Annotated in this window: 45 protein-coding genes, 1 pseudogene and 2 riboswitches (2 of these 48 cut by a window edge); of the genes and pseudogenes, 36 read left to right on the top strand and 10 right to left on the bottom strand. The window is 48.0% G+C overall.

The annotated features are described in order from the left end of the window. From DFP97_RS11480 to DFP97_RS11510, 7 genes and pseudogenes are all read left to right on the top strand, one after another. A protein-coding gene (locus DFP97_RS11480; protein WP_181873474.1) for an ABC transporter substrate-binding protein crosses the window boundary here: on the top strand, positions 1 to 1187 show its 3' portion. The gene continues 388 nt to the left of window position 1, outside the view; only the last 1187 of its 1575 coding nucleotides appear in the window; the start codon falls outside the window, past its left edge; its stop codon occupies positions 1185 to 1187. Positions 1188 to 1521: 334 nt separating this feature from the next. Next, complete coding sequence (locus DFP97_RS31900; protein ID WP_281270961.1) at positions 1522 to 1644, top strand: hypothetical protein; 123 nt, start codon at positions 1522 to 1524, stop codon at positions 1642 to 1644. Positions 1645 to 1748: 104 nt separating this feature from the next. Next, positions 1749 to 2222, top strand: coding sequence for a peptidylprolyl isomerase (locus DFP97_RS11485; RefSeq protein ID WP_147275048.1), 474 nt, complete (start codon positions 1749 to 1751; stop codon positions 2220 to 2222). A gap of 110 nt (positions 2223 to 2332) precedes the next feature. Beyond that, positions 2333 to 2983: an SGNH/GDSL hydrolase family protein gene (locus DFP97_RS11490; protein WP_114380117.1), complete on the top strand. Its 651-nt coding sequence runs from the start codon at positions 2333 to 2335 to the stop codon at positions 2981 to 2983. Positions 2984 to 3285: 302 nt separating this feature from the next. Beyond that, positions 3286 to 3636, top strand: a pseudogene (locus DFP97_RS11500) (sigma-70 family RNA polymerase sigma factor); the annotation flags it as partial. A gap of 599 nt (positions 3637 to 4235) precedes the next feature. Continuing rightward, entirely contained in the window at positions 4236 to 4775 is a 540-nt protein-coding gene (locus tag DFP97_RS11505) for a DinB family protein (RefSeq protein WP_114380118.1), read from the top strand. Between the two features lie 217 nt (positions 4776 to 4992). Next, positions 4993 to 5496, top strand: coding sequence for a DinB family protein (locus DFP97_RS11510; RefSeq protein WP_114380119.1), 504 nt, complete (start codon positions 4993 to 4995; stop codon positions 5494 to 5496). 146 nt (positions 5497 to 5642) lie between these two features. On the opposite strand, the gene DFP97_RS11515 is transcribed toward DFP97_RS11510, so the two are convergent. After that, positions 5643 to 6638, bottom strand: coding sequence for a DUF5667 domain-containing protein (locus DFP97_RS11515; RefSeq protein WP_114380120.1), 996 nt, complete (start codon positions 6636 to 6638; stop codon positions 5643 to 5645). A 135-nt stretch (positions 6639 to 6773) separates the two neighbouring features. Beyond that, positions 6774 to 8390 (bottom strand): GMC oxidoreductase, encoded by a 1617-nt coding sequence (locus DFP97_RS11520; protein ID WP_245976122.1) that lies wholly within the window; start codon positions 8388 to 8390, stop codon positions 6774 to 6776. Positions 8391 to 8598: 208 nt separating this feature from the next. Here DFP97_RS11520 and DFP97_RS11525 point away from each other — a divergent pair, with 208 nt between their 5' ends. Both DFP97_RS11525 and DFP97_RS11530 read left to right on the top strand, forming a co-directional pair. Beyond that, positions 8599 to 8778 (top strand): DUF3934 domain-containing protein, encoded by a 180-nt coding sequence (locus tag DFP97_RS11525; protein WP_114380121.1) that lies wholly within the window; start codon positions 8599 to 8601, stop codon positions 8776 to 8778. 213 nt (positions 8779 to 8991) lie between these two features. Then, positions 8992 to 9951, top strand: a complete 960-nt coding sequence (locus DFP97_RS11530) for an acetylxylan esterase (protein WP_114380122.1) — start codon at positions 8992 to 8994, stop codon at positions 9949 to 9951. A gap of 228 nt (positions 9952 to 10179) precedes the next feature. Here DFP97_RS11530 and DFP97_RS11535 read toward each other — a convergent pair whose 3' ends face one another. Further along, positions 10180 to 11193 carry a zinc-dependent alcohol dehydrogenase family protein gene (locus DFP97_RS11535; protein WP_114380123.1) on the bottom strand — a complete coding sequence of 338 codons (1014 nt, stop codon included), beginning with the start codon at positions 11191 to 11193 and terminating at the stop codon, positions 10180 to 10182. A 114-nt stretch (positions 11194 to 11307) separates the two neighbouring features. Between DFP97_RS11535 and DFP97_RS11540 the strand changes: the two genes are divergently transcribed. The 11 genes from DFP97_RS11540 to atzF all read left to right on the top strand — a co-directional run bounded on the left by DFP97_RS11540 (position 11308) and on the right by atzF (position 27406). Next, positions 11308 to 11691: a winged helix-turn-helix transcriptional regulator gene (locus tag DFP97_RS11540; protein ID WP_114380124.1), complete on the top strand. Its 384-nt coding sequence runs from the start codon at positions 11308 to 11310 to the stop codon at positions 11689 to 11691. A gap of 145 nt (positions 11692 to 11836) precedes the next feature. Further along, a complete protein-coding gene (locus tag DFP97_RS11545; protein WP_114380125.1) occupies positions 11837 to 12847 on the top strand; it encodes a LacI family DNA-binding transcriptional regulator in 1011 nt (336 codons plus the stop codon). A gap of 251 nt (positions 12848 to 13098) precedes the next feature. Further along, entirely contained in the window at positions 13099 to 14460 is a 1362-nt protein-coding gene (locus tag DFP97_RS11550) for an ABC transporter substrate-binding protein (RefSeq protein ID WP_114380126.1), read from the top strand. Between the two features lie 116 nt (positions 14461 to 14576). After that, entirely contained in the window at positions 14577 to 15455 is an 879-nt protein-coding gene (locus tag DFP97_RS11555; protein WP_114380127.1) for a carbohydrate ABC transporter permease, read from the top strand. A gap of 39 nt (positions 15456 to 15494) precedes the next feature. Further along, complete coding sequence (locus tag DFP97_RS11560) at positions 15495 to 16334, top strand: carbohydrate ABC transporter permease (RefSeq protein ID WP_114380128.1); 840 nt, start codon at positions 15495 to 15497, stop codon at positions 16332 to 16334. 23 nt (positions 16335 to 16357) lie between these two features. After that, positions 16358 to 18502: an amylo-alpha-1,6-glucosidase gene (locus DFP97_RS11565; RefSeq protein ID WP_114380129.1), complete on the top strand. Its 2145-nt coding sequence runs from the start codon at positions 16358 to 16360 to the stop codon at positions 18500 to 18502. 212 nt (positions 18503 to 18714) lie between these two features. Next, a riboswitch (guanidine-I (ykkC/yxkD leader) is annotated at positions 18715 to 18819 on the top strand. Between the two features lie 76 nt (positions 18820 to 18895). Continuing rightward, the gene (locus tag DFP97_RS11570) at positions 18896 to 20239 is read left to right on the top strand and encodes an APC family permease (RefSeq protein WP_114380219.1); all 1344 of its coding nucleotides are present in this window, start codon (positions 18896 to 18898) and stop codon (positions 20237 to 20239) included. 113 nt (positions 20240 to 20352) lie between these two features. Next, positions 20353 to 20491: riboswitch (guanidine-I (ykkC/yxkD leader) on the top strand. A gap of 54 nt (positions 20492 to 20545) precedes the next feature. Continuing rightward, entirely contained in the window at positions 20546 to 21259 is a 714-nt protein-coding gene (locus DFP97_RS11575; protein WP_114380130.1) for an urea amidolyase associated protein UAAP1, read from the top strand. 57 nt (positions 21260 to 21316) lie between these two features. Next, positions 21317 to 21967: an urea amidolyase associated protein UAAP2 gene (locus DFP97_RS11580; RefSeq protein ID WP_114380131.1), complete on the top strand. Its 651-nt coding sequence runs from the start codon at positions 21317 to 21319 to the stop codon at positions 21965 to 21967. Positions 21968 to 22004: 37 nt separating this feature from the next. Continuing rightward, positions 22005 to 25646 (top strand): urea carboxylase, encoded by a 3642-nt coding sequence (uca, locus tag DFP97_RS11585; RefSeq protein ID WP_114380132.1) that lies wholly within the window; start codon positions 22005 to 22007, stop codon positions 25644 to 25646. Further along, entirely contained in the window at positions 25643 to 27406 is a 1764-nt protein-coding gene (gene atzF / locus DFP97_RS11590; RefSeq protein ID WP_114380133.1) for an allophanate hydrolase, read from the top strand. The genes uca and atzF overlap by 4 nt, the downstream gene beginning before the upstream one ends. 103 nt (positions 27407 to 27509) lie before the next feature. On the opposite strand, the gene DFP97_RS11595 is transcribed toward atzF, so the two are convergent. Beyond that, the gene (locus tag DFP97_RS11595; RefSeq protein WP_114380134.1) at positions 27510 to 28589 is read right to left on the bottom strand and encodes a GIY-YIG nuclease family protein; all 1080 of its coding nucleotides are present in this window, start codon (positions 28587 to 28589) and stop codon (positions 27510 to 27512) included. 261 nt (positions 28590 to 28850) lie between these two features. Between DFP97_RS11595 and DFP97_RS11600 the strand changes: the two genes are divergently transcribed. Beyond that, entirely contained in the window at positions 28851 to 29408 is a 558-nt protein-coding gene (locus DFP97_RS11600) for an NUDIX hydrolase (RefSeq protein ID WP_114380135.1), read from the top strand. A 90-nt stretch (positions 29409 to 29498) separates the two neighbouring features. Here DFP97_RS11600 and DFP97_RS11605 read toward each other — a convergent pair whose 3' ends face one another. Both DFP97_RS11605 and DFP97_RS11610 read right to left on the bottom strand, forming a co-directional pair. Further along, a complete protein-coding gene (locus DFP97_RS11605; protein WP_114380136.1) occupies positions 29499 to 30830 on the bottom strand; it encodes an ArsB/NhaD family transporter in 1332 nt (443 codons plus the stop codon). A gap of 316 nt (positions 30831 to 31146) precedes the next feature. Next, entirely contained in the window at positions 31147 to 32061 is a 915-nt protein-coding gene (locus DFP97_RS11610; protein WP_114380137.1) for an AraC family transcriptional regulator, read from the bottom strand. Positions 32062 to 32193: 132 nt separating this feature from the next. Between DFP97_RS11610 and DFP97_RS11615 the strand changes: the two genes are divergently transcribed. The 9 genes from DFP97_RS11615 to DFP97_RS11655 all read left to right on the top strand — a co-directional run bounded on the left by DFP97_RS11615 (position 32194) and on the right by DFP97_RS11655 (position 44012). Beyond that, complete coding sequence (locus DFP97_RS11615; protein ID WP_114380138.1) at positions 32194 to 33255, top strand: Gfo/Idh/MocA family protein; 1062 nt, start codon at positions 32194 to 32196, stop codon at positions 33253 to 33255. Beyond that, positions 33248 to 33979: a ThuA domain-containing protein gene (locus DFP97_RS11620; RefSeq protein ID WP_114380139.1), complete on the top strand. Its 732-nt coding sequence runs from the start codon at positions 33248 to 33250 to the stop codon at positions 33977 to 33979. The genes DFP97_RS11615 and DFP97_RS11620 overlap by 8 nt, the downstream gene beginning before the upstream one ends. A 191-nt stretch (positions 33980 to 34170) precedes the next feature. Further along, positions 34171 to 35493: an extracellular solute-binding protein gene (locus tag DFP97_RS11625; RefSeq protein ID WP_114380140.1), complete on the top strand. Its 1323-nt coding sequence runs from the start codon at positions 34171 to 34173 to the stop codon at positions 35491 to 35493. Positions 35494 to 35572: 79 nt separating this feature from the next. Beyond that, on the top strand, positions 35573 to 36532 hold the full coding sequence (locus DFP97_RS11630; RefSeq protein ID WP_114380141.1) for a carbohydrate ABC transporter permease: 960 nt from the start codon (positions 35573 to 35575) through the stop codon (positions 36530 to 36532). Positions 36533 to 36544: 12 nt separating this feature from the next. Continuing rightward, positions 36545 to 37378: a carbohydrate ABC transporter permease gene (locus DFP97_RS11635; RefSeq protein WP_114380142.1), complete on the top strand. Its 834-nt coding sequence runs from the start codon at positions 36545 to 36547 to the stop codon at positions 37376 to 37378. Between the two features lie 22 nt (positions 37379 to 37400). Continuing rightward, a complete protein-coding gene (locus DFP97_RS11640; RefSeq protein ID WP_114380143.1) occupies positions 37401 to 39188 on the top strand; it encodes a glycoside hydrolase family 66 protein in 1788 nt (595 codons plus the stop codon). A gap of 125 nt (positions 39189 to 39313) precedes the next feature. After that, positions 39314 to 41077, top strand: a complete 1764-nt coding sequence (locus DFP97_RS11645; RefSeq protein ID WP_114380144.1) for a cache domain-containing sensor histidine kinase — start codon at positions 39314 to 39316, stop codon at positions 41075 to 41077. Between the two features lie 92 nt (positions 41078 to 41169). Continuing rightward, the gene (locus tag DFP97_RS11650; RefSeq protein ID WP_114380145.1) at positions 41170 to 42732 is read left to right on the top strand and encodes a response regulator; all 1563 of its coding nucleotides are present in this window, start codon (positions 41170 to 41172) and stop codon (positions 42730 to 42732) included. A 17-nt stretch (positions 42733 to 42749) separates the two neighbouring features. Further along, the gene (locus DFP97_RS11655; protein WP_114380146.1) at positions 42750 to 44012 is read left to right on the top strand and encodes an extracellular solute-binding protein; all 1263 of its coding nucleotides are present in this window, start codon (positions 42750 to 42752) and stop codon (positions 44010 to 44012) included. A gap of 624 nt (positions 44013 to 44636) precedes the next feature. Here the strand turns inward: DFP97_RS11655 and DFP97_RS11665 are convergent. Then, positions 44637 to 45440, bottom strand: a complete 804-nt coding sequence (locus DFP97_RS11665) for a helix-turn-helix transcriptional regulator (RefSeq protein WP_114380148.1) — start codon at positions 45438 to 45440, stop codon at positions 44637 to 44639. Between the two features lie 135 nt (positions 45441 to 45575). Here DFP97_RS11665 and DFP97_RS11670 point away from each other — a divergent pair, with 135 nt between their 5' ends. From DFP97_RS11670 to DFP97_RS11680, 3 genes are read left to right on the top strand one after another with little or no spacing between them, the layout of a single operon-like run. Then, positions 45576 to 46409 carry a sugar phosphate isomerase/epimerase family protein gene (locus DFP97_RS11670; protein ID WP_114380149.1) on the top strand — a complete coding sequence of 278 codons (834 nt, stop codon included), beginning with the start codon at positions 45576 to 45578 and terminating at the stop codon, positions 46407 to 46409. Between the two features lie 32 nt (positions 46410 to 46441). Beyond that, complete coding sequence (locus DFP97_RS11675) at positions 46442 to 47542, top strand: Gfo/Idh/MocA family protein (protein ID WP_114380150.1); 1101 nt, start codon at positions 46442 to 46444, stop codon at positions 47540 to 47542. Further along, positions 47542 to 49014, top strand: a complete 1473-nt coding sequence (locus tag DFP97_RS11680) for a DHA2 family efflux MFS transporter permease subunit (protein ID WP_114380151.1) — start codon at positions 47542 to 47544, stop codon at positions 49012 to 49014. The genes DFP97_RS11675 and DFP97_RS11680 overlap by 1 nt, the downstream gene beginning before the upstream one ends. A 45-nt stretch (positions 49015 to 49059) precedes the next feature. Here the strand turns inward: DFP97_RS11680 and DFP97_RS11685 are convergent, their stop codons facing one another. Further along, a complete protein-coding gene (locus DFP97_RS11685) occupies positions 49060 to 52404 on the bottom strand; it encodes a DEAD/DEAH box helicase (protein ID WP_114380152.1) in 3345 nt (1114 codons plus the stop codon). A 337-nt stretch (positions 52405 to 52741) separates the two neighbouring features. Here DFP97_RS11685 and DFP97_RS11690 point away from each other — a divergent pair, with 337 nt between their 5' ends. After that, a complete protein-coding gene (locus DFP97_RS11690; RefSeq protein ID WP_114380153.1) occupies positions 52742 to 53734 on the top strand; it encodes an aldo/keto reductase in 993 nt (330 codons plus the stop codon). A gap of 47 nt (positions 53735 to 53781) precedes the next feature. Here the strand turns inward: DFP97_RS11690 and DFP97_RS11695 are convergent, their stop codons facing one another. Both DFP97_RS11695 and DFP97_RS11700 read right to left on the bottom strand, forming a co-directional pair. Further along, complete coding sequence (locus DFP97_RS11695) at positions 53782 to 55164, bottom strand: YheC/YheD family endospore coat-associated protein (RefSeq protein ID WP_114380154.1); 1383 nt, start codon at positions 55162 to 55164, stop codon at positions 53782 to 53784. Between the two features lie 91 nt (positions 55165 to 55255). Further along, positions 55256 to 56011, bottom strand: a complete 756-nt coding sequence (locus DFP97_RS11700) for a YheC/YheD family protein (protein WP_114380155.1) — start codon at positions 56009 to 56011, stop codon at positions 55256 to 55258. A 230-nt stretch (positions 56012 to 56241) separates the two neighbouring features. Here DFP97_RS11700 and DFP97_RS11705 point away from each other — a divergent pair, with 230 nt between their 5' ends. Next, positions 56242 to 57285 (top strand): YheC/YheD family endospore coat-associated protein, encoded by a 1044-nt coding sequence (locus DFP97_RS11705; RefSeq protein ID WP_114380156.1) that lies wholly within the window; start codon positions 56242 to 56244, stop codon positions 57283 to 57285. Between the two features lie 179 nt (positions 57286 to 57464). Beyond that, positions 57465 to 57671, top strand: the beginning of a protein-coding gene (locus DFP97_RS11710) for a C40 family peptidase (protein WP_245976124.1). It continues 816 nt past the right edge of the window; the window shows 207 of its 1023 coding nt (coding positions 1-207); the start codon lies at positions 57465 to 57467; its stop codon lies beyond the right edge, outside the window.

The raw sequence follows: 57671 nt of genomic DNA on the forward strand, positions 1-57671 counted from the left end.
ATTGGATCAACAACTATTCGCAAAATGTAGGGAAAGGTGCTTTCTTGCCGCTTGATGACCTGCTTGCAAAGTACGCTCCGCAATCGTTTGCCAATGTTCCCAAAAGTTTTTGGGACGCGACGAAAGTAAAAGGGAAAATCTACGGTTTCGTTAATCAGCAAATTTCCGCAAGAACGCCGTCCATCGGTATTCCAAAAGATTTGGCCGATCAATATAACTTTGATATCAATACCCTTGCCGGAAAAATCAACGGATTTACTTTTGGTAACCTTGTTGAACCGATCGTTAAAAAAGTCATTAAAGACTATCCGCAGAAATATATTGGCATGTCTATGGACCAAATTGCGGATGCTTTCAATTTTGAACCGATTGTCGGATTCCACACTCCAGGCGTTGTAGCTTATTCAGATGACAGCCTGAAGGTAGTGAATCAGTTTGAAACAGATGAAGTGAAGGCATTTGTCGCGACATTGAGAGACTGGAATGCAAAAGGCTATATGAACTCCAAAGAGCGTATTTCCTCAAAAACTGATGATCCTGGAGCCTGCAAAGCCGGTAAATGTATGATTGGCATGGGTGGAACTTATAAACCGGGCAATGAACAGATTGGTCTTGCGCAAAATGGATATCTAAGTGTGGATGCTCCAGCTAACATTGCGCATTTGACGACAAGCGGCATCACTGCAACGATGATGGCGATCAACCGGAACTCGAAAAACCCGGAAAGAGCTATGATGCTGCTTGAGCTTATGAACACGGATAAAGATCTATATAATTTGTTGAACTTCGGTATCAAAGATAAACACTATAAAATCGATGCCGATGGATTTATGGTTCCCGGCGATGACCAAAAAGAATATAATCCATACGTGCCATGGATGTTTGCTTCCAATTATCTGGCGAACGTAGAGAAAGGCATGCCAAAAACCATTTGGGAAGATACGAAGAAAATTAACGAAAGTGCGATTCCATCCAAATTGCTAGGTTTCACATTTGATGCTGAGCCGGTTAAAGCTGAAATCGGTAAAACCAACGCAGTTTACGATGAGTACCACAGAGCAATTGATTTAGGAGTAGCCTCGGAAGCCAAATACAACGAATTCGTGGCAAAACTTAAAGCTGCGGGCTCCGATAAAATTATTGCCGAAATGCAAAAACAAATCGATGCCTGGAAAATCACCAAATAATCTTTAAACAAGTTGCTTCCCAAAAAGCTTTCCAGTCTGTTTATACAGATTGAAAAGCTTTTTTATTAGCTTACGTTCCTTACATTATAAGAAATATATGGTTTACTTTCGATAAGCTCCATGCGTCATACCTTTATAATGACGGAAAGCGGGGAAACATCGTTTTGGTCGAACCATATCCAACCTCGCATGTACAGAAGCGCTGCCCCCGCTGCACCTGCGCATTTGCGACATATTTGTGTTCTATTATGTCGCTCTGAACGATTCATGAACTTTCTCCTGCCCGTTATAATTAAAACCATAACGAGCAGATCAGGAGAGAAATAAGCAAGCCATGGATCAACTTGTCAAAGCGAAGGTTCAGCAAATCGAAGCAAAGAAGTATGGTATTCTCGATGATACTTCTTACGATGCGTTTCTATCCAAGCTAAAACAGGAAAATGACCAACGGCGATAGAACTGAAAAAAGCTTTGGCTGAAAAGAGTTGGCAGATTACAGATAGCGACTTGCAAAACTATTACGATCAAATCAAGAATACCGTTTTCAGGAGTCCGGCGCCGGTGCGGCTTCAAAAGCTGGGATTATTTTTCTCAGACGGCAAAGGAAATATCGATGAAGGAAAAAAGACAGCCGCATTGTCAAGGCTGGAACAAGTCGTGCGTGAATTGAAAAGCGGCAAAACCTTAAACGAAGAGATCGCGCTATTGAAAAATGAAGCGTCCTTCCGTATCGATGCCGATGAGCAAACATTTGAAGGGACATTTAAACGAGCGGATTACCAAGTTTACGGAACAATTAGACAGACAGCCGATAAGCTTGACAGCGGACAGACGAGCGATATTTTCGAATTTGGCGGCTATATAATCAAGCTCTTGGAGAGAGAAGATCGTGGATTCAAGGATTTCGAATCCGTCAAGAATGATGTGAGGGAGCAGTATCTGGACAGCAAGTACGAGGATACGGTAAGCGAGTGGGCACGACAAGCCGAGGTAACGATTAATCATAACGTGTATGACCGATTGAAAGTGCGTTAAGCATTAAACAATCACTTGCCCATGCAGATCAAAATAAGGGTCGATTCCATAATAAAGTTATCCACATTCCGATTTCATGACGAATAGTCCAAGTTAATGGAGGTTACAAGATGAAGTTCAGAAGAATATTGTTTCAAGGTGATTCGATAACGGATGGAGCCAGAGGACGCAATGATGATCTTAATCATATATTGGGGCATGGTTACGCTTATATCATTGCAGGCAAGCTCGGTTATGAACTGGCAGAAAACCGGCTGCTGTTTCTCAATCGGGGGATCAGCGGGAACCGGGTATCGGATTTGTATGCACGATGGAATGAGGATACATTCAGTCTAAAGCCCGATTTGATCAGTATTTTGATCGGAGTCAATGATGCTTGGCGGATCGTAAACGGCGAGCCCGGAGGTGCGACCGATCGATTCGAGCGTGCTTACCGTCTTCTGTTGGAGGAAACGAGAGAAGTTCTCCCGGCTGTGGGCTTGGTCTTATGCGAGCCGTTCATTCTCCAGGTCGCCCCCATTGCGACAAAATGGGAAGCTTGGCAGGAACGAATGCCTCGGTACCAGGAAGCCGTCCGAAAGCTCGCTGACGAATTTGGCGCGGTCTTCGTACCGCTACAAGCTGTGTTTGACGATGCCTGCAAGAGAGCCGATGCGTCATACTGGATCTGGGATGGGGTGCACCCGACGGCGGCAGGCCACGAACTGATCGCACGGCAGTGGTTAGCCGTCGTACAGGAGAGTCATTTGGCCATCCTTTGACGTTTATGATCCTGTCAACGCCATTGCCCTAGGAGCCATCGCTACTGATTTCAGCGATGGAGCACTTCGCGATAATCCTGAGATAAACAAGCACGTCGCAGGAATCGCTCTTGGTCGCGTCGGTCAACTCGACGACGTCGAAGAGGTGATTACTTCGCTGCTTTGTTTTTTGGATTATTTATCCTGGGTCGCTTATTTAGGGGAGATGCTACTCATATGTAGCCCGGAATGACATTGAACTTTTACATCGGTTCTTGTTCACAATGTCAAAAAATTCGACAATACAGGAGAAGATCTCGAGGATGCACTTAAGGTCGTTGAAAAAAACGAGGAAAGATGTGTCCTTGCATGATCCCATCGGTACAGACAAAGAGGGGAATGAAATTACATTGATCGACATCCTCGGGACGGAAGCGGACGATGTCGTGGATAAGGTACAGCTCAAGATAGAGAAGCGCAAAATCTATCGTAATTTGGAAATACTGGGTGAGCGGGAGAAGGAAGTTGTTGTTGGGCGGTTTGGGCTAGAACTTGGCGGGGAAGAGCGGACGCAGCGGGAGATTGCGAAGGAGCTGGGGATTTCGCGATCGTATGTGTCGCGGATTGAGAAAAGGGCGCTCATGAAGCTGTATCATTATTTGAGGAACAAGTGAGAAAGAAGCAGCATAAGAAGATCAAGTACATCCTTTGATCTAATATCATTCTTAGTATAAGTTTTATAGTTTGGAAATGAATGATGGTGCAACAAAATCGGTTCTTTACAGTTGTTACAGCTCTGCGTGCTCAAGGGACTCTTGTAAAAAGATCAAGTGTTTGAATACGAAGATGAGACCATGAATGGCGAAAAAGTATATGAATCCGTTAACTATCGAGAATGTGGAAAGAGATTTTTGTTGTTAACCGTTTAGTTGAAAATAAATATCCATCCGATATTAGACTAATCATTACATTTGATAATTAAATGTATTGTTCAACTAACGGATACGATAGCAATAAAACAGCGGCAGTCTAGGACTTCTTTTCACGTCCCTGGCAGCCGCTGTTTCTATTACTGGGGTCTAGTCTAATACTTTATTTTCCTTGAACATCGGAACACTATAGTGATACAAGAATCAGAAAGCCGAAAAACGTGATAATTACAAAGCAGCTTCTGTGTAGAAGCTGCTCATAATATAACCCTGACATACAGTTGTCAGGGTTGCCATTGTATGATGAATACATAAGTAAACTACAAAAACCGGAGGTAATTGAAATGACAAATCATAGTTTGAGATTTTACGACTATCATGTATGGGCAAATAAAATAATCTTTAATCGATTAAAGGAGCTACCGCATCACCTATACAAACAAGAAATTCAAAGCGTGTTTTCTTCGGTGTCGAAGGTCATGGCACATATATACAAGGTTGATTGCGGTTGGCTGGACATCCTGATGGGTAAAAGTATGAATGAAGCCATGGAAGCTTCTTTTCAAATCGAGGCGGATGCAGAAGCTAGAAGCCTTGAGGAACTGGAGGCTATGTATCACGATTTGTCCGTGAGATTCAAAGCATGTCTTAACGGGCATGCGGATCTTGAGAAAGGGGTTGTTTTGGATAATCCTTACGCTGGGATTTTGAACACCAGATATTCAGAATTTATTATACAAGTTGTGAATCATGGTACGTACCACCGAGGTAATTTGTCTGCTATGCTTCGTCAACTGGGCCACTCCTCTGTTATGACAGAATATGGACTTTTTATGTACCAGGATGAATCAAACACTAGTATGTCAACAGTTCCTGCCAATTAGGCTAAACACCGTCTTCCGCGGCTACTTATGCAAGAACGGTTACGTTTTTACGCCAAAAGGAGTCTGTACCTTAAAGTGATAGCACAAGTTACAAGCACCAGAGTTTCATTTACATTTGCATAACTCTGAAGAGTAACTAACGGAACACACACTTACAAATATTGAAATCAAACAATGATATATGATGTTATTCCATTACAAAAGGGAGATGTTGGATATGTATAAACACATCGAGGATTTTGCCGCAACTTGGCGGTATGAAACGGCAGCAACGATGCGGACGCTGGAGATGCTCACCGACGAGTCTCTTGGCCAACAGGTAACAAGTGACCATAGAACGCTTGGACGTCTTGCATGGCACCTTGTACAGACGTTGCACGAAATGCCATCGCGGACTGGATTATCTTTCGAAGGACCGGGCGAAGATGTGTCGGTGCCAGCTTCGGCAGCGGAAATTGCGGCGGTCTATAAGCGGACCTCGCAAGCGCTGCTTGATGCTGTACAGTCCAGTTGGAAGGATGAGAATCTGCTCATCATGAGCGACATGTACGGCGATCAATGGCCCAACGGCTTGACGCTGGATATCCTCGTAAAGCATGAGATTCATCATCGCGGTCAAATGACGGTTCTGATGCGTCAGGCCGGCCTTCGTGTGCCGGATCTTTACGGTCCGACGAAAGAGCAGTGGGCCGAGTATGGCGCACCGGCTCCGGTAATATAGAGTAAGACTATATCCCGCTTTGGCCGTTTGGCTGAAGTGGGATTTTTAACGAAGGGGGTACAAGTGAGGGAATTAGGCGGCTTTGGAGCGATAGACGTTAAGAGGCCCACAGACTAACTTGTCTGCAGGCCTCTAAACGTTCTGTTTTACTTGCTGTTTTGGTTTTTTTCATTATTGTTATTATGCTTATTCTTATTATCATTCATTTGTTTGATGAGAGTTGCATCATTATCAATCTTTACTTCTTTTTCAATCTTTATTTCTTTTTCAATCTTTATTTCTTTATCAATCTTTACTTTCTTATTCTTTTCTTCCTTTTCAATCTTTGCTTCCTTCACCGGCTTCGTTTTCTTGTCTACAACCGTTTCTTGTTCTGTCTCGGTTTCGATTGAAGTCGTTGCATCGGTGCCACTGGAAACGACTATATCCGTATCCGTATCCGCACCGGCAGGAGCCACCGCAGGTGCTGCCACCTGATCAGTCGAAGTCTCGGAAGCTTGTTCCACTTGAGTCTTGCTTTCGAGCTTGGCAAGCTTTTTCTCCAAGTGGCCGAAAGACTTTATAATATTTTTCAAGAGCGATTGCTGGGCTTGCGGGTTTTTCACCTTTTCGAGCGCGGCGGTAAGAGCGATAATGTTATGCTGCAGGTCGGATTTAACCTCTACCGCCTGTTCCAGATCCTTCTCCACATTCTCTTCATCCGCCTCAGCCTCTACTAATTCAATTGCAAGCTGCTGGTTTTCAAAAGACTTCTTAAGCACTTCTTCCGACTTTTCCGTGTCCCCCTGAGCATGTAAGGCAGCTGCTTCGGAAAGACGCTCTTGAGCGAATTCAGCGAGTAATTTGGCTTCCTTCACATCATCAGTTGTAATCGATAACTTGATCTTTTCATAGACGACTTTAATAAAATAGAAGAAATCTCCAGGCAAAAGGTTTGGCGTTTTCTCTGTACTTTTCGAAATGGCCACCTCTGTCGATACCTCAGCCGATACCTCCGTTGTCGCCGTAGGAGAAGGTACCGGAGCTGCTTCCTCGGAAGCAAACGCACTGCCTGTCCCAACGCCGAATACAAGCATGCTAATTAAAGCTCCCTTGGCTAAGAAAGTATATCTTTTTGATTCCGTTATTTGTTTTTGATTCATCCCGACTACCACCTTCGTATCATTGTTTTAGCTGCAGCTGCACTCAAACAATACGGGATGGGGATACGTTTTTTGGGGGTAGACGGTAATTCCTTTTTCTGTAAGGGCCCGAATTTGCGATGTATTTAGCCGATATTAATTCAACTTCTTGATAATATAATCCGCTGTACGCATCGACAAAGCAACGGTGGTCAGCGTGGGATTGGCCGTTCCGCTGCTGGGAATGACGCTGTTATCCGCTACATAGAGTCCCGATACGCCATGAACTTCGCCATATGGATCCGTTACCGAGGTATCAGGGTCAATCCCCATCCTGCAGGTCCCTGCATCATGGATGGCCTCTAATAAAGGTCCTATTTCCTCTTCTACTGTTGTGGCTTGCATGGCTGCAAATAGCTGTCTGACGCCTTGCTCCATTTGACGAATGACCGTATGATCTTTTTCGCTATAAGAAAAATGGACCCGGATAACCGGTACCCCGTATTCATCCCGCTCAAACGGATCTAATTCGACCCGGTTTTCAAACCGGGATTCGACCATGCCAAAGGCACCGGCTACCACTCTCAATTTTTCCTGAAGAGGTTTAATGAGATATTGCTGGTATGCATTATATTCCTCCGGAGGGCCGCCGATCATGACTTGGTAGGGACGATTTTCCGTACCCGGGACCAGAATGCCGAGTGCTCCCAAAACCTCCGGAAATTGTTGGCGGTCAAAATATCCCGTTAACCCCCTAAGCGAATGGGTGGTGAGATAATGGCCGATTGCCCGTCCCGGAATCCCGGATGCCAGCAGCAGACGAGGGTTCTCAAACGTGCTTGTCGACAGCACGACGGTTTTAGCCTTAATCTCATACGATTTCTTGTCTGTCGATATCACCCTAACGCCTGATACTTTTTCTTGCCCGGTAAGAATCTGGACGGCGCGGGAATTGACAGCCAGATCGTATGGACGAAGGTTCAAGGCTTCGGCAAACCATGCGATAGAGCTGAAAGCAGGGCTTGAATGAAGCTGTCCGAATACGGTCGGTTCCCGGTCGACCGCTATCGGCATAGGGATTGCCTCAGGAAAAGCATGATCGTGAAGCCGGTTCAGCAAAAGGGTTGTATAATAAGAACCTTCTTGATAGAAGGGAGTTACTTTCATAGCCCTTTCCGCAAGCGAAAAATAAAATTCCAATTCGTTTGCAGGGACTGGCCAGTCTACGGTCTCCGAAAGGGGCATACGGGGTGCAACCAGCTGCCAGGCCAATGTTCTGCCGCCAAACGCGATAAGCTCTCTGAAATAGGTTTGCTGAACCGGTCTGGATACTTTATCGAAGTAAACTCTAAAACGAGGGAGAGTGTAGGTTGGAATGTTATAAAAATGCGTCGGGAGCAGAAGATCTCCCGCTTCCACGATACCGATCTTTTTATCGTTTGCACCCCATTGCTGGCATAATCTCGAGAGAACAGCGCCGCCGCCCGCTCCCGATCCGACAATGAGCACATCGTACTCCGTTTGCTCCATTTTTTCCAGCGGAGTGAGCGGAATCCATTCATTTCGGTAGTCCGTTTGGCGCGGGGAGGATGTCAAAGGTTCCTGGTATCCCGCGGTTACCGGTAATGGAGGCAGCATGACCGGCCATCTGGAAATGATTGCGTCAGGATCCGCTGCATGCGGGTTGAGGGGAATGAGTTCATCCAGCTTGACATTCTGCATGCGAACGATGCTTCTTAAGGTCTCACCGTTATTGCCGATATAGAACCTCATGAACCTCTTCCTTTCTTTGCCCGGCCCAAGTGACCGGTCATTATCGCACGCCGCAACCATAAGATTTATATGAGAAAAACCTGCGTTTATTACCTCCTGAGATACATTAGGCTCAAGAAGAATTGTTCATGGAATTAATGGTATAATGATATGTAATGCAAACAAAGAACAAGAGCATAAATAGAGGTTACAATAGTGGAGTGATCATATGAGCAAGGCTAAAGGCGGGACCGGAAGAGGAACAGACAAGAAGGGCTGGAACCGATGGCAGGCAAGCGCAAAAGCGAAATCGGCCAAAAGGGTTTTCAGCAAAAATAAAGGAGCGGACAGCGCAAAAGGCAATAGCGGCAATATTAACGCGGCTAAAGGCGGAAATCCGGAGAAGTAATTAAAAAGAACAATAGGAATGAATCGACATGATTGACCGCAGCTTCGCAGGAATGTGAGGCTTGCGGTCTTTTATTGTTGGATGATAAACCGGCCTCTGAAGATTTCGACCTCTGAATATTTGGCTATTCCAATCCGCAACCATTTTTTTTAGAATAAGGAGGACTCTTTCAAATGACTTGTACATCATTCTAATTATTAGGAGGTAATATTAATGCCATTAGTAGATATGCCCTTGGAGCATTTGAAGAAGTATGAGGGTGTCAGTCCCCGTCCGGCCGATTTTGACGCGTATTGGGATAGGGCGCTTACAGAGTTGAGAGCTGTTGATCCGCAAATAGAGCTCGTTCCCAGCTCCTTTCAAGTACCGTATGCGGAGTGCTATGATTTGTATTTTACGGGAGTACGAGGCGCACGCATTCATGCGAAATACATAAAACCGAAGAATGTACCGGAGCCGCATCCGGCGGTACTGCAATTCCATGGTTATACCGGACATTCGGGCAATTGGCAGGACAAGCTGGGTTATGCCGCACTCGGATATTCGTTCTTCTCGCTAGACTGCCGCGGACAGGGAGGACTCTCGGAAGATACGGGAGGCGTCAAAGGAAATACGCACCATGGACATATCATTCGGGGGCTAAGTGACCAACCGGACCAGCTGTTGTTTCGTCATATCTTTCTGGACACCGCTCAGCTCGCGGGAATCGCGATGCAAATGCCGGAGGTCGATCCGGACCGGGTCATGGCCATGGGAGGGTCGCAGGGCGGAGCTTTGACAATCGCATGCGCGGCGCTTGAGCCGAGGATCAAGAAGCTGGCTCCCGTTTTTCCTTTTCTGAGCGACTATAAACGGGTGTGGCAAATGGATTTGGCCAAAGATGCTTACGCTGAGCTGCGTACTTACTTCCGTCACTTTGATCCGCAGCACAAGCGGGAAGAGGAGATTTTTACGAAGCTCGGATATATTGATATTCAGTTTCTGGCCGCGCGTATTCGGGGAGAGGTTCTCTTTGGAACAGGATTAATGGATACGATCTGCCCGCCCTCAACGCAGTTCGCTGTATATAATAAAATTACGTCACCGAAGCGTATGGAAATCTATCCGGACTATGGGCATGAGGATCTGCCGTCTTTCGCCGATATGACCATGCAGTTTTTCTTGGAGAAGTAGACGTTCTTTAAGCCGAGCGAGTAACAGGAATCACTCCTGTTTCTCGCTCAGTTTATTAAATCTAGAGCAGGAACCATCATTCATAACCAAATAACTACATAAATATAGAGTACGACGCTCTCTCCATACGCACGGCTGGTTATATCACGAAGTTATTCAGGGGTTATCCCTCAAGGTTATAACCTTGAGGGATAACCCCTGTTATTTATAACTAAATTTATAACGAAATTAGAATCTAATGCAAATCTTGCCGAAATGAGTGCCTTTAGCCAAGTAATGAAGCGCATCGACTGCTTGTTCGAACGGGAAAACGCGGTCAATGGCCGGGCGCAGCGTGTTCTGCCCGATCGCCCGGTTCATCGCCTCGAACATGTCACGGCTGCCGACATTGATCGCTTGCAGCCGTGCCTTCTTCAGGATAGCGGGGACGATGTTGAAGCCTTCCACGCTGGCTCCCGATAAAATGCCGACAATGCTGATTTGCCCGCCCACTCTTAGAGCCGTGAGTGACCGGTTAAGCGTAGCCGCACCGCCAAGATCGACGATAAGATCGGCCCCGCGGCCGTCTGTATGTTCAAGAACGGCCTTATCCCAATCGGGATTGCTACTGTAATTGACGCCAAAATCTGCGCCGAGCGACTTTGCTCTCTCCAGCTTCTCGTTACTGCTCGATGTAACGATGACGTTTGCGCCATGAAGCTTGGCGAATTGGAGTGCGAACAGGGAGACGCCGCCGGTACCTTGCACGACAACCGTGTCGCCGGCTTTGACCCTGCCCTCCTCGACGATGGCATGCCACGCCGTTACACCCGCGCAAGGGAGTGCGGCTGCTTCTTCATCAGTCAGATGCTCAGGTATCCTAACCAAACCTTCCTCGCGTATGACTGCATATTCTGCGAGGAGCCCGTCTAAAGGGTTTCCAAGCGTGCTAACCCAACCCTCCTGCGTCGGTTCGCCGGAAATCCAGCTTTGTGTGAAAATTGCGCTAACGCGGTCCCCGATCTTAAACCTGGATGCTTGCTCACCCAAAGCAACAACTTCTCCGACGCCGTCGGATACCGGGATGAGAGGCAGCTTCAGATTCGGGTTATAGAACCCCTCGATAACACCTAAATCTCGGTAGTTAAGGGAAACCGCCCGCATTTTGATGAGCACGTCTTTAGGCCCAGGAACAGGAACCGGACGTTCGGAAGCGATGACATGATCAAGCCCAAACCCGCCTTGAATTTCATATGTTTTCAATGAACATCTCTCCTTCTAAAGGTTGTAGACATACAATAATACATGAACTAAAATTAAGTAAGTAGGCACTTTGTCGTTCGTTGGGAACCTCAAGGTGCGTGAGGAGGGGTACGTATGACAAATCTAATCGGGTTCAAACAACCCGACATTTCGATATCAGCATGCAGTTATCGCAGGGTGCTCGAGATTATTTCGAATAAGTGGACGGCACTAGTTATTTACGCTTTGGATGAAGGAAGCTTGCGTTATGGAGAAGTGAGAAGGCGAATCGAGGGCATATCGCAAAAGATGCTGACCCAAACGCTGCGGCAGCTGGAGCGGGATGGATTAATCAGACGCGATATTACGCCGTCCGTACCCCCAATGGTCGAATATTCATTGACCCCGCTAGGCGAATCGTTGAGCCAATTGATGAGGCCGCTGAAGCAGTGGACGAACGAAAATTATCCGCTTGTCGAGAAGGCGAGAGAAGAATACGACCAGAGGGAGGAGGAGTGACGTGAAAACTTGATTCATTTTTATCTCAGAAGAAGATGAAGTATACTTATATGAATGCGAAATAAAGTACTTGCAACCGTTTACAACACTCGTTATAATCAAACTACAAAAACGTTTTGGAAAGTAGGGATTTCCAGTCGTCACCATAAAAGAACTTGCTAAAGCAGCTGGAGTATCCATCACCACCGTATCCCGGGCTTTAAACGGCTACTCCGATGTCAATGAGAAGACTAGAAAGCGAATTAAGAAACTTGCGGAAGAATTATCCTATCGACCCAATGCTCAGGCCCAAAGCCTTGTTCTGAAAAAAACGAAAACAATAGGCGTCATCATGTCCGATCTAAAGAGAACAAACGTCAAGGACGCTTTTGCTTTTGAGGTACTTTGCGGCATTAACGACCGAGCGGGCGAACTAAACTACGATATCATTTTATTCAGCACTAACCCGAACAAACAGATGAAGAAAACGTACACCGATCTGTGCCGTGAGCGTAATGTCGACGGGGCAATTCTGCAAGGACTACGCCTAAATGATCCTTATCTAAAAGAAGTGGTCTCGCAATCGCTTTTTCCATGTGTGATGATCGATATACCGTTTTCTGGAGAAAGAGTCGGTCATGTCACGACCGATAATTTAAGCGGAGCAAGAGATGCCGTTCGCCATTTGGAAGGGCTTGGACACCGGCGGATCGCCATGATAAACGGGTATGGGGAAGCAGCCGTAAGTCACGAACGCTTATCCGGTTACAGGCTTGCGCTGCAGGAAGCTGGAATCGCTTATGATCCCGCACTGGTCTATGACGGGCGTTTTTCGGAAGAAGGCGGAAATGAAGCGGCCGGACGCATCTTGACCGAGCATCCAGACGTAACGGCTGTGTTTTGTGCTAGCGATATTATGGCATTAGGAGCCATGCAGTCGCTTAATCTTTTGGGTAAAAAAATACCGGATGATATTTCCGTCGTCGGGTTTGACGACATCTCACTCGCATCCTATTGCTCGCCTAATCTTACAACCGTTAGACAGGATAAGTATGGAATGGGATATCAGGCCGCTCAGATGTTAATCGATATGCTGGAAGGCAGACAGGTACACCACAAAATTATGCTTACCAATGAACTGATTATTCGTGAAAGCACAGCTAGAAACCGCTTTTAGCCGTGCAAGGTCTACAATTTCCCCAAAACGTTTTGGGGAATTTCGAATAATACTTACCAATGAACTAAATCCTAAAGCAAACTAGAACCCCCTTTAGCCGTGAAAAGATATTTTTTTTGCAATTTTTCCAAAACGTTTTGGAGATAATTCGAAGACTTTATAAACTTTGGTTCTTTAACTAATTAACTTCGATTTAAAGCGTTCCTCATTGGAAACTTTAAATATAATCAATCAAAGAAGGGGAGAAAAGCATGAAAAAAGGTAGTAAAGCCTTGTTTTTGCTGTGTCTTTCAATATTACTAACCATCACGGCCTGCAGCGGACAAAACGGAAACTCCACAGTTGACAATACGTCGAATGGCACGGAGGACGCCGCATCTCCGAAAAAAGAAGTGGTTCTTAATATCCCTCATTACAAGAGCGGCCAGAACGTGGGTGCAAAATTTTTTCTGCCTCAAGTTGAACGTTTCAACAACAAGTATGCCGGTCAATATAAAATCGTCATTGAAGAAATTCCACAGGATGATTATGCGGCAAAAATTAAACTGCTTGCGCAGCAAAACGAGCTTCCTGCTTTAATCGAAGGCGGAGACAAGGATTTCCTTCGCGATGTAATCGTAAAGGGAGAAAAGTTCTATGATCTGAAACAGTGGATTGATTCGAAGCCTGAGATGAAGAAGCTAATGGTTGAGGAATCCCTCGTTTATAACACGACGCAAAGCGGTAAAATCGTCTCTCTGCCGATCATCTCTTTCAGCCCGATTGGCCTGTACTACAACAAGGAAATGTTTGAGAAAGCTGGTATTACGAAGCCGATCTCGCAAATGAACTTCGCTGAGTTTGATGAGGCTCTTGAGTCCTTGAAGAAAGCGGGATTCACACCGCTATCCCTGATGTCCGGCGAAAACGCATGGACATCGATGCTTTTGGCATCTTCCTTCCTTGCCAACGAGCCTGGTGGTGCCGAGCTTCTAAAGAGCACGGAATTCTCTTATGATTACACGGATCCAATGTGGATCAACACATTTGCTGAAATAAAAAAATGGTTCGAGAAATATACAACCGACAATGCCATCGGCGCAGGCTATGCTGACGCGGCGAACAACTTCTTAAATGAAAGAACAGCTATCATCGCGAACGGACCTTGGATGGTGCCTGATTTCAGTGATACAACCAAAGCTGCTGAAGGACTGGACAAAAAAGTCGGAGCGTCGATCTATCCTGGCGGTGTGGCGCTTGCAACGGTTAACGAATATACTTGGTGGATTCCGAAGGGACTAAAGGAAGAAGAAACGCAAGCAGCTCTGGCCTTTCTAGAATTCATGAGCATGCCTGAAGAGAAGGAAGCGGAAATGGTGTTGTTAGGTGGAACGTCCCCTAAACTGGAAACCTCCGCAGAATTTGACTCCAAGCTAGATCCGATTCTGCTTGAACTGAACAACACGATTAAGAGCGACCTGAAGCAAACCGTACAATCCCTTGGCATCATCTGGCCGGAACAAATCGCAGGTACGGAATTCGGCAAGTTCCTGCCTCTGCTGGCTAAAGGTACCTTAACGCCTGAACAATTTGCGGAAGAAATGACAAAAAAAGCCCAACAGTTCAAAAAATAAAAGCAACGGTTCTCCCGCCATACGGCGGGAGATCCCAATTTGGTCCATTAAGGACTCCCCAAAGGGCATATGCATTTTGGGGAACTTTTTTTGCAGAAAGGAGCTGAAGAAAGGAAATGAACAAGAAATGGAGCACTAAGTTATGGATTGCCATTTTTTTGGCACCGACCATATTGATGTTTCTTATGTTTAATTTGACACCGATAGTCACCGTTTTTGTTACAGGCTTTACGGAATGGAACGGTTTCAGTTCTCCAAAGTTTAACGGGCTTGATAACTACATCAACCTCGTCTCATATGATGATACGTTTCTAATCTCGCTGCGAAACCTCTTTTTATGGTCTGCTATTGCTGCGACATTGCATGTAGGCTTCGGGGTGCTCGTAGCTTTCATTTTGTATAAAAGGCCCTTCGGATGGCGGGTGGTACGGGGTACATTCATGATTCCCAATGTTATCTCTGTTGCTGCTTGGGCTATCATCTATAAATTTATATTCAATGATGACATCGGAGTCATTAACAATTTCATGCGTGATATCGGCTTCTCCGACTTCCATGTGAAATGGTTTTATGAGTCGCCGGCTGCTTTTATTGCGATTACATTGACCTGGTTGTTCTATGCTGTCATCGTCACACTTATTGTTCTTAATGAATTAATGGCGATTCCCAAGGAAGTTCATGAAGCTGCACTTCTGGACGGCGCAAATGGATGGCAGGTTACCCGTTATATCAATTTACCACTTGTAAAAGGCGCAATCGGAACGGGTGTTATTCTGTCCATCACTGCGCGCATTGCCATGTTCGAAGAAGTAGCGCTTACCTCCCGAGGGGGCCCGGGCAACGATACGTATAATATCCCGTTGATGTTGTACAACGGCATCGTGAATTCCGAGTACGGGTATGCCAACTCAGCAGCAACCGTTATGATCATTATTGGCGTGCTGGTCATGATCGTCGTGAGCAGACTTTTCAAGATGAACGAAAAGATTTATTAAGAAAGAAAACATTGCCTTAAAGTGGGAGGTGTCAACCCGATGAAAAACAGTGTAATGCCGCAAATCCTAGGAAAGTTGTTTATCTATATCGTGATGATCTTTACGATAGCCGTATCGACGTTCCCGATTTTATGGATCATGATGTCGTCATTTAAGACGAACAAGGAGATTTTGGGCAATCCTTTCTCTCTGCCGCAGACGATTAGTTTACAGCCGTATATCGATGTTTTTCAGAACTATAATTTTCTGATCTATTTCAAGAACTCAATCTGGATCGCCGGATTGGCCACCTTGGTCGGGCTGTTCATTTACAGCCTTGCAGGCTATATTTTTGGCAAATTTGATTTTCGGGGCAAAAACTTTATTTACGCCCTGTGCACGATAACATTGCTCGTTCCTGGTCATGCGAAAGCACAACCTATTTTCTCGATTATTATGAAGCTTGGCCTTTACGACACGAAAACGGGGCTTATTCTCGTTTATTCCTCTTTTGGTTTGGCATTAGCACTGTTCATTTTGCGGGCGACCTTTATGACCATTCCGAAGGATCTTGATGAAGCTGCTTTGATCGACGGCGCGAGCTTCTGGCGGACTTTCTGGAATATCAACCTGCCTCTAGCCAAATCCGGAATCGCAACAGCGGGGATTTTGATGTTCCTGGGCAGCTGGAATGAGTACTTTTACGCGCTGATCTTGACCACCAGTTCTATGAACCGGACACTGCCGGTTGCTTTGCAATTTTTTGACGAAGCGTTCTCCTATAATTACACGAACATGTTCGCGGCGATTACGATGGTCGTGCTGCCTGGTATTATTATTTATCTGATCGTTCAAGAACAAGTGCAAGCGAGTGTGGCATCAACCGGGGTTAAGGGATAATCATTTAAGGAGCTAATATGTATATGGATTACAGAGTTATTAAAGAGAACGATTTATTCTTGCTGACGGATTTATCAGGAAACATATCGGAGAACAACTGCGGACACGGCCTTTATACGAAGGATACGCGTTTTTTGAGTCGTCTTGCTTTGAAAATTAACGGGGCGGATCCGAATCTTCTGGAATCGGAAGCCGATCAGAATTACATCTCGGAGATCGTTCTAACAAATACCGCAACCCAGGTTGACGGGAAAGTGTGTCTGTGGCCGGAGGCTTTAGAAATTGTTCGTACACGTTTTATCTATAAGGATGTCATGTACGAGACGGTGAAAATGACTAATTTCAATCCACATAAGGACAAGTTCGAGCTGTCCATCCTGTTTGACGCGGATTTTCAGGATATGTTTATCGTTCGCGGGTTTCAGAATGGAAAAGTGGGCAAGAAATCAGGAGTCAAGCAATATGACACGGGTTTCGAGATTGGATACGACGGTGAAGACGGTGTCGCTCGGAAATTGCTCGTAGAGTGGGACGAAAAGCCGGCTAGAGTGGAAATAACGGAAAACGGCGTTGAGGTGACTTTCAATGTCACGTTGGAAGCCCGTGATAAAAAGTCGGTTGCGTTCTATGTGATGCCGATTATCGGCAATTGTGTGCCGGTACGTTACCCGCTTGAATCTGCGGTTGAATCACTGCGCGCTTCCTATACGGATTGGGAGAAAGGATCGACCAAGGTGGAAAGTGATCTGCCGATGTTCAACAACTTGTATGACCGCGGGCTACAGGATATTCGTGTTTTGTTGACCGATCTCGGCTACGGCCGTTTTCCGGTAGCTGGACTGCCGTGGTACGCGGTGCCATTCGGGCGTGACAGTATAATCGCTGCGTTGCAGTTGATGTCCATCCATCCTGAAATCGCGAAGGGCACTATACTTACGATGGCTCATTTCCAAGGTGAGAAGGTGGATCCATGGCGCGATGAGCAACCGGGTAAAATCATGCATGAACTGCGGAGCGGGGAACTAGCGGGTACAGGAAATATTCCGTTTACGCCTTATTACGGAACGATCGATGCGACACCATTATTCCTGGTTTTGATCGGTGAATATGTGAAATGGACGGATGACTCCGCTTTGCTGAAGCAGATGATTCCGCACATCAAACGCGCGCTGGAGTGGATCGATGTTTATGGCGACCGCGACGGCAGCGGTTTCGTTTCGTACTTCCAGGAGTCAGAGAAGGGAATTGCTAACCAAGGCTGGAAGGATTCCGGAAACTCTATTGTTCATCGTAGTGGTGAATATGCGAAGGCACCGATCGCCTTAGTGGAAGTCCAAGGTTATGTGTATCAGGCGAAGTCGACTCTTTCTCAGCTGTTTGGCACGTTGAAGTTGAAACCTGAAACCACGGATTGGAGCGGTTGGTCCAATGCGCTAAAGGAGGAAGCGGAAGCGCTTCGTATTCGTTTTGAAGAAAAGTATTGGGTGGAGAGTGATCAGTATTACGCGCTAGCACTTGATGAGGAACAGAAACCAGTTGAAACCGTGACCTCCAATACTGGTCATGTGCTGATGTCTGGAATGATTCGCGGTGAGCGCGCAGCTGCGATTGCGCGAAAATTGGTGGATAAGGAGTTGTTCAGCGGTTACGGGATTCGTACGATGGCTGATGGCGAGATCGCATACAATCCGATGAGCTACCACAACGGCAGCATCTGGCCTCATGACAACTCTGTCTGTCTGATGGGTTTGAATGCGCAGGGGTTCCATAAGGAAGCGGTGATTGTAATGGAAGGCTTGCTCAAAGCCGGTGAGCACTTCGAGAACAACCGTCTGCCGGAGCTCTTTTGCGGTCATTCCTCTGAGCGGGGTAAACCGGTCCGTTATCCGGTCGCTTGCTCTCCGCAAGCATGGGCGGCTGCGACACCACTGATGTTTGTCCAAGTGATGCTCGGCATGCGCCTAGACTATACGGGACGCCAGATTATACTGGAGCCTGCTCTGCCAACCGGCATGAACAAACTGTCGGTCAGCCGCATGCGTCTCGGCGATGGTTTCATGAATGTGGAGGTACAACGCAGGAACGGCGTGTTCACGTACCAAGTTTTGGCGAACACGACTGGGTGGACGATCGGCGGTTCCGCTAGCTTCACTATGGAGATCCGATAGCCCTTTATTGAACTTGAAATTCGAGCGACAGCCAAGCGGAGAACCGCTTGGCTGTCGCTCTTTTGTTGTTCAATGTCAGCTATTCGGACATTATTTTTCTTGGGATTGCAAAAAGTTCTTGAAATTCATAATAAATATGTTATATTAACTAACATAAAAGTTGAACCGGTTCATCTGCTTGCAAGCAGCTTTTGATACAACCTAACTGAATAACCATTGTTTTCTAGGGTTCCGCGACAAATTGTGTGTCGGACAGGTCCGAGAGAAGACGCACAGCTTCGCCGCTGTGTCCACGGAGGGATAAAAGCCCGGGAGGATATGTTACATATCATCCCATGGGCTTTTTTCTTTTTGTATAAGCTTGTTAGATGAGGTCGGAGGGAGAGTATGGGGATGAAACAAGAGGTTACACTTCGCCAATCGCTCACACTTGTTCAGGTGGTTGCGTTAGGTTTAGCTTGGATGACACCAATGATTTACTTCTCAGTTTTTGGGATTGCGTACGATGCATCTAAGGGTATGATCACAGAAGCTTACTCACTTTCGGTAATCGCAATATTTTTTACAGCTTACAGCTACAGTATTATGGCGAAGATCTTCCCAGGTTCCGGTTCATCGTATACGTATGTCAAGCAATCGATGCATCCCATCCCTGGGTTCACCGTTGGCTGGGCGATTCTGCTTGATTATCTTTTCTCGCCGATCATCGCATGTCTGACCTTCGGCATCTACCTGAATGCGCAATTCCCGGCTGTTCCCGCCTATGTCTGGATAGTGCTGCTGAATATCGTCCTTGCAATTGTGAATATAGCCGGGATTAAATTCTCAGCCAGTCTAAGCAAAATATTCGTTTTGTTCCAAATTGTATTTATCGCAATATTCTGCATCTATCTGATCAGAGGGTTTAACGGGTTTGAAGAGGTCGTGCAGCCATTCAGCAATCTGGATGTCGGCTTACCTACAATCCTGGCAGGGGCATCGATTATCTGCTTTTCCTTCCTGGGCTTCGATACGGTATCCACGTTGGCCGAGGAGACGATTAATGCGAAGAAAACAATACCCCGCGCCATCATGCTAATCATTCTAATTGCAAGCATTCTATACGTGGTCACTTCGTATCTGATCCAGATGAGCTATCCTGCCATGTCATTCGCGAATCTCGATTCTGCCGGGTTTGAGCTGATGAAGATGGCTGGCGGCGCTACATTGGGCGCCATCTTTACGACTGTCTTGATCTTCGCCATCTTCACCCAAGGGTTAACCTCCGTAACCAGTGTTTCCCGGCTGCTCTACGTACTTGGCCGTGATTCCATTTTGCCGAAGAAGTTCTTTGGGGCGATCCATCCGAAATATCGTACGCCGGCTAACAATATAGTACTTGTGAGCATCATTTCGCTGCTGTCGCTTACCATCAGTCTCGATATGGCGGTCAAGTTCGTTAGCTTCGGTGCGTTGACTTCATTTGCATTCGTGAATGTGTCGGTTATTGCGGAATGCTATATCAAGCGGAAAATGCGCTCATGGAATCAAACGATTCAATATTTAATCTTCCCGTTGGCGGGCGCCACTTTCATCATCTGGCTCATTACCTTGATGGATACCAATGCATTGATGCTTGGCAGCATTTGGTTGGCTGCGGGTCTAGGTTATTACCTCTATCGCACGAAAGTGTCAAGTGCCTTTCGTACGAGAGGGAGCCTGTTAGAAGGAACTTCGGCAGCTATGGAGCATGAGTAAAAGCTTAGTTGTGAAGTATGTTGACATCGATGGTGATTCAACATATACTGATTGCATGTTAGCTAAGATGACAACTGAATCAAGGTTCCTGCTCTTATTAAATTGTCAGGAACGACAAAGCTGTCTAGGGTTCCGTTGGTCGATTAGTTGACTGAGTCTGGTCCAAGAGACGGCGTATGGTAGGAAGCTGTTGCCGCTGAGCATACTCGCTTCACGAGCCATATGACACGGAAGGATAAAAGCCTGGGAGATTACTCTCCCAGGCTTTTTTTATTTACTCGTACATCATTTCAAGAAAGTCGAGGGATGAAGATGATATGGAGTATAGTCATGGAACCAGGGGGAAAATGGTCAGGCCGGATTAGTCGTGGCAAGCTGCTTCGTTTTACCGCAATTGATGCAGGGGCGAATGTATCCCTTCTGCTCTATCATGCACACGATTTGACCGAACGATATAACATGCCGGACACACTGAAAGCGCAGTATACCTCACATCTATCAACAGGCAACACGTTGATGAGCGACAATGGGCGCGTCATGGCGAGCATTGTTTCAGATGATCTGGGCTGGCATGACACGATCAGCAGTTACACCTCTCGCGCAATGACGAATGCGAAATACGGAAGTACGAATTATCAGGAATTGCGCAATGATTGGCACCGCAGCGGACAGGAGAACTTCGCGGTTGAATTGATCCGTAATGGTCTTGGTGTGAGGGATCTGATGCCGAACGTCAATTTATTTTCCAAGGTGATCTGCGATGAGAATGGCTCCATGCACCATGTAGCCGAACATTGTTACGCTGGTGCCTCGGTCACGCTTCGTACCGAGATGGATGTCTTGCTTGTGTTATCGAATACGCCCAATCCGCTGGATGCCCGATCCGCTTATCCGTCTGTGCCGGTGAAGATGGAGGTTCTGCAAGCAGAGCCTGTCGATGACCAGGATGTATGCGTCAACCATCGTTCGGAGAATCGCCGTGCTTTCGAGAATACGTGGAGCTTTTACGGACTGATTTAACCCAGTGCGAGCTCGTTGATTAGTGAAGTAACCATGATCGTTCAGGAGGGATTTGGAATGAGTGCTTTTATACGTGTTGAGAGTGATCGCAAGCCAGAGAATGCGGTCTATGATAAGGTCATCTTGGCCGGGGATGGCTGGATGCATGATCTTGAGCCCGGTCAAGTGCTGCGTATTGTGGATTTGGAAGGCAATCAAGCGGCTGATACCTTGTTCTATGACGCGGATCATCCGGAGGACCATTACTCCGCTACGGCAACAATTGTACGTCAAGGTAATATTTATTTGACAACAGGTTCCATACTACTGGCGGAATCCGGTAAGGAACTCTTAAGGATCGTTGCCGATACTTGTGGGAGGCACGATACGTTAGGCGGCTCATGCTCCGCTCAGAGCAACACCGTTCGATATGCGCATGAGAAGCTGCACATGCATAATTGCCGGGATACATTCATGCTGCAATTAGCGAGCCGAGGCGGCAATTACAATAAACGAGATTTGGCGCCGAACATTAATTTCTTTATGAATGTACCCGTTACGCCTGAGGGAGGACTGAGGTTCGACGATGGGGTCTCATCGCCCGGCGCTTACGTAGAGCTGCTAGCATATGGTCGAACGACCGTGCTAATCAGCAATTGCCCTCAGCTTAACAATCCATGCAATGCTTATAATCCAACGCCGATTCAAGTCTTGATCTGGGATCGCTAACATCATATGCCTATTGGGGAAGAAGGAGAGGAATGCTATGTTTACCAAAGTACTGATCGCTAACCGGGGGGCTATTGCGGTCCGAATCGAACGAACGCTCCGCAGACTGGGAATCGCTTCGGTTGCGGTATATACCACAGCAGATCAAGACAGTCTTCATGTGGATCTGGCAGATGAAGCGGTTCTCATCGGGGACGGTCCAGCCAAAGAAAGCTATCTGAACGCGGAGCTAATTCTTCGCATCGCCCAAGAACGCGGTGTGCAGGCCATTCATCCGGGATATGGCTTCTTGAGCGAGAACGCGGATTTTGCCCGGGCTTGTCAGGAAAGCGGCATTGCATTCATCGGACCTCTTCCCGAGCAGATGGAAGCATTCGGGCTGAAGCATTCGGCTAGAGAGCTAGCATTGAGAGCGCAAGTGCCGCTTCTGCCAGGAACGTCCCTCATAACAGAGTTATCTGAAGCGTTAATCCATGCAGAGGAAATCGGCTATCCCGTTATACTCAAGAGCACGGCAGGCGGCGGAGGCATCGGTATGCGCGTCTGTTCAGATGAAGCAGCGCTGCGAACGGCTTTCGACAGTGTGCGTCATTTGGCGGAAACGAATTTCAAGAACGGCGGTTTGTTTCTAGAAAAATATATTGCAAAAGCTCGTCATGTTGAGGTGCAAATATTCGGCAACCGTTACGGAGAAGTGATTGCGCTTGGTGAACGGGACTGCTCGGTACAGCGACGTAACCAGAAGGTCGTGGAAGAAAGTCCTGCACCGAATTTTCCGGCTGATGTCCGGGAGAATATGCTGGCAAGCGCGAAGCGGCTGGCTGCTGAAGCAGGTTATCGTAGTGCTGGAACGGTTGAGTTTCTCTATGATCCGGACAGCTGTAACTTCTACTTTCTGGAGGTCAATACTCGCCTTCAGGTCGAGCATGGTGTAACGGAAGAAGTACTCGGGATCGATCTGGTGGAATGGATGATCCGCGAGGCGGCTGATGAGCTTCGCGACCTGCATACCCTTGTGGCTCAGCCATCTGGGCACAGTATTCAAGCGCGAGTCTACGCGGAGGATTGCCTGGCGCAATTCCGTCCAAGCGCAGGGCAGCTAGACCGTATGAAACTATCTGATAACTCGAGAAATGAGACGTGGGTACGGGACGGACTTACCGTGACTACGTTGTATGATCCGATGCTGGCCAAAGTTATCGTTCACGGTACGGATCGCCAAGATGCGATAGAGAAATTGAAGAAGGCGCTTGATGAGACCCGCTTCTATGGCATAACGACCAATCTACAGTATGTGCAAGCAATGCTCGATGAATCTGCTTTTCAGAATGGGGATGTTTTCACCCAATTGCTGAATGATTTTGCACCTGCTGAATCCGCTTTGGAAGTACTGGACAGCGGAATTCAGAGCACGGTTCAAGATTGGCCGGGTCGAGTCGGCTATTGGGATGTTGGAGTTCCGCCTTGCGGCCCGATGGACCCGCTTGCCTTCCGTACCGGCAACAAACTGCTCGGTAATCCGGACGACGCCAGCGGCCTGGAGCTGACACTTCGCGGCGGGACATACAAGTTCCGTGACAGCATGTGGTTCTGCATAACAGGTGCGAACATGGATCCGGTTCTGGATGATCAACCCATACCAATGTATAAGCCGGTGCTTGCCGAACGCGGACAGGTCCTTCGCTTCGGAGAAGCGAAGGAAGGACTTCGAACGTATTTGCTCATTGCAGGTGGATTGGATATGCCGCTTATACTCGGAAGTGCATCGACCTTTACACTTGGAGGCTTTGGCGGTCATGGCGGACGTGCGCTCCGGGCAGGCGATGTACTCGGCGTCCATAAGAGGGCAAGCCATGCGTTCATGACCGGACTTGCTGAGTCATATCGTCCAACATTTAAGAAGGAATGGACTATTGGCGTGATACCAGGTCCACATTGTACGGGAGAATTTCTGAAGCCCGAATATCTGGAGCAGCTTGCCGCGACAAGCTTTGAGGTACACTTCAATAGCTCACGAACCGGTGTGCGTTTAATGGGACCGGCGCCACTATGGGCGCGCGAAGACGGAGGAGAAGCCGGCCTTCATCCATCGAATATTCACGACAATGCCTATGCCGTTGGAACGCTTGATCTGACAGGTGATATGCCAATATTGTTAGGCCCTGACGGACCGAGTCTCGGCGGATTTGTATGTCCTGTGACGACAGCATCGGCTGAATTCTGGAAGATCGGGCAGCTGCATGCCGGCGATTCCGTAAGATTCAAGCTAATAACGCTCGAGCAAGCCGAAGAGATGCGGCGCGTACAGGAGGAATACCTGGAAGCGATCGGGCAAGGCGGGATTGAATTGCCCACTGCTTCGATTGTGTCATTAGAAGAGAATGTGCCGATGACACCTGATTATCCGGTCCTGCACAGCGACTCTGCAAACCGGAACTTCCCAATCACGATTCGCTGCAGTGGCGACGAGAATTTGCTTGTCGAATATGGTTCACTTGAACTGGATCTTCTGCTTCGCTTTCAGGTTCATGCTCTTATCGAAGCGTTAGGTGACAGCAAGGTGGTTCCGGTTCTTGATCTTACGCCGGGCGTCCGTTCAGTTCAAGTTCATATTGATCCGAAATTCATCACGGTCAAGCAAGCGGCGAAGCTGCTTCTTGAGCTGGATGCAACTCTTCCCCCGCTGGAGTCCATACGTGTCCCGTCGCGAATTGTTCGTCTGCCCCTATCCTGGGATGATCCTGCGACACAGCTTGCAATTGATCGCTATCAGCAGAATGTCCGACCGGATGCGCCTTGGTGCCCGAGCAATCTGGAATTTATTCGCCGCGTCAACGGACTTGAGAGCATCGATGAGGTTCAGCGGATCGTCTTCGAAGCCAGCTATCTGGTGCTGGGACTGGGGGATGTATACTTGGGTGCACCGCTGGCTACGCCGATCGATCCGCGTCACCGTCTTGTGACGACAAAGTATAATCCTGCACGTACATGGACGCCGGAGAATGCAGTTGGTATTGGCGGGGCTTATATGTGCGTATATGGCATGGAAGGTCCGGGCGGTTACCAATTCGTCGGCCGAACCATCCAGATGTGGAATAAATTGCGTTCCACGGAAAGCTTCGCAGCCGGCAAACCATGGCTGCTCCGATTCTTCGACCAGATCCAGTTCTATCCCGTCAGCGCAGAAGAGCTCCTCGTACTGCGCGAGGATTTCCTGCGTGGACGGTTCGAGGCGGATATTACGGAGACAAGTTTCGATCTTGGTGAGTATCTGAAATTTCTCGATTCGATCGAAGACAGCACGGCGGAATTCCGCAACCAACAGCAGCACGCTTTTCGCGAGGAACGGGATAGCTGGAAGGCGCTGGGCTTGGCGGAATACGTATCGGAACAAGAGCAAGGGAAAACGGGAAGCGATGAAGAACTCTCTTCAGAGATCGAGGCCATCCGCTGCTCAATGCCAGGAAGTATGTGGAAAGTACTCGTGTCACCGGGAGATCGTATTCAGAAGGGGGACACCGTTGTCATCGTGGAGTCGATGAAAATGGAGTTCTCTCAGCAGTCCCCTTTCGATGGGTTCGTTCATTCTGTGCATGTAAAGCCTGGCGACTCGGTTCATGCCGGACAGCTTATTGTAGGGATTGCACAAATGGAAGAAAAGGAGCTGACAGCCGTATGAGTACACGAGACTTCCCTGCGTTGCTGACGTTAGACTGGTTGAAGATTAGCTATGCGGAACAGACTTTGACGCCGTATGAAGTGATCCTGGAAGTTATTCGACGTGCCGAGACTGATTCTGAAATGAATATATGGATCTCCCCGCCTAAACTGGAGCAGATTATTCCGTTCCTGAAGCGGCTAGAGACTCTAGACTCGGCCCATGCGCCTCTATGGGGAATTCCTTTTGCCGTAAAGGATAATATCGATGTGGCTAATATGCCGACAACAGCGGGATGCCCGGACTTTACTTATAGGCCTTCCGAGCACGCGACGGTCATTGAGCGACTCGTTGAGGCAGGTGCAATCCCAGTCGGCAAGACGAATCTCGATCAATTCGCTACGGGTCTGGTCGGAACCCGAAGCCCATACGGCGAAACGCACAATGCCCTGCGGCCTGAACTCATAAGCGGAGGCTCCAGCTCGGGATCTGCGGTCGCGGTTGCAAGAGGGCATGTTGTCTTCGGACTGGGAACCGATACTGCGGGATCAGGAAGGGTGCCGGCAGCGTTGAATCAGCTCGTCGGCTTCAAGCCAAGTCTAGGTTCATGGTCAGTGAAAGGCGTTGTGCCCGCATGTGAAAGTCTCGATTGTGTCACAGTCTTCACCCACAACCTGGAAGATGCGCAAGCCGTGGACCAAGTTGTCCAAGGCATTGACACAGACGATCCATGGTCGAAGGAGATCCCGTATTTAAAGGAACCTAAGCTGCCAACGAAGCTTTATATGCCGATAGAGCCGTTGGACTTCTATGGTCCATTTGCCGAGAGTTATCGCCAGGCGTGGGAGAAGACGCAAGAAAGATTGGGGAATCTGGGGCTTCCTGTGGAGTATATCGATACAGCGTTATTCGCTGAAGCTGCAGCCTTATTATATGAGGGCCCGTGGGTAGCGGAACGCTGGGCGGCATTGGGTGATTTCATTGACGCCCATCCGGGAAGTACGTTCGGAGTAACCGAACAAATTCTTCGTACCGGTTCAAATTCCTCCCATTCGGCGGTAGCGATGTTCAAGGCTATGCATCAGTTGCAACGCTATAAGCTTCGGGCGCAGCAATTGCTGCAAGGCGGCGTTCTCGTAATGCCTACGGCGGGAGGGACTTGGACGCGCGAGCAAGTACGCATGGATCCGGTCTCGACGAATCGGGCCATGGGCCTCTATACGAATCATTGCAACTTATTGGATCTCTGTGCCATCGCTTTGCCGGCAGGGGAGGCTGAGGTTAAATTGCCTTTCGGCATTACGCTGTTCGCATCTTCTGGAGAGGAAATCTCGCTCTTTAATCTTGCGACCAGATACGAACAAGCGGAATCACAGCCTGTGACACCGGTTGCCGTATGCGGATTGCATATGCGCGGTTTCCCTTTGGAGGCCCAGATGAAGGCGCATGGGGCGCGCTTCATCCGCGAGGATCAAACGGCTGCTAAGTATAAGCTGCTGAAGCTGCAGACGCAGCCGGCCAAACCAGGACTTATCAAGTGCGAGAGCGGCGGGGCGTCCATTCATCTTGAAGTCTGGGAGATGCCGCTTGCTGCTTTCGGTGCGTTCGCGGCCAGCATTCCCGCACCGCTAGGAATCGGCAAAGTAGAATTGCAGAACGGGACTGAAGTACCGGGATTTATATGTGAAGGTTATGCTGCGGATGGAGCGGAGAATATCACTCATTATGGCGGGTGGCGAGCCATGTCGTTGACTGCAAAGCCTGTGGACACATCTATTTAGACCTTATTTTAAAAATATGAAACCTCTTCTGTCGTTGGCCTCGGATCCATGATCCATGTACCATGCGCTGAAGAGGTTCTTTTGCGTTCATCGGAGTAGTCAATCATCTATGCAGCCGGTTTATCCGATATTCATAGTTGTTTTTGCACAACTGCAGCAAATCGTATTTTAGCCCCCGTTTGGGCTCTGTTATTTTGAGAAGCTTTTTCCCTCCGCGTTTTAAGGAAGCACGAACTCTCTTCAGGTCGGCGACTGTGTTCACGATTAACTCGTCCGGCCTCTCCTCGGCATAACGTTTGACCAGAAACCGGTCACATGCCACCTCGCCGTACGCTTGTTCAAGCTCCTGCATTTGAAAGTTGCTCAGCATCCCTTCTTGAACCTTAGCGATCAGCACATAGGTTTCCCCGAAATAAAGCACGTCCTGGTCAATAACAGCCTCCCTATCTACAATCTGCTTGTCAGACGCTTGCTCCAGGTTACGAATGCTTAGCAGCATTTGCTGCGCTTTTTCAAACTCCAACCGGGAAGCATAAGCCTCCATTTGCCCATACAAGGTTTCAATCAGTCCTTGTCCTCGATTAGAGAGAAGCTCTGCTGCTTGACGGGCTTTTTCCAGGTAGTCAGGCTCCGATATTTTACCCTCGCATACGCCGCTGCATTTACCGATATGATACAGCAAACACACCTGCTTTGGCATCGTTTTACAAGTACGCAGACCGTAATGCTCCGTAACGAATTCCAGGAGAGCGTCTCGAAAGCCAGCACTTTTAAAAGGGCCCAAACGCTGTACGTTCTCAGGTATGGCTTCATTTTGTTTACGTCTGCGATTCCGGTAATATACGTCCAATCGGGGGAAACGTTCAGAGGTAAGCTGCAGATAAGCGTAGCCGCTGTTATCTCTCTTTAATGCTCTATTGTAAGGCGGTTTATGAATTTTAATTAAGTTATTCTCCAGGAGAAGACTTTCAGCTTCGTTATTTACTAATACCACCTCAATTGATGCGATTTCACCGACGAGCTGGCTAATTTTTCTGCGGGAATGCTGCTGCGTAAAATAGGAACGCAGCCGGCTCCGTAAGTTTTTGGATTTACCGACATAGAGGATGTAGCCGTCTGCGTTTTTCATAAGATAGCAGCCGGGGCATGTTGGGTAATCGCCGGCGTTGAAGGTGAACGGCATGAAAAGTCATCCTCCTACTGCTTAAAATCTACCTCGCAATCATTATTCGACGTAGAAATTGCTGATACCTTGTTTTAGTTGCTGGGAAAAATTGTTCAGAGTAAGTGGGCTACATTCGTAAAAGAATGGCTGCCCCAAAAGTAGGTTTAGCTACTTTTGGGGCAGCCTCGTTTATTGTTGATAAACAACCTTTCAGCTATGCAGCGGCATAAATAGCCAGTATAATCTGATAAGGTATAGCTTAAAACAGAGGTGACACACGTGGAAGTGAAATTTTGTATGTTATGCGGTCATGAGATGGAAACACGCGACGTTGACGGTACTTGGAGAAGAGCATGCACGGCATGCAGCTTCGTCCATTGGGGCAATTATAGCATTGGTGTCGGAGCGCTTGTCGTCAAGGATGATAAAATGTTGCTTGTTCGCAGGGCGCAGGACCCCGGCAAAGGCAATTGGACGAATCCCGGCGGTTATATCGAACAGCTGGAGCCGATTCATGAAACGATACAAAGAGAAGTAAAGGAAGAGAGCGGAATCGAAGCTGTCGTCAAGAGCGTCGTGGCGCTGCGCGACCAGCCGAGAAGCATCCATAACGTCTACATCGCGTTTGAAATGGAATACGTCGGCGGAGAACCGGCACCGGATCATGTAGAGGTGGATGCGGCTGGATTCTTTAGTTTGCAGGAGATGGAGACGATGAACGTTGCCGGTTTTACACGTTGGCTCGTAGACGTTGCGTTTCACCGCCGTTCGCAAGGATTGACGATTGATGATGCGCCTGTCGTTCCGCTGAACGGATACGGCTTATTCCGGGTGTAAATACCCGTACTTTTCTACTTCATCTCACATAAAATACAATGTGCATGCTTCTTTTCAAGGACCTTCTTATGGGAGGTCTTTTTTTATATCTTAAAATAACCATGAGACCCAGTAGGACAGAACGACTAGTGTGAAAATGACGGTCACCGGTATAACGAGGTAAGTAACCTTCAAATACTCGCCCCAGCTTATTTTGACTCCGCCCTTTCTAACGATGTGCATCCACATTAACGTAGCTAGAGTGCCGATCGGCAATAGAAGCGAGCCCATATCGCTGCCGATTACGCTGGCCAGATAAGCAATTTTTAACGTCAAGGGATCGAGTCCCATATTCATTAAGGTAATGGTTCCAACCATTAGAGCAGGGTGATTGTTGAATATATTGGATAAGACACTTAACAAGGCACCCATCAGAACACTCGCGTTAAGCAAGCTTCCCGAGACAATTGGCTGCAGGAGCTGAATGAGCCAATCCGTTAACCCGATATTATTCAAGCCATAGATGATCACATACATACTGAAGGCGAAAAGGAGGATATACCATGGCGTTTTCTTCAACATGTCGGCAGGAGAGATTTTCAGATACATCCAGCGCCATGCCAGCAATGAGATGGATCCAATGACAGCCATTAAGGAAACCGGGAAATGAATGTAGGAGGCTGCAAATAAACTGAGACGTACGGCAAATACGAATAGGAGTATATTCCGCATGAACTTGTTGCGGTTTTCTCGCGGAATGGAGTCTTGCAAGGGATGGCTTCCCGGCATAAGATTCCACCTCGCTACCGGCGGCAGCTTTTTGGGAAGAGTGCGGTAGAAAATAGCGAATAGAAGAATTGAAAGCAAGACAAGCCCGAGTGTTGCGGGAACGAACATCATGGCCGTGTGCATATAGAGATCCATATGAACGATTTTTAACGCGATTAAGTTAACGATATTGCTTACGCCAATCGGGGCACTGGATGCTGTTGCAATTAATGCGCCAGATAAGAGATAAGGTATTTTTTGATGATTTTTGAGTCCCATATTTTTAAGTAAAAGCAAGAGAATGGGAGTCGTAATTAATATACTGCCGTCATTGTTTACGAACAGAGTCATGAGAAAGCAAAAAAGATTCGTTAACCAAAAAAGGCGGATGCCCGATCCTTTTGCTTTTTTCGTAAGAAGCTCGGCCGCCCAATAAAAAAATCCAAAGCTTTCTAATACGATAGCCATAACAATGGTCGCTATAATAGTGACTGCGGCTCCGCCTATCGTTTCCGTTATTTGGCCTAAGTCTGTGAGAGAAACGCTGCCGCTAAGAAGAACAAAGAATGCACCGACAGTGGCAGGTATAGCTTCGTTTACTTGCGGTCGCCAAAATATAAATCCGATCGTGAGCAGAAACGAGCAAATCGTAAGAATGACCGTTAAATCGTGCATGTATTAACCTCTTTTCAAGGATGGAAGTTATTTCTCTCTTGGTTGCAACTCTCCTTTACTAAAACTATTAAGCTATTAAGCTATTAATCTAGTAAACAAAGCTTTACATAGTCGATTCCTCCTTATCTATTAGTTGTGGTGGTAGTTTTATACTGTATGTATACGTACATGACACTTCATTCGTACTGGTCAATATCCCTATCTCTATTAAAATCTGCTAGTGTCAATTGATGATGTTTATCTCGTAATGATAGATACCGAGAATGGATAAATGACCATAGAAAACCCCCAAGCGGTATTCGCTCGGGGGCTTCAGCTAATCAGACTCACGTATAAGTTTAAAATATTGTGTAGGCGACATGCCGACGTATTTTTTGAACACTTTGCTGAAATGGAAGGGATCGTTTAATCCGGTTAAATAGCCGATCTCACCGACGCTGAGAGGGGTCGTCTCAATTAATTCCTTCGCTTGATTGATGCGTACCGTGTTGATGTAGCGGCTGATCGATTGGCCCGTTGCTTTTTTGAAGGCGCGGTTTAAGTAGTCGTAGTTGCTTTCGAATGCGAGCTCGATGTCGCTGCCAGTTATTTTGTTTTGGTAGTTTTGATGAATATAATCGAGCAGAGCATTCACCTTCACGATCGACTTTGAACGGAAGCGGTCGTTTCGCTGCAGCTCGTCGATGAAGTTTTCACGCGAGAGCTCAATGAGAAGCTGCGTAAATCTTAATGCGGTTAAGCTTCGATTGTAATGCCTGCGTTTATAAAGCTGCAGCATTTCATTCATAGCATGCAAGGCTTGGTTAAACCTTGTTTTATCGGAAATCGTATGGTATTTGGGAAAATAGCAGCCGTATGGATGGATATCCGCCATTGGCGGCTTATGCTGAGTGAACGGAGATTGATCATGACTGGCGATAAAATAGTCGGCAAGCGCGATCATATCTTCGATTTGCAACGATTTGATATCCGGGTGCTCGAAGTGAATGTAGTAGTAATCGCAAACATGCTTTTCGGTGCCTTCATGGTCCATATTAGGCTCGAGGATCAACATATCGCCTTTCCGAAGGACATAATGCTTGTCTTCCTCTTTGAGATGAAGCTCGCCGCTTCGAATGAAATAGAGAACGTACTCATTAATATTGCGCTTAAAATGAAGCCACGGGCTTTTGTAGGCGATAAACCCCATAATTTTTATTCGAGGAACCATTTCCACGTTGATTGCGAGCAAGGTTAGTCTCCCCCTCATCATTCAGAAAGTCGCTTTTGTACAAAAAGAGTCTCGATCTGACATTCCCGTTCATTCTAACACAAACTATACTTGGGTTGTATTTGAATCGACTTAAAAGATGGGATGATGCAGATGAAGAAGCTGAAAATCGGAGTTATCGGACTTGGCGGCATCGCGAATTTTCATATTGAAGGAATATTGGCAAGCGGGGACGCTGAGGTATGGTCGATTTGCGATTGCAATGAGGAAGCGCTTTTGGCCAAAGGGGAGGAGCTGAACGTGCCGCCGCAGCGGCGATATGTGAATCATTTAGACATGTTAAAGGATGTTGAGCTGGATGCCGTGACGATCGGCACGCCGAACAGCAATCATTTTAGGATAGCTTATGATGCGATCAAGCACCGCAAGCCGTTTGCGCTCGAGAAGCCGATTGCGCTGGATGCGAAGGAAGCGGCTATTCTTCGGCAGGCGCTGGCAGATCGGCCATTGCCTCATATGGTGTGCTTCAGCTACCGGTATAAGCCGGCGGTTCGCTATGCCAAGCAGCTGATCGGGCAAGGCGTCTTAGGCAAAATCAATCATGTATACAGCCAGTATTTGCAAAGCTGGGGGATCAGGGAGGATATCCCGCTTGTATGGCGATTCCGCAAGGATCTGTCCGGGTCGGGCGCGCTCGGTGATTTGGGCTCGCATATTTTAGATCTTACACGTGTCTTGGTTGGAGAAACCGTACGCGTTTTGGCCGATGCGGGTACGATTGTGAAGGAGCGTGAGCTCTTAAGCGGTGAAGGAAAAGGCGAGGTGGATGTGGATGACTTTTGCCATGTGCTTGCAAGATTCGCTGATGGCGCTTCCTCGTCGATGAGCATTTCGCGTTTCGCTTATGGGCGCGGCAATTATCAGCAGATCGAGATTTATGGTACAGATGGTGCGCTTGTCTATAACCTTGAGGAAGAGGATACGATCCACGTTAAGCTGGTTGGAGATCAGCAATTTCGCAAGGTCGACATTCCGGCTTCGTTTACCGCGAATCAGATGCAGTCGTTCTTCGATTTGCTCCGCGGCAAGGGGGACGGCTTCGATGCGACCATTGAGGACGGCTACATCAATCAAGTGACACTCGATTCCATTGTGCAATCTTTTACGGAAGAACGTTGGATCGCAATTAAAGAGGAGGCAATTGTTAATGGTTAACATTAAGATAACGGTTTGGAATGAATACCGCCATGAGAAGCAAAATGAGCTTGTCGCAAGTATTTATCCCGAAGGTATCCATAACGCAATAGGCGGATATTTAAAGACGGTGGACGGCTTCGAAGTGAAAACGGCTGTCCTTGATGAACCAGAGCATGGTCTGAGCGATGAAGTGCTGAACAACACGGATGTACTTATCTGGTGGGGACATCTCGCCCATGCAGAGGTGCGGGACGATATCGTTGAGAAGGTACGGGCCCGGGTGATGAATGGCATGGGATTGATCGTGCTGCATTCCGGACACGGCTCGAAAATATTCGAGCGCTTGCTCGGAACGAAGACAGGCGATCTCAAATGGCGCGACGACGGCGAGAAGGAGAGAATTTGGGTCATCGAGCATGGACATCCGATTGCTGACGGCCTGAATGATTACATCGAAATCCCGAAGGAAGAGATGTACGGAGAGCGCTTCGATATTCCGGCCCCGGATGAGCTTGTGTTCATCTCGTGGTTTGAAGGCGGGGAAGTATTCCGAAGCGGCTGCTGCTACCGGAGAGGGAAAGGCAAGCTGTTCTATTTCCGGCCGGGGCACGAGACGTTCCCGATTTATCATCACCCGGATGTATTGAAAGTAATCGCAAACGGCGTACGGTGGGCTGCTCCTGTGCAGGGTGCGGCAATATCATTAGGTCGGGTTGCACCGCTTGAGAAAATAGGGAAATAACTGAGATGAAGATAAGGTGTTTTATTTTTCTGCCAAAACAGAAAAATAAAACACCTTTTTGGTTTCCTCCGAATTTTTTACAATTCGAACGAAGTAATATGTGACACCATTAGCGTAATGAAAACGGTTTCTTGAGAAGTCTGTTCTTAGCATAATGAAGGAGCAGCACAAATTAAAGGAGGGTCAAATATATGAAATGGTACAAAACAATTTTTTACGGGGTTCTGGCGGCAGTGATGGCGATCACCATTACGGCATGCAGCGGCGGCAATAACACACCTGCAAATTACGGAGGCAGCGCACCGGGAAATGAAAGCGGTAACACCCCGGCTAAGGGCGGCGAGAAAGTAACTATCGAGTACTGGCATACCTATAGCGACCAGGAAGAGAAGGTGCTCACGGAAGAAATTAAGCCGCTGTTCGAGAAAGAAAATCCCGGCATTGAGCTGAAGCTTACAAGAATGCCGTACGAAGGCTTGAAAGAGCAGGTTATCGCAGGCGTAGCGGGCGATGCGGCACCGGATCTTATGCGGATGGATATTATCTGGGTTCCTGAATTTGCAAAAATGGGAGCGCTTCAAGACATCAGCAAGATGGAAGGATTCGATGAGTTAAAACCAAACCTGTTCGAAGCGCCAATGGAAACGAACGCTTATAACGGCGGATATTATGGCGTACCGGTTAATACCAATACGAAAATCGCGATCTACAATAAAGCGGTCATGGACGAAATCGGCGTGACGGAAGCTCCAAAGACAATGGATGAATTCGTAGCGGCAGCGAAGCTTGCGGTTGCAAAAGGCAAGCCGGGCGCAATCGGCATTGGCGGCGCGAGTGTATGGGCAGCATCACCATACTTCTGGAGCCTTGGCGGTTCGCTGACGAATGAGGATTATACAAAGGTTGAAGGCTACTTGAACAGCCCTGAGAGCGTTAAAGCTCTTGAAACCATCGTTCAGTGGAATAAGGAAGGACTCGTAACGCCTACGATTCTTGGCGGCGAGCCAGGCGCTTGGGACGGTATGAAAAACAATGACTACATGATGATTGATGACGGCCCTTGGTTCTACAGCATTCTCATGAACGAGGCGGAATCTACCTTCAAACCGCTTGAGCAAACGATCCGCGGCTTGATGCCTGAAGGCGCAGGCGGCAGCCGTTCCGTTGTAGGGGGCGAGGATCTCGTTATCTTTACCAACTCGAAGCACCCGCAAGAGGCTTGGACATTCGCGAAGTGGATGCTTGGAGAAGAGCCGCAAAAGATCATGAGCAAGCTTGGACTTATCCCTACGAACAAAACTGCAGCAAACGATCCGGCATTCCTTGAGCAGCCATTCGTTACCGAGTACGTCAAGCAGCTTGAAACGGCAATGCCGCGTACTCCGATTCCGCAATACGGCGAAATGGAAACGATCGTTAACCTTGCCTTTGAGAAGGCGATTCGCGGCGAGCTTGAGCCGAAAGCGGCACTGGACGAAGCAGCCAAAAATATTCAAGCTATCTTAACGAAGTAATCGTCATGATGAGGCCTTCTTCTCCCCTATGCGGCCCGAAGAAGGCCTCCCAATTGAAAGATAGGGAAGGAGCATCAACATGTCTATTCAAGTGACGTTGCAACCGGAACCCGGGCAGAAATCCCGGGCAGGCTTAAAGTTAAAAAAAGGCATGCAGCAATGGATGAAGGTTATGCCTTATATTTTTCTCGGTGTTGTGGGTACGGCTGTATTCGTCATCTATCCGATGATCAGAAACATCATCATAAGCTTTCAAGAGTACAGCATTATGCCTAATGCGGAAAACCCTTTTGTAGGCTTCGCAAACTACGTCACGGCGTTTACCGATCCGAACAACAAAGTGCTGATGGCGATCCGAAATACGTTTTTGAACGTCGCGGTAACCGTGCCAATCAACTGGTTCCTGGCTATCGTGTTTGCCGTGTTAATCAATCTTCACTTCGTGAAGCATAAGATGGTCTTCCGTACGGTTTATTACTTGCCCATCATCACCTCATGGATCGTCGTAGCGTTCCTGTTCCGCTTCTTGTTCGCAGGCGGGGAATACGGCTTAATCAACTTTATCTTCTATAAGCAGCTTGGCATCTTTAATGAACCGGTTAATTTTTTATCTAATTATTGGTCGGCTATGATCGTCATTTGGTTGTTCCATATTTGGAAAACGGTTGGTTGGGGCGTAGTCATCTATTTGGCGGCGCTGCAGGGTATTTCGAGAGAGTATTATGAAGCGGCGCAAATCGATGGCGCGAACGGAACAAAGCAGTTTTGGAGCATTACGGTTCCGATGCTCGGGCCTGTAACAGCATTTGTACTTATTAACCTGGTGAACGGCGCATTTAACTTTTTCCCGCAGGTTTATTTTATTACAAAGGGCGGTCCGATGGACCAAACGCAAACGCTGCCGAGCCTTATGTACTTGCAAGCGTTTAAGAACTTTAACTTTGGTTATGCATCCGCGGTAGCCGTCATGATGGGGATCGCCGTGTTCTTGCTCACGTATTCCCAGATGAAAAAATTCGGCAATCAGCGGTTTTTGTAGGAGGGGGAAGCAATGAAAACTAAATGGCACATTCAGCTCCTGGTGTATACCCTTATCGTGCTTGGAGCATTGGCATTTCTATTCCCCTTCGTATATATGATCATGACAAGCTTTATTAAGGGGGCTTATTCGTTACCGCGGCCGAGGGAAGTATTCTCTGTCATTCCAAACCTATACAATTACCAGCTCGTGTGGAGCAAAAATAACTTTGCGAGATATTTCTTGAACAGCTCGCTCGTTACGCTGGTTTCCATGGCGGGAAGCTTGTTCCTGGGTTGCTTAACCGCCTACGGGTTTGCAAGGTTTAAATTTCCGGGTAAAGAATTTCTGTTCCGGACCTTCCTGCTTACGATGATGATCCCCGGCGTTATTAACATAATCCCACAGTTTCTGATTATTAAATCATTCGGATTGGTTAACACGTACTGGGGTCTATGGCTGATTTACATCGGTGGCGGCGTTGTCGGCAGCACCTTCTTCTTGAGAGGCTTCTTCGAGAGCATTCCGAAGGAATACGAGGAATCCGTGTTGATTGACGGCGGCGGCAGCTGGAGGATTTTCTGGAATATTTATCTTCCGCAATCGATGCCGGCGATCGCGACGCTTGCCGTTCTTTCCTTCCAAGGCACGTGGGAAGAGTATTTCACTGCGCTTGTTATTATTAAAGACGAAGCGATGCGGACACTGCCGATCGCGCTGCTTATGTTCAACGACAAGTACGCGACGAACTATTCATGGGTATTCGCGGCTTCGATCATCGCGCTCATTCCGACCGTCTTACTGTATATCATTTTCCAGAAGCGCTTCGTCCAAGGCGGATTTAATGAGGGCGGAGTCAAAGGCTAATAACCCGAACAGGAGTGAATAGATGAATTTGAATCGCAAAAAAATGAAAGCGGCGGCGGCAGCGGCTATCAGCTGCTTTGTCATGCTGGCTGCGGGCTGCAGCGAGCAGAAGGAAATCAGGGCGGAGACGGTGGAGAGTCAGGGGATCATGAGCCGATTGTCGACCGACAAGGCCGCTTACCGTCCCGGCGATAAGGTTAATTTCACGCTGGAGCTAAGCAAAGCCGAACCGAAAGCGAAGATCGTCGTTCAATACCGTCATCTTGGCGAGATGATCGGCGAACAGGAAGTAAAAGCAGACGGCGATCAAATCAAATGGGATTGGGCGCCTCCGAAGGAAGATGGCACGGGCTACATGGCTGAAGTATTCGTCACGGCAGGGGGTGAAGTGAAGGATCATCAGAACATAGCGGTCGATGTTTCTGCCGACTGGAGCAAGTTTCCCCGCTACGGCTATTTGGCCGACTTCCACAGCATGAGTGAGGAAGAGCTGGCGGGCGTAATCGAACGGCTGAACCGTTTCCACATTAACGGTATTCAATTTTACGATTGGCAGTATAAGCATCACGAGCCTCTAAAAATGGATGGCAACGAGCCGGCCCCGGAATGGCCGGATATCGCGAACCGCCCGGTCGCGCTTGACACGGTCAAAGGCTATATCGAACGAGCCCATAGCAAGAACATGATGGCGATGAACTATAATTTGCTGTTCGGCGCTTATGAGGGCGCTGAAGCGGACGGCGTCAAGCAAGAATGGGCGCTTTACAAAGATCCGACGCAAACGAACCAGGATAAGCATCCTTTACCGGACAGCTGGGCGAGCGACATTATGCTATACGATCCGAGCAATGCCGAGTGGCAGAGCTATATGATCGACAAGGAAATCGAAGTATTTAAGCATCTTAAATTCGACGGCTGGCATGTCGACCAATTGGGCGACCGCGGCGCATTGTGGAACGCTAAGGGAGAAAGCGCGAAGCTGACGCAAGGGTATGTGTCTTTCCTGAAAGCAGCTAAGGAGAAGCTGGATGTCGATTATGTCATGAATGCGGTCGGACAGTATGGGCAGGCGTTCATGGCCCCTCAGGCACCGCTCGAATTCCTTTACACGGAAGTATGGGACGGGCATCCGAAGTACAGCAGCCTGAAGGATATTATCGACCAGAACAGCAGGTTCAGTAAAAATAAGCTTAACACGGTGCTTGCCGCTTATATGAACTATGATCTGGCTGACGCTCAGGGAGAGTTCAATACGCCTGGCGTTCTGCTTACCGATGCGGTTATCTTCGCATCCGGAGGCTCTCACTTGGAGCTCGGGGAAAACATGCTGGCGAAAGAGTATTTTCCAAACAAAAACCTGTCCATTCCGGCCGAGCTGGAGGAGCAGCTCACTCGCTATTACGACTTCCTTACAGCCTACCAGAACATATTGAGAGACGGGCTGGAGGAATCGGATGCGGTAGCGGAGAGCGCTGGTGCAGTCGAAGTGTCCGAAAGCGCAGAGCAAGGCAATGTTTGGTCGTTCGCCAAACGGAAGGAAGGCAGCGACATCGTTCACTTCATCAATTTCTCCGATGCAACGACGATGGATTGGAGAGACAACAAAGGGGAACAAGCGGTTCCTGCGGAGCTTCGGAACGTAGACATTTCCATTCAAACGGAGCGGGAAGTAGCCGGTATTATGTTTGCTTCCCCGGACTACTATAACGGTTCGCCTGTTAAGCTGAGCTTCGAGCAGCAAGACGGCAGCGTGAAGCTTAAGCTCCCGGGCTTAAAATATTGGGATTTACTACAGATTCATTACAAATAAAAACGTGGCGCAGCCGATGAGGCTGCGCTGCTTCCGCAGAAGGCTCCTTATTATGATGAAATCCTACTTATATCGTGATGAATTAGTTAAACTAGGAGTATCTCCTTTAGTAAGGTGGACAGCATATGGCGCGCTTCGAGAAAATATCCAACCGTTTCGCTTCGAAAATGATTTTAGCCTTTTTATTGATTATTCTAATACCGACCACTTTATCGGGGTTTTCTTTCTATTTGGAATCTTCAGCGCTCGTGAAAAGAAATGTAAGAGCATCTGCCGTTCAGGTTACCAAACAAACCGCAGATGCCCTTTCTTCCATTTTCAATGCGGGAAGCGATACATCCGATTTAATATACGGTGATTTGAAGGTGCAAGATGCGGCGATGCACTATACCTCGAGTCCGCTGAGCACACAGGTACAGATGTCTCAATCAATAGACACGCTGCTGAATAATGTCGTTTATTCGAGCTCGTTCGTTAGAATTGTTTATATCTTTAAGGATGGCGGAATCGGGTGGGGGAGCGGAACGTTCTCGGCTGTAAAGCTGAGAAAGGTCGATCTAAACCGGCTGGACTGGGTCGAGCAATCGAGAAGGCAGGATGGCGGACTCGTATGGCAGGCTTTGCGGAAGGATCCATTTAGCGGAGGCGGGGAAAATACCGATTTGGTGCTTCCCATCAGCCGAACGTTGAAGGATTTTGAATCATTGGAGCAAATCGGCTTGCTCGTTGTCAGCTTAAACGGCAAGGCTATCATTAATACGATTAATCAGGTCAAGCTGGGTGAAACAGGCCGCTATATGGTCGTCGATCCGTCAGGTCAAATTATGATCGATGCCGACCTTTCGCGAATCGGTAAGATGATCGAGGATCCTAATCTGCATGAGCTTGTTGTTCACAACGATGCTGTAGAATTTGAATACGCCAATAACGGCGTTCATTATTATGGCGTGAAGCAATTGTTGAGCAATGGCTGGCTGCTGGTCGGCACGGTGCCTACGGTTGAAATAACGGGGGCGCTGGACAAGCTTCATACACGTATTTTAATAACCTCGGCTTGCTTTGCTTTATTGGCGGTGCTCATCGGACTGTTAATCGCGAAGCGGGTTACGAAACCGATTAAACAATTAACGCTGGAAATGAAACGGGTGCAGCAAGGAGATTTATCCGTGCGGACCGTGTTAACCTCCACCGATGAGATTGGCCTTATGAGTAAGCATTTTAATAAAATGCTGGATGAAATCGAGCAGCTCATGGAACGCGTGGAGAAGGAGCAGAACGATAAGCTGGAGGCAGAGGTGCGTGCCGTCACGTACCGGATTCATCCGCATTTTCTCTATAACACGCTCAGCACATTAAGATGGCTTATTCGGGCGGGCGAGAAGGAACGGGCGGAACAAGGCTTAGCTGCTCTGACCAGGCTGCTCGAAGCGAACATGGGCAAGAACGGCCAGATGATTACGCTTAAGGAAGAGCTGGAAATCATTCAAAAATATATCGTTATTTTAGAAATGCGGTATGAGCATAAGTATGCATTGTCGATTGACGTGCAGCCTGGAGCCGAGGAGATCAAAATCCCCAGGATGCTGCTTCAGCCGCTCGTGGAAAATGCTATTTTCCATGGCTTCGTTCCGCTAAACCGCGGCGGCGACATATCCATCCATGTTACGATGCAGCAGGGCCTGCTGCATATTTTGCTCCAAGACAACGGAGCGGGTATGACCGCTGAGAAGCTGGAGCAATTGGGAACCAAGGATGGCGTTTCGAATAGGGGAATCGGCTTGCAGCATGTTTATGATTCTTTGCGGCTTTATTTTGGAGTGGGCTCGGGCATGACCTTTGATAGCGAAATCGGAAAGGGAACGCAAATTCATATTGTTATACGTCTATAAAACTATACTTACGATGCAGGTTTGATGCGCAAGCCTTAAGCATACGCTTTCGAAGTAAGTTTGCATTCGCAAACTTTTTAGGAGGGAACAACATGAACGATAACGTCTTAATTGTGGACGATGAGCCGATTATCCGGAACGGACTTAAAAACTTTATCGATTGGGAGAAGCTTGGGTTTACTCTGGCGGGAGATTGCGCGAATGGCCTGCAAGCGTTAGAGCTGCTTCGTTCCCGTCCTATTGATATTTTAATTACAGATATAAAGATGCCGGTCATGGATGGCTTGGTGCTTACGAAACACGCGTTGGAGGTGAATCCCCAGATAAAAATCGTATTAATCAGCAGTTATAACGAATTTGAGTACGTCCGCGAGGGGATGAAGCACGGAGCGGTCGATTATTTACTGAAGCCGTCATTGGAGGCAGAGGAGCTTATCGCCGTGCTGCTGCGCTGCAAGGAAATGTTGGCCAAAAATCGGAAGCAGGCTGTTGAAAGAATCCAGTTCGACCGGCAGGCAACGATGCTTGAAAGAAAACGTTTCGAGCAAGAGATTATAAGACTGCTTATATCGAGTCAATCAGACTTTCGTTTCATAGACATTTTTGGACGCCAAAACGGTTCCTACGTGTGCGCTTTTGTCGAGTACGACGGATTAAACGAGTGGCGGGAGCAGTATGGCAATTTGCATGTCAGCATGATGTATGAGGATATGCAGGCGATCTTTTACGAGCAATTCCAGAAAGGGAGCGCGCCTATATTAGCAGGGGAAGGCTTGTTCCTCATTTATCCCCATGAGGAGTCCGCGAGCATTTCGCTGGAGCGCTTTAAAGTCCGTGTGGAGGAGGAGCTGTCGGTATCCATTTCGATCGGCTGCTGCACGGAGGCAGAAACGGAATGGGTGGAGAAGGGTTTAAGAAGATGCCGCGCTGCAGGGGGACGGCGTTTTTTTGAAGGAACCGGACGTATCTTCTCTTGTGAAGCGCAGAGGGAAGACGGCGGCAGTGAGTCTGCGCAGCATCCTCATGAGCAGGAGAAAATGGATATGCACGCGATGGTGGAAACGATTCGTGCGGCGAATAATAATAAATCCGTCATCGACAGCTTCTTCTCCCGGTGGAAGAATGTAAGGTATACTCCGGAGCAGGTCAAAAGAGAGGCATACGAGCTGCTCTCTGCCTTTGCCTATATTAACGGCGACTCTAAGGGGCTATCCGAGTTCCGGGAAAATATATGGCGCTGCGATACGATTGTTCAGCTCCAAGCAACGATCCGCCATTTGTTCGAAGAGATGGAGCATCCTAATCGGTTACGACTAAACGATAAAGGCCATGGCGGACAATTAATAACAAAAGCAATGGAGTACATTAAGCTTCATTATCGGGAAGAATTAACGCTGCAGGAGGTAGCGGACTCCATCCATGTCAGCAAAAGCTATTTTTCGAATTTATTCAAAAAACAGTCCGGGCACAATTTTATCGATTATTTGATCGATTTGCGGCTGCATGAAGCCAAACGTCTGCTTGTGCAAAATGAGTGTAAAATTTACGAGGTAGCGGAGAAGTCAGGCTTTAATGACGTTAAATATTTTAGCAAGCTGTTTAAGAAGATGACTCAGATGACACCTGTAGAATATCGGGAGAAGCATCAACAATAGTTGATGGGGGGATTCAGATGATGCATGCGAAATGTTGGATTATCGTTGCTTTTATCGTTTTAATGGTATCGGGCTGCGGCCAGCAGTCGATTATATCGGAAGACAGCAGCGTGGAAAGACTGAACAGCGGCAACGATTATGAGATTGAGTTTTGGCATACGTACAGCGATGAGGAAACCCGGATTTTGGAGGATATCCTTATCCCTGCGTTCGAGCGGGAGCACCCTCAGCTTCATGTCGTACCCGTTCGGCAATCGAATGATCCGGAATTAAAGTACACGCTTATCTCCAAAGCCTCCGCGAACCGGGCGCCTGATGTCGTTCGGATGGACATCGCCTGGATACCGGAGTTTTCGCAGAGCGGACTGCTGCTCCCGCTGAGCGATTACGGGGATTTTGACGATGTGATTAAGCTGTTGCAGAGCAACACGGGCTCTGCAGGCTACTATGAAGGCTCCTATTATTCACTGCCTGTTAACATGAACACCAAAGCGGCTATTTTTAACAAAGCATTGCTTGCGAAAGCGGGGTTATCCGAACCTCCCTCCACCTTCCAGGAAGTGATCGAGCTTGCCAGAAAACATCGCTATATGATTGGTCTAGGCGGAATGGAGTCGTGGCTGAGCCTGCCGTACATCTATGCGCTGGGAGGACGCATAACCAATGATTCCTATACACGGGCAACCGGCTATCTGAACGGAGAAGCAACGGTCAAAGCTGTGGAAGAGCTTTACTCGCTTTATGAGGACCGCCTGATCGACCAGTCTGTTATTAATGGCGGCGGCGATAATTGGGAAGGGGTCAAGTCGGGTAATATTTTAGTGACGGACGAAGGCCCTTGGTTTTACAGCGTGCTGCAAGGAGAGGAGCTGAAGAGGGCGGTCAGCTCTACGATTGCGGTTCCATTCCCGCCTACTTATGGACCTTCCTCGATACTAGGCGGGGAGGATCTTGTTATATTAAATGGCTCAAAAAATCCGAATCAATCATGGGAATTTATGAAGTGGATGGTTAGTAAGGAAGCACAGGTCGCGATGTCTCAAACGGGCATCATACCAACTAATCTGGAAGCCAAAGAGATTAAAGTGAAGGGCGAGTCATTTATTCATCCATTCGCGGAAGCGCTGGATCATACCTTCCTTCGAACGCCGGTTAAAAATTGGAGCAGAATAGATGAGGTTTATACCGCGTACATGTCCAAAATTTTTCAAGGGGAGCTTTCGGTTAAACATGGTTTGACGGAAGCGGCCGCTAAAATCGATCAACTGCTCGAGCAATGAACGATACGCAATAAGAAGGGGCTGTCAAAAGGTAAATCACCTTTTAGGGCAGCCCTTGAGTTGGCCTGGAGTGCAATGAGGTGCATTTCTGCACCTCAATTGGCTAGGTAAGCGTCACCCTCACCCTCACCTTTAACCACATTCATCATCAATCTTGCCATGCATTGGGTCATGATGTGATCTATGCGTATTATATGCTGGCTATGCACTCTCGCTCCGAAGTTCCGGCAACGGTCGCTCGGACACCTCCTTTTTGGTTTAAGTACTGTTTCTGTTTCGTTGCCTGGAATTATATATGAAAAATCATATAGAAAATTCCCTGGGCTGGCTAAAGTGAAAAATCTATGTGAAAAATCGTATATAATTTGTCTTTTTGCATGAATCCCGCCAATTATGTTCGAAAAATCGTATATATCAACGGACATTTAAATTGACTTGCTTCTTACTTCTCCCACGAACTCCCTTCGCCGGCTCATGCAGCAAAAAGGACACAATCCGTTTCCCGGTCGTGCCCTTTTTGTGCTTCACTTCGTTATGCATTTATTTATAGAGGTTCTACCGTTATCGCCCCATACAGAAAAACAGAAATCCCCAGAGGGGTCTGGGGAGGGATTTGATCTTGGTCTATACATTTTCCTCGAGGATCCGGTATGCTCCAGGCGATACGCCGTACTTTTTTTTAAATATTTTATAAAAATAAGGATAGGCGCCGAAGCCGCAGCTTTCGGCAATTTGATCGAGCGTCATTGAGGTGTATTTCATCCGCTCCATCGCGGCGGAAAGCCGGATTTCATGCGCGTATTCGATCATGGATTTGCCGAAGGTGCTTTTGAACAGATGAACGGACCGCGAGACGCTGAGGCTGACATGCCGCGCCACATCCTCTACCATAAATGTCGTCGTCGCATGCTCCTCGATGTATCGCTGCATTCGCGTTGCCCTATACGGTCTCCCTGATGAGGGCGCGGTTTCTTTGTAGGACCGCTCCAAAAACAGACAAAGCACCCGCAGCAAATAGCCGGTTAATTCACCGTTTCCCCCCAAGGATGTACGGCGCTGCTCGACTATGATCTGGCGCCATAAGGCGAGCAGCTGATCATCCAGTTCGATCCGGGAGACCGGCGGTTTGGGGGAACGGTTCCACCATTCGGCAATCCAATCGCCTTCGCAAATTAAATAATAGTCCCCGCTGGAGATCAAGGGGCCCTTCAAGTCATTTTGCTTTTCCTCGATCGACAGCTCATATGAGTCCCCAGGTTTAAGCAGCAGGAGGTGTCCGGGTTCAATATCGAATTTTATTCCGTTAACTGACGCTTCGCATCGCCCTTCCGTTTGCAGACGGAGGAGATAGAACGGAATCCCTGATTTTTGCTGTATGTTAAATCGCTGCGTGTGATAAGAATAGCTGCAATACAAAATGTTTGTCATATGCCTGCCCTCTTATGAAAAAAATAATAGCCAAATTGTATATGTTTCAATTATATCGTTTATCTACAATCTAAGCTATTTCATGTAAGCTATGAACATATAAGAAATATATCAAATTTGAGGAGTGTGTGTGAAATGAGGAAAATGGGGATAGGCGTACAGTTGTTTACACTGCGAAATGAAACCGCTTCCGATTTTCCCGGAACGCTGCGCCATGTGGCTGAGCTGGGATATGAAGGCGTGGAGTTTGCGGGATACGGAGGTCTGTCCGCTGAGCAGATGAAAGACCTTCTGCAGGAGACGGGACTTAAGGCGATTGGCAGCCATGTGGGAATGCAAAGCCTGCGTGAAAATTTGCAGAGCGAGATCGATTATTTGAATACGATCGGCGGAAAATATTTGATTTGCCCGCATATCGCCGAAGAGGAACGCCAAACGCCAGAAGATTGGAAGCGTATTTTTGACTTCTTTGAGGAAGTCGGACAGGAAGCACGGAGAAACGGTCTTACATTTGCTTATCATAATCACGCGTTCGAGTTTGATATACAGGTTGCTGGAGAATTTGCCTTTGACGCCATGTATGCGAATACATCCCCGGATTCCGTTCAAGTCGAAATGGACGTATGCTGGGTGAAGTTTGCCGGACAAGATCCGCTTGCCTATATTCCGAAATATGCAGGCCGGCTGCCGCTGCTGCACCTTAAGGATTTTAACCGGGACCAAGAGAAGATCGATGAGATTAATCAAATGATCGCAAAGCAGCTTGGCCATAACAAGTTTAGATACGAGATGGTGACGCTGGAGCTCGGACAAGGCGAGGTTCCTCTCGTGAACGTTATCGCCGCGGCATCGGATGCCGGCGTGGAATGGCTTATTGTGGAGCAGGACATGTGCCTCACGAACCCGCCGCTGCAAAGCATCGCAAACAGCATGAATTGGGTCAAGCAAAATTATTTGCAGCTCGTTTAAACCATAAATTTTATCTAAGGAGTGATTTTCTTATGTCTAACGGCAAACTGAAAATTGGAATTATCGGCTGCGGCGGTATCGCTAATCAGAAGCATATGCCTGCACTGTCGAAGCTGACGCATTTGGGCGAAATGGTCGCTTTTTGTGACATTGCTCCGGAAAGCGCAGTGAAAGCAGCGAAGGAATACGGAACCGAGCATGCCGCAGTATACACGGATTACAAGGAATTATTGAAGGATGAATCGATTGATGTCGTTCATGTTCTGACGCCGAACCTCCAGCATTCTTTTATCACGGTAGCGGCATTGGAAGCTGGCAAGCATGTCATGTGCGAAAAGCCGATGGCTATTAATTCGCTTGAAGCGAAAAAAATGCTGGATGCTGCCAAGAGAACAGGGAAGAAGCTGACGATCGGTTATCAAAACAGGTTTAGAAACGATTCCCAAATTTTGAAAAAAGCATGCGGTGAAGGGGAATTGGGGGATATTTATTTTTCGAAGGCGCATGCGGTTCGCAGACGCGGAGTTCCAACCTGGGGTGTATTCCTTGACAAAGAGCAGCAGGGAGGCGGACCTTTAATAGACTTGGGCACGCATGCGCTTGATTTAGCGCTTTGGTTTATGGATAATTACAAGCCAAAATCGGTGACGGGTTCTGTTTTTCACAAAATGGCGGATAAGTTTGAAGGCAATCTGATGGGTCAGTGGGATCCGAAGAGCTATCATGTGGAGGACTCTGCTTTTGGGCTCATCAAGATGGAGAACGGCGCTACGATTTACTTGGAAGCGGCTTGGGCGCTTAACACAACAGATACTAGAGAAGCGATGACTACGCTCTGCGGAACCGAAGGCGGAGCGGAAATGAAAGGAAGTCCGTTTCTTGGCAACAGTGAGCTGGTTTTCAATAAAGCACAGTTCGGTCAACTGGTTGAAACGAAGTCTTCCTTGGGCGGCGGCATAGCCTATTTCGGTCCTGGCGCGGAGGAACCTGGCGTCAAAGAAGCAAGACAATGGCTGGAGAGTATTATCAATGATTCGGAGCCTCTCGTAAAGCCAGAGCAAGCCTATGTTGTTACCCAAATTTTAGAGGCTATCTATAAGTCTGCCGAAACCGGACAAACGATAGAGTTTTAATGCAAAAAAAGGAGAGTAACATACCGTTTTGGCCAGTGATGACCGCCATTTTTTTTGGTTCGTTTCTGGCGATTCTCGGGATTAGTACGATCAGCGTGGCCATCCCCGTTTTAATGGAACAATTTCATGCCGGCCTGAGCACGGTGCAGTGGACGATGACGGGCTTCATGCTGGCAACGGGGGTGGTGGCGCCCGTAACCGGCTATTTGGGGGAAAGATTCAGCACCAAATACTTGTTTATGGTTGCGTTAATCGGCTTTACACTGATGTCACTGTTGTGCGCGTTCGCATGGAATGTAGAATCGTTAATTGTGTTTCGAATTATGCAGGGTATATTTAGCGGGATTGTCATGCCGGTTACAATGACGATCATCTATCAGGTGATTCCCCGTGATAAGCAGCCATTTGCGCTAAGTGTATGGACTTTGTCAACGATGCTGGCACCTGCCTTCGGACCAACATTGGCAGGCTGGTTAATCGAAGCGTTCACGTGGAAGTGGCTTTTTTTAATGAATGTTCCATTCGGAATTGCATCCGTTCTAGTCGCATGGAGGCTCATTCCCTATTACAAGCTGAGAACACCGAAAACATTCGATTTGCTGGGCTTGCTCACCGTAATTCTAAGCAGCGGATCACTCTTGGTCGCCATCAGTGAAGCGCATATATGGGGCTGGAGCTCGTGGAGAACGTTGTCGCTATTCGCATTCGGCATGGCAATGCTCGGGATTTTTATCCGGCGGGAGCTGTCGGTACCCGAACCGCTCTTGAATTTGAAGGTTTTGGCCAATAGGAAGTTTACAATTAGCCTTATCGTCGCGGTAGTTATTACGATCAGCTTGTACTCCGGCGTGTATTTGACGCCAGTTTTTCTGCAGAACATTCAGCAGGCATCAGCGCTTGATACAGGCTTGATCCTGCTGCCGGCATCGCTTGCGATGGCGGTCTCCATGCCAATTATCGGCAAGCTTTATGTGCGGGTTGCTCCGCAGTGGCTTATCGCCTCCGGTATCAGCTTGATTGCAATCGGGACGCTTGCAATGGGGCGGCTGGATGTGAACATTTCGCACGGATACATCATGTTGTGGATGATGGTGCGCAACATCGGGATCTCGTTGTCGATCATGCCTATCACCAACCTCGGAATGGAGGCCATTCCGAAGGAGCTGTCCGGGCACGCTTCATCGGTAAATAACTGGATCCGCCAAGTGTTCGGTTCCTTTTCCATCGCATTGTTTACCTCGCTTCTCGCATCACGGATGACTTTACATACGGAAGCGCTCGGTCTGGACGGTGCTGTAGAAGCGCAGCGAAAGCTGCTGGAGGCGGAAGCTTTCACGATGAGCTCCAATGATGTGTATATCGTGGCGATGCTGATCGTGCTTGCGGGCCTCCCGTTTGTATGGATGCTGAATGAAGGGAAACGACGGAAAACTTCGCAGACGAACAAGCGCCTCAAGCAATCATCATTATAAAAAGTAAAGCCTTGACCAGAGGAAAAACCACAGGTCAAGGCTTTTTTAATTAATCATCAGTATCTCCCGGATTTCCTGCTCCGACAGGGAGGACAATGCCTCTTGTCCGGGCTGAATAACTTCATCAATCAGGTTCTTCTTTCTTTGCTGGAGCTCGTACATCTTGTCCTCAACAGTGCCCTGAGTGACAAGGCGGATAACCTGCACGACATTTTTCTGTCCGATGCGGTGCGCCCGGTCGGCTGCCTGCTGCTCGACAGCGGGATTCCACCAAAGATCGTAAAGGATTACGGTATCGGCTCCGGTCAGGTTCAGTCCGGTTCCGCCGGCTTTTAACGACAGGAGGAACAGGTCCCGTTCGCCGTTGTTGAACCGGCTGCACAGCTCGACCCGCTCAGGTGCGGGGGTTTGGCCGTCCAAGTAGAAATATGGCACGCCCTGAAAGCCGAGCTCGCGGCCGATCAGACCGAGCATCTCGGTAAATTGCGAGAAAACGAGCAGCCTCTTGCCTGCGCTGCGGCATTCCTCGATAATCTCCAGAAGCTGCTCGAATTTGGCTGAGCTTCCTTCATAGCCTTCAACGAACAGGGAAGGGTGGCAGCATAGCTGGCGCAGCCTTGTGATGCCTGCCAATATTCTGATCCGGTTTTTATGGAAGCCTTCTTCGTTCAAATGTTTGACCGTTTCCTGCTGAAGCTTAGCCAAATAGCCGACATACAGCTTCTTCTGCTCGGGCAGCAGCTCAGATGCTTGAATCGATTCTATCTTCTCTGGCAGCTCCTTCAGCACATCAGTCTTCAGCCTGCGCAGCAGAAACGGGCGGATCCGCTTTGCGACGGTCTCCCGGGATAATTCATTAAATGCGCTGCGGCTCGGGAACAGCTCGGGAAACACGATGTCGAAAATCGACCACAGCTCCTCGAGCGTGTTCTCCACGGGAGTTCCCGTCAATGCAAAACGATATTGGGCCTCTATCGCCTTCACTGCTTGTGCCGTTTGAGTCGTATGGTTTTTGAAATATTGAGCTTCATCCAAGATCAGGGTATGGAATGATTGCCTCGCATACTGCGCGATATCTCTGCGAAGCAGCGGATAGGACGTAATAATGACGTCTGCCTCGCCCATTTCCTTGAGTACCTCGCTTCGTTCCGTTTTACTGCCGTCGGCAATGACTGCGCGAACTTCCGGTGCGAATTTCTTCAGCTCATTCAGCCAGTTGTAGACAAGAGAAGCAGGCGAGACGATCAGCGCCGGCTGCTCCCGTTTTCTGATTTCCGGGAGGACAGAGACGATAAACGCAATGCTTTGCAGCGTTTTACCAAGCCCCATATCATCAGCAAGTATGCCGCCAAAATGGTAGTGAGCCAACGTCTTCAGCCATTGGTACCCATACTTCTGGTAATCACGGAGCACAGGAGCGAGCCGGTCAGGTACCGGGAATTCCAGGTTGTCCGGATTTCGCATATTTTCTAGAAGCCGGCGGAATGATTTGCCGAACTTAACGGCATTTCCCTTCTCGCTTGAATCCATGAGGTGCAGGCCGCGTACGGTAGGAATGCGGAATTCCGTACCCTGCAGGTCGCCCATGCGTAAGCCGACCTCGTTCAAAAACCGGATGATTTCCTGAAACTCTGCGGTTTCAAGCGGTAGTAACGCGCCGCCCGGCAATCGGTGGTATTTACGCTTTACTACCAGCGACTGCAGCAAATTGCGGATTTCCGATTCCGGTATGCCGTCCATATCGAATTTGAACTCGAGCCAATCGGTTCGCTCATCGATCTCGATCGTTACTTTTGGCGGAGCATACTTGGTGACAATCCTTACTTTCACGGCTGAGGTAGCGTATACCGTCAGCAGCTTCTCCAGCTGCGGCACGACGTTGTGGAGGAAATCGTATTCGGCTTCCTCGTTCTCCATGAAATAGCCGCCTTCGGTTTTGGCGAAAGGGCTTAGCTCCATTAACTCCAGTATGCGCCGCTCCTGATCGCCGTCACGCATGAGTATGCGGTCTGTGCCGCGATTCTTATCGCTTCCTTCTAACGGGTTAATGATAATATCGCCATATTGAAACTCCAGTCCCGCGAGCAATCGGTCTCTCACCCGGTCCAAATACAGATTGGCATTCAGCTGGGTTTGCAGGACGCGATCTGCGATGGTCTCCGCGATGCCAACGCTGCCCAGCTTCATCAAGCCCGGAATAACCTTCTCCATAAAAGGCTCCATTTGCTCCGGTGCAATAGGAATGCGTGGCTTCTGGGAATTGGCGAGCAAATGCTTCAGCTCAGAGAGGCGCTTACAGGATTCAGGCTGCAGCTTAAATAGCTTTCCTTCGGCAAGCGCCAGCTCATATTGCTCTATAATCGTCATTTGATCTAAGCCCTGTACGTCTAATTGATAGCCGTCACTCTTCGCTTGATCGAACGCAAAATGCAGCGGAACCGCCTCGTCGGATAATTGAATGCCATTGTATGTATGGCCGTCATGGGCAAGCAGGACGATAGGAGCCTCTACTAACAAAGGAAGCAGCTTCTCCCAGGAGAAGGGAGGAACAAGCAGCATCCGGTCGCCGCAAGCGGGTGCTTCTCTCAAATAAGAGGAGCGGGTTGATGAATCACGGTACATCGTCTCATTACGATAGATCTGAATGAGCTGGCGAATGACGGCGTCGTTTTCCGGTTGGAAGCTATGGAGGGCTGGGTCGTAAGTAAAGTTCTTGGAAAACACGAACGGTTTGCCAAGCTCGACCCTCTCGAGAAACTCCCTTATTTTCTGTACGATATAAAGCCGCTTAGGACCGACCTTCAGCTCGATGCCGAACATATGCTTTCGGTAACCGTAGGGGTACAGTTTGCACGTAATCTCGACATCGAGAGGCGTTCTTGTTTCAAAGAGCTGCCGGCTGCCGTAAGAACGAAGCGGCTTGCCGCTGAACAGCCCGAGCATATCGCTTGCAAGCCGGGCATCCGCAGAGGCTAGAGCTGCATACTTGGCAAACCGCGGATGAATATGCGCTTCCAACTCCTCGTTCTCGTCCTCTTCCTCGGAAGGGCGGTCTTCCGGATGCAAGAGGGAGGGGTATTTACGGGCAGGTTTACCACCCTCCACCTCCAGTTCATGAATTTGCAGCAGAGTGGCCGCTACATGCTTGCAGTATTTGTCATAGGTGCTGAACGCGAGGCAGGTGCATTCGGCATCAACATCTCCGTTACGATCAATAGCTATAGCAACCGTGTAACGTTTTTTGCCTTGAACGACCGCATCGTAGCTGGAAGCTTCGGCATCGGAATTATTGATGGTCACTTTTCGGTCTCTATAGTAAGCTTCGCCCCGCTCATAAAAGGTGTCTCCGCACAATAATTTAATAACCCGTTTGGACAATGGAAAACTCATTGCGTTGGTCCTTTCTAGTGACAGGGAATGGAGTATCCCTAAAATTAGTTGGTACTTGTACCATTTAATAGGAATTTCGTCCAGATTAGCAACCGTCACTACGTTTCAAATCAAAGCTGGCGCTTCATCTTAGAGGAAGCGTTCGAGATGTTATGGCCGTCAGTCTCCTAATGATAACAGATTTATGGAGTAATTTATAAACAGAGATCTTTTTGCAATGGAGCATGGAGTTGGTTCTTAAAGAAGTCCCCCGCCTGTACGGCAGCACGCAAAAAGAATATAATCATGGCTATGATAAAGACAAATGCTTATTGCATACAAAAAGGAGCTGATCACTATGCAATTTCGCCGTCTAGGAAACAGCGGGTTAAAAGTATCCGCACTCGGATTAGGTACAAACGCATTCGGCAAACGGGCTGACTATGAAACGTCCAAGCAGATCATTCATTACGCATTGGATAACGGGATTAATTTCATAGATACCGCTAATATTTATGCAAACACGGAATCCGAGAAGATCATTGGACAGGCCTTGGAGGGCAGCCGTCATAACGTTGTATTGGCGACAAAAGCGGGGTTAGTGAAAGGAGCGGGTGCGAATGAGAGCGGCTCGTCCCGCTATCATTTGCAGACGGAGCTGGAAAACAGCCTTAAGCGTCTGAAAACCGATTATATCGACCTATATCAAATCCATACGTTTGACCCTGCGACGCCGCTTGAAGAGACGCTGCGTACGCTCGAGGATATGGTGCGTTCAGGTAAAGTACGCTATATCGGCGCTTCCAATTATTTCGCTTGGGAGTTAATGAAGGCTCTGGGAATCAGTGACCGGCTAGGCCTGAATCGATTTGTATCTACGCAAATCAGCTATTCCCTCGCGGATCGTACGCCAGAGAATGAGCTTGTCCCGATGTGTATCGACCAAGGCGTCGGCATCATTCCGTACTTCCCTTTGGCTGGCGGTATTTTATCTGGAAAATATCATTCGCTAGAGCAGGTGCCCGAAGGCTCCCGCGCCCAGACGGACCCGAATTTCAGGAAATTTCTAGACAATAAAACCATTTCGCTCGGCGAGCAGGTGGGAGAGCTCAGCAATAAGCTAGGGTGTACCCCAAGCGTTTTGTCGCTGGCTTGGCTTATGCATAAGCCCGTCGTTTCGACGGTTATCGTAGGAGCTACGCGAATGGGGCAGCTTGCGGAAAATGTGAAGAGCGCTTCTCTTAAACTGGATACGGAAGCCCAAAGCAAACTGGATGCGATGAGCAGTCCGTATCGCTATGGCGATCCTTTCGCCTTTTACCGTCTGCCCGGCCAAGATGAGCGCCAATAGGCTATGGCGTCCATCTTGAATGGAGCAAACGGATAACTGGCAGTAGGCTAGTCTAGTTCGGTAAAGTTTGAAGAAAAATTAGCGTACTGCACAAACTTCTTAACGGATGGCCGAATTTTTCCTTCAGTGGAAAGAGGGGCTTTATCATCCTTGGATGGTTTGGAGTTCACTTCGATCAGCCATACCCGGCCCTGCGAATCGATACCCAGATCAATACCCAATTCGGCAAAATGCCCCGACATTTGGGCTCCGATGCCTTCGGCTATTTGCACGGCGGCCCGCCTTAGTTTCGTTAGTCCGCCAGACGCGGCAGAAGTGCCTGTACGGGAGAGAGCGGCTTTGACGGTGCTTATCGTACCGCCGCGGGCTTGATTTGAAACGAATTGATTAGTTGCCGCAATTCTGGCGACGATGGAGGTGATGCCCCACTGCCCTGTTTCGCCGCGCTGCACCAGCGCGCGAAAATCGACAGGCCTTCTGTTCACGGTTAGAAGCTTAAGCCCCTGCTGGATTTGATAGTTGCTTTTTTTAACTTTCCCATAAATCGCTTTATATAATTTTTCTAGACTAACAAACCACTGTGTGCGATAGCCGTTCATACTATTGAAATAACAGGTGTAGGTTTGATTGGAATTCCGCTGGATACGGATAATGCCTTTGCCCAAACTGCCGCAGGTCGGTTTTAGAAACACGACGTCATACTTCCTGCACATAGATTCCAGCTGTTGGAAATTGTGGAGCCGATACGATTCCGGAAGATACGCATGCAGTTCGGGTTCTTTATTGAGCGCATTGAAGACTTCTGTTTTGTTTAAGTATTTTTCATTGAAAAATACGACGTTATAGCGGCTTCTTGCATATTTTATAAATTGCCGTACATTTACCCGGTTTTCCAACTTGCGCGAAGTTACCCGGTTATAGATCACATTCGGAACGGGAAAGCTGCTCCTGATCCATTTATTGCCTTTGTAATGCCAGCCTTTTATGCTTACGGATTGACTCTGTATATCTTCATGCGTAAAAAAATAAACGATCGAGCAATGCTGCCTGCATGCTTCAGTTAACTCGCGGCAAAACGCCGTATTGACGCCAAACGGCTTATGAGGCATTTTCCTGTAAATGCGTTTGAGCATCACTCCGATTAGAGGACCGATTTGAATCGTTTGGGAATCGGACTTGTACTGGAGGCACAGCTCGTCGCCATGAGTGAGCCCCCATTGTGATGCAAGCGAGGCACATATAAACAGGACGCCGTCTTCTGAAGAAGGCTCGACCATGACCTCTTGGCTGGCTGATCCGAAGCATAAGGTCAGCGGCTCATGGAAGGGGATCGCCCACTTTTCGGCAATGGTTTCACTGAGCTGGAGGGTTGATCCATCCGGAGAGTTGTTAGCGTTTTGTATTTGCAGCTTTACCTTTGTACTATCCATTCGAACTCCTTCCCAGGCTTGATCCTCAAGATGCGGGAGTGAACAGACTACCATGCAGCCTGTTCATAATCTCCTCCTTGCTTTTCCGTTCTTATTTAACAGAAGAGGCTCTGATGGAGCGGACAGAAGAGCGAATTTGAGCGTACAGTTGCGGGGTCGAATGATACTTGAATAAATGATAATGCGGTTTGGTGTTCGCCTCCAGCAGCCAAATTTGATGATTCGTATCGATGGCAATGTCTAAGCCCAGCTCGGTTATATTAGGAAAATGCTGCTTCATTGCGCGGGCAATTGTGCGGGACAACTTCTTGATCCTCTCTTCCCATTCCTCCCCCTCTTCCTTCGTTACTCCAAGGGCTTGATATAGCCTGATCGCCCTGCCTCCGCTGCTGTGGTTCGTCACGAACCGGTTTGGTGCCGCTACCTTCCCCATAATTCCGAAGAACCGCCACTTTCCGCTTGGTCTAAGATGCAGAAGCGCACGGAAATCAATCGGGTTGTCTTTGATTCGAATCAGATCGATGCCCTGCTGCACGAGATACCTTTTGTCGCCAATTAGCTCCTGCAGTTTCTCGGATGCTTGTTCCGGATCATCGTAAATATGCTTCTTTGAAGACGTTCGGATAACGTAATTGTCGTCCTCCAAAGTAACCTTCATAATGCCCTGCCCCTTCATCCCTAGATCCGGTTTGACAAAAAGGACAGAATAACGTTCAATCATTTCGGTGAAAGCTTGCGGAGAGAACAGCATCGTTTCGGGCAAATATTCACGGAGATTCGGTTCGCCCCAGAGTGACTCGTGTTTCAACCATTTTCTTCCAGGATATTTGATTAGCTTTGCTCTCATTGTGGAATCTCCTCCGTTGATAAATAGCAGTTACACATGATGAAATAGGCTCCGCTCGGCCATATTCATATTATTCCGGTATTTGACAAAGAGTACCTATCCATAATATCATTCAGGATTTGGGCGAATATCTAATGCGGGACAAATGCCTGTGAACATATGATGCTATACGGTTCCATACATCGGAGAGATCGGAGAGCCTATCAGACTAAGAAGATGGGAGAGCGGGTATGAATAACATTTTAGGCATTATGACACACCGGATTAAGCGCCCGGAAAATTTCCGCCGTCATGCAAAGTCCGCATTAGCAGAAAAATTTGGCGGCGTCATTATATACACTCCAAAGGATGTGAACCTGGAGCGGGGACAGATCCACGGCTGTGTGTATCAGGATGGCAGCTGGACCAGGAAAACGATCCCTTACCCTAAGATTAATATGGATATCGGTTTCTATCCTCCAGCGTTAGTTGGAAGAGCAACCCGTGTGAAAAGGAGCAAGCAGCTTCGCTTCACCGGTTACGGACTCGGCAACAAATGCAAAATTCAGAAGCACCTGCTTGGTTCCTCGGTTCTTCAGCCTCTCTTACTGCCAACCGAACAAATAAATAATGCGCAGCAGTTCATTGCATTTTTAAAGAAGCATGGAAGTATCATGTTGAAGCCGATTAATGGATGGGGCGGGAAAGGGATTATAAGGGTAACCACCCAGGATGACCATTTCTTGGTTCAAAGAGACGGCTCACGTAAGCTGAGCTTCTCGAATGATCGGCTAGGCACTTACATCAGGAGTGTATTAAAAAAAGGCCGGCATCTGATGCAAAAATGGATTGACATCCGAAACAAAAAGGGGAAAGTGTACGACATTCGCGCGCTCATGCAAAAGAAAGACGAAGGGGTCTGGCAAATGACGGGGATGGCCGTCCGCGAAGGAATGAAGGACAAAATCACTTCGAACATCAAGAGCGGCGGCGACGCTTACGGAGTAGCCGATTATCTGGAGAGAGAGTTCGACAGCGAGAAAGCGAAAGCTCTCACAAAATCCATTGTCGAGGTGGCGGAATACATTCCAGAATTCTTGGAAAAATCATACAAATCCGGCTTATCCGAGCTCGGGATCGATCTCGCCGTTGATACGACTGGCCGACTCTGGCTAATCGAGGTCAATATTAAACCGGGTAAAATGATTATAAAGCGATTGTACGGGAATAAGGCTTGGGAACAATGCCTTCATGTTCCCTTTCAATATGCTCGGAATTTGATGGGGAAAAACTGAAATAGAAGTAAAATAAATGACCCTTCATCCGTTTTTGCATGAGGCGAAAACCGGTGAAGGGTCATTTTCTAATGGAAAAAAATTGAAGCGGAGAAGAGTTTGGATATAAGTACCAGCGAAATTCCCTAGTAAAACTTGCTATTATAGGAATACATCCCACAAAAGGAGTTGGTTCATCTATGAAGAAGAAGATTATTGGTTTGACATTGGCATTATCATTAAGCACGACAGGAATGGCCTTTGCCGCAACAAATTACTCTACGTCCGAAGCCCTGGCCAAGTATAATAAGTACATAAATGCAGACAGTTATGTGAAAGATGAATTGTATAATGTGGCAGACTTCCGCAGCAAATATGCCAGCCTTAAAGGTACTTTGGCTTACAAG

This window comes from Paenibacillus prosopidis (genome assembly GCF_003337375.1).
GTDB lineage: Bacteria > Bacillota > Bacilli > Paenibacillales > Paenibacillaceae > Pristimantibacillus > Pristimantibacillus prosopidis.

Coding starts and splice junctions, on each gene's coding strand:
- DFP97_RS11505 (WP_114380118.1), top strand. CDS start 4,236: ATGACAAATCATAGTTTGAGATTTTACGACTATCATGTATGGGCAAAT.
- DFP97_RS11630 (WP_114380141.1), top strand. CDS start 35,573: ATGTCTATTCAAGTGACGTTGCAACCGGAACCCGGGCAGAAATCCCGG.
- DFP97_RS11560 (WP_114380128.1), top strand. CDS start 15,495: ATGAAAAACAGTGTAATGCCGCAAATCCTAGGAAAGTTGTTTATCTAT.
- DFP97_RS11640 (WP_114380143.1), top strand. CDS start 37,401: ATGAATTTGAATCGCAAAAAAATGAAAGCGGCGGCGGCAGCGGCTATC.
- DFP97_RS11705 (WP_114380156.1), top strand. CDS start 56,242: ATGAATAACATTTTAGGCATTATGACACACCGGATTAAGCGCCCGGAA.
- DFP97_RS11525 (WP_114380121.1), top strand. CDS start 8,599: ATGAGCAAGGCTAAAGGCGGGACCGGAAGAGGAACAGACAAGAAGGGC.
- DFP97_RS11575 (WP_114380130.1), top strand. CDS start 20,546: ATGAAGATGATATGGAGTATAGTCATGGAACCAGGGGGAAAATGGTCA.
- DFP97_RS11675 (WP_114380150.1), top strand. CDS start 46,442: ATGTCTAACGGCAAACTGAAAATTGGAATTATCGGCTGCGGCGGTATC.
- DFP97_RS11650 (WP_114380145.1), top strand. CDS start 41,170: ATGAACGATAACGTCTTAATTGTGGACGATGAGCCGATTATCCGGAAC.
- DFP97_RS11605 (WP_114380136.1), bottom strand. CDS start 30,830: ATGCACGATTTAACGGTCATTCTTACGATTTGCTCGTTTCTGCTCACG.
- DFP97_RS11635 (WP_114380142.1), top strand. CDS start 36,545: ATGAAAACTAAATGGCACATTCAGCTCCTGGTGTATACCCTTATCGTG.
- DFP97_RS11665 (WP_114380148.1), bottom strand. CDS start 45,440: ATGACAAACATTTTGTATTGCAGCTATTCTTATCACACGCAGCGATTT.
- DFP97_RS11515 (WP_114380120.1), bottom strand. CDS start 6,638: ATGAATCAAAAACAAATAACGGAATCAAAAAGATATACTTTCTTAGCC.
- DFP97_RS11645 (WP_114380144.1), top strand. CDS start 39,314: ATGGCGCGCTTCGAGAAAATATCCAACCGTTTCGCTTCGAAAATGATT.
- DFP97_RS11680 (WP_114380151.1), top strand. CDS start 47,542: ATGCAAAAAAAGGAGAGTAACATACCGTTTTGGCCAGTGATGACCGCC.
- DFP97_RS11580 (WP_114380131.1), top strand. CDS start 21,317: ATGAGTGCTTTTATACGTGTTGAGAGTGATCGCAAGCCAGAGAATGCG.
- DFP97_RS11520 (WP_245976122.1), bottom strand. CDS start 8,390: ATGAGGTTCTATATCGGCAATAACGGTGAGACCTTAAGAAGCATCGTT.
- DFP97_RS11490 (WP_114380117.1), top strand. CDS start 2,333: ATGAAGTTCAGAAGAATATTGTTTCAAGGTGATTCGATAACGGATGGA.
- atzF (WP_114380133.1), top strand. CDS start 25,643: ATGAGTACACGAGACTTCCCTGCGTTGCTGACGTTAGACTGGTTGAAG.
- DFP97_RS11695 (WP_114380154.1), bottom strand. CDS start 55,164: ATGGATAGTACAAAGGTAAAGCTGCAAATACAAAACGCTAACAACTCT.
- DFP97_RS31900 (WP_281270961.1), top strand. CDS start 1,522: ATGGATCAACTTGTCAAAGCGAAGGTTCAGCAAATCGAAGCAAAGAAG.
- DFP97_RS11620 (WP_114380139.1), top strand. CDS start 33,248: ATGGTTAACATTAAGATAACGGTTTGGAATGAATACCGCCATGAGAAG.
- DFP97_RS11595 (WP_114380134.1), bottom strand. CDS start 28,589: ATGCCGTTCACCTTCAACGCCGGCGATTACCCAACATGCCCCGGCTGC.
- DFP97_RS11615 (WP_114380138.1), top strand. CDS start 32,194: ATGAAGAAGCTGAAAATCGGAGTTATCGGACTTGGCGGCATCGCGAAT.
- DFP97_RS11655 (WP_114380146.1), top strand. CDS start 42,750: ATGATGCATGCGAAATGTTGGATTATCGTTGCTTTTATCGTTTTAATG.
- DFP97_RS11510 (WP_114380119.1), top strand. CDS start 4,993: ATGTATAAACACATCGAGGATTTTGCCGCAACTTGGCGGTATGAAACG.
- DFP97_RS11690 (WP_114380153.1), top strand. CDS start 52,742: ATGCAATTTCGCCGTCTAGGAAACAGCGGGTTAAAAGTATCCGCACTC.
- DFP97_RS11685 (WP_114380152.1), bottom strand. CDS start 52,404: ATGAGTTTTCCATTGTCCAAACGGGTTATTAAATTATTGTGCGGAGAC.
- DFP97_RS11555 (WP_114380127.1), top strand. CDS start 14,577: ATGAACAAGAAATGGAGCACTAAGTTATGGATTGCCATTTTTTTGGCA.
- DFP97_RS11700 (WP_114380155.1), bottom strand. CDS start 56,011: ATGAGAGCAAAGCTAATCAAATATCCTGGAAGAAAATGGTTGAAACAC.
- DFP97_RS11540 (WP_114380124.1), top strand. CDS start 11,308: ATGACAAATCTAATCGGGTTCAAACAACCCGACATTTCGATATCAGCA.
- uca (WP_114380132.1), top strand. CDS start 22,005: ATGTTTACCAAAGTACTGATCGCTAACCGGGGGGCTATTGCGGTCCGA.
- DFP97_RS11570 (WP_114380219.1), top strand. CDS start 18,896: ATGAAACAAGAGGTTACACTTCGCCAATCGCTCACACTTGTTCAGGTG.
- DFP97_RS11625 (WP_114380140.1), top strand. CDS start 34,171: ATGAAATGGTACAAAACAATTTTTTACGGGGTTCTGGCGGCAGTGATG.
- DFP97_RS11670 (WP_114380149.1), top strand. CDS start 45,576: ATGAGGAAAATGGGGATAGGCGTACAGTTGTTTACACTGCGAAATGAA.
- DFP97_RS11565 (WP_114380129.1), top strand. CDS start 16,358: ATGGATTACAGAGTTATTAAAGAGAACGATTTATTCTTGCTGACGGAT.
- DFP97_RS11550 (WP_114380126.1), top strand. CDS start 13,099: ATGAAAAAAGGTAGTAAAGCCTTGTTTTTGCTGTGTCTTTCAATATTA.
- DFP97_RS11530 (WP_114380122.1), top strand. CDS start 8,992: ATGCCATTAGTAGATATGCCCTTGGAGCATTTGAAGAAGTATGAGGGT.